Source organism: Paraburkholderia sp. CNPSo 3274 (genome assembly GCF_024206475.1).
Classification (GTDB): Bacteria; Pseudomonadota; Gammaproteobacteria; order Burkholderiales; family Burkholderiaceae; genus Paraburkholderia.
Genome location: NZ_JAMBPR010000032.1, coordinates 57,436 through 98,587, shown reverse-complemented (window position 1 = coordinate 98,587; position 41,152 = coordinate 57,436). Strand labels below are relative to the sequence as shown.

At 65.6% G+C, this 41,152-nt stretch carries 43 protein-coding genes and 1 pseudogene (1 of these 44 cut by a window edge); 19 read left to right on the top strand and 25 right to left on the bottom strand.

Going from position 1 to position 41,152, the window contains the following annotated elements:
• Positions 1–286: 286 nt before the first annotated feature.
• The 7 genes from M3I54_RS22340 to M3I54_RS22310 all read right to left on the bottom strand — a co-directional run bounded on the left by M3I54_RS22340 (position 287) and on the right by M3I54_RS22310 (position 6,953).
• The gene (locus M3I54_RS22340; RefSeq protein WP_254339877.1) at positions 287–841 is read right to left on the bottom strand and encodes a phosphonate degradation HD-domain oxygenase; all 555 of its coding nucleotides are present in this window, start codon (positions 839–841) and stop codon (positions 287–289) included.
• A 73-nt stretch (positions 842–914) separates the two neighbouring features.
• On the bottom strand, positions 915–1,526 hold the full coding sequence (locus tag M3I54_RS22335; RefSeq protein WP_254339882.1) for a GntR family transcriptional regulator: 612 nt from the start codon (positions 1,524–1,526) through the stop codon (positions 915–917).
• 157 nt (positions 1,527–1,683) lie between these two features.
• Positions 1,684–2,559 carry a 2-aminoethylphosphonate ABC transport system, membrane component PhnV gene (gene phnV, locus M3I54_RS22330; protein WP_254339876.1) on the bottom strand — a complete coding sequence of 292 codons (876 nt, stop codon included), beginning with the start codon at positions 2,557–2,559 and terminating at the stop codon, positions 1,684–1,686.
• A complete protein-coding gene (locus tag M3I54_RS22325) occupies positions 2,549–3,463 on the bottom strand; it encodes a 2-aminoethylphosphonate ABC transporter permease subunit (RefSeq protein ID WP_254339875.1) in 915 nt (304 codons plus the stop codon). The genes phnV and M3I54_RS22325 overlap by 11 nt, the downstream gene beginning before the upstream one ends.
• On the bottom strand, positions 3,441–4,550 hold the full coding sequence (phnT, locus tag M3I54_RS22320; RefSeq protein WP_254339874.1) for a 2-aminoethylphosphonate ABC transport system ATP-binding subunit PhnT: 1,110 nt from the start codon (positions 4,548–4,550) through the stop codon (positions 3,441–3,443). The genes M3I54_RS22325 and phnT overlap by 23 nt, the downstream gene beginning before the upstream one ends.
• Before the next feature lie 133 nt (positions 4,551–4,683).
• On the bottom strand, positions 4,684–5,766 hold the full coding sequence (phnS, locus tag M3I54_RS22315; protein WP_254339873.1) for a 2-aminoethylphosphonate ABC transporter substrate-binding protein: 1,083 nt from the start codon (positions 5,764–5,766) through the stop codon (positions 4,684–4,686).
• Between the two features lie 431 nt (positions 5,767–6,197).
• Positions 6,198–6,953, bottom strand: a complete 756-nt coding sequence (locus M3I54_RS22310; protein WP_233884736.1) for a DeoR/GlpR family DNA-binding transcription regulator — start codon at positions 6,951–6,953, stop codon at positions 6,198–6,200.
• A gap of 190 nt (positions 6,954–7,143) precedes the next feature.
• Between M3I54_RS22310 and M3I54_RS22305 the strand changes: the two genes are divergently transcribed.
• Positions 7,144–8,718 (top strand): AarF/ABC1/UbiB kinase family protein, encoded by a 1,575-nt coding sequence (locus tag M3I54_RS22305; protein WP_254339871.1) that lies wholly within the window; start codon positions 7,144–7,146, stop codon positions 8,716–8,718.
• Between the two features lie 203 nt (positions 8,719–8,921).
• Positions 8,922–9,836 (top strand): DMT family transporter, encoded by a 915-nt coding sequence (locus M3I54_RS22300; protein WP_254339870.1) that lies wholly within the window; start codon positions 8,922–8,924, stop codon positions 9,834–9,836.
• 41 nt (positions 9,837–9,877) lie between these two features.
• Here the strand turns inward: M3I54_RS22300 and M3I54_RS22295 are convergent, their stop codons facing one another.
• Entirely contained in the window at positions 9,878–10,954 is a 1,077-nt protein-coding gene (locus M3I54_RS22295) for a L,D-transpeptidase (RefSeq protein WP_254339868.1), read from the bottom strand.
• 273 nt (positions 10,955–11,227) lie between these two features.
• Between M3I54_RS22295 and nadE the strand changes: the two genes are divergently transcribed.
• Positions 11,228–12,106 (top strand): ammonia-dependent NAD(+) synthetase, encoded by an 879-nt coding sequence (nadE, locus tag M3I54_RS22290; RefSeq protein WP_254339866.1) that lies wholly within the window; start codon positions 11,228–11,230, stop codon positions 12,104–12,106.
• Between the two features lie 17 nt (positions 12,107–12,123).
• Here the strand turns inward: nadE and M3I54_RS22285 are convergent, their stop codons facing one another.
• The gene (locus tag M3I54_RS22285; protein WP_254339862.1) at positions 12,124–12,393 is read right to left on the bottom strand and encodes an RNA-binding protein; all 270 of its coding nucleotides are present in this window, start codon (positions 12,391–12,393) and stop codon (positions 12,124–12,126) included.
• Positions 12,394–12,751: 358 nt separating this feature from the next.
• On the bottom strand, positions 12,752–13,348 hold the full coding sequence (locus tag M3I54_RS22280) for a hypothetical protein (RefSeq protein WP_254339860.1): 597 nt from the start codon (positions 13,346–13,348) through the stop codon (positions 12,752–12,754).
• A 351-nt stretch (positions 13,349–13,699) separates the two neighbouring features.
• On the opposite strand from M3I54_RS22280, the gene M3I54_RS22275 reads away from it, so the two are divergent.
• Positions 13,700–14,206 carry a DUF1993 family protein gene (locus M3I54_RS22275; protein WP_254339858.1) on the top strand — a complete coding sequence of 169 codons (507 nt, stop codon included), beginning with the start codon at positions 13,700–13,702 and terminating at the stop codon, positions 14,204–14,206.
• Positions 14,207–14,294: 88 nt separating this feature from the next.
• Here M3I54_RS22275 and M3I54_RS22270 read toward each other — a convergent pair whose 3' ends face one another.
• Positions 14,295–14,921 (bottom strand): LysE family translocator, encoded by a 627-nt coding sequence (locus tag M3I54_RS22270; protein WP_254339856.1) that lies wholly within the window; start codon positions 14,919–14,921, stop codon positions 14,295–14,297.
• Between the two features lie 136 nt (positions 14,922–15,057).
• Between M3I54_RS22270 and M3I54_RS22265 the strand changes: the two genes are divergently transcribed.
• The 3 genes from M3I54_RS22265 to M3I54_RS22255 all read left to right on the top strand — a co-directional run bounded on the left by M3I54_RS22265 (position 15,058) and on the right by M3I54_RS22255 (position 16,299).
• A complete protein-coding gene (locus M3I54_RS22265; protein WP_254339854.1) occupies positions 15,058–15,522 on the top strand; it encodes an Lrp/AsnC family transcriptional regulator in 465 nt (154 codons plus the stop codon).
• 38 nt (positions 15,523–15,560) lie between these two features.
• Complete coding sequence (locus tag M3I54_RS22260) at positions 15,561–15,794, top strand: hypothetical protein (protein ID WP_254339852.1); 234 nt, start codon at positions 15,561–15,563, stop codon at positions 15,792–15,794.
• 112 nt (positions 15,795–15,906) lie between these two features.
• Positions 15,907–16,299: an NUDIX hydrolase gene (locus M3I54_RS22255; protein WP_254339850.1), complete on the top strand. Its 393-nt coding sequence runs from the start codon at positions 15,907–15,909 to the stop codon at positions 16,297–16,299.
• Here the strand turns inward: M3I54_RS22255 and M3I54_RS22250 are convergent.
• Complete coding sequence (locus tag M3I54_RS22250) at positions 16,296–17,483, bottom strand: pyridoxal phosphate-dependent aminotransferase (RefSeq protein ID WP_254339848.1); 1,188 nt, start codon at positions 17,481–17,483, stop codon at positions 16,296–16,298. The two genes, M3I54_RS22255 and M3I54_RS22250, sit on opposite strands and share 4 nt — an antisense overlap.
• 196 nt (positions 17,484–17,679) lie before the next feature.
• On the opposite strand from M3I54_RS22250, the gene M3I54_RS22245 reads away from it, so the two are divergent.
• Positions 17,680–18,426, top strand: coding sequence for an IclR family transcriptional regulator (locus M3I54_RS22245; RefSeq protein WP_254339846.1), 747 nt, complete (start codon positions 17,680–17,682; stop codon positions 18,424–18,426).
• Positions 18,427–18,457: 31 nt separating this feature from the next.
• On the opposite strand, the gene M3I54_RS22240 is transcribed toward M3I54_RS22245, so the two are convergent.
• Entirely contained in the window at positions 18,458–19,453 is a 996-nt protein-coding gene (locus M3I54_RS22240) for a LacI family DNA-binding transcriptional regulator (RefSeq protein WP_254339844.1), read from the bottom strand.
• A gap of 302 nt (positions 19,454–19,755) precedes the next feature.
• Here M3I54_RS22240 and M3I54_RS22235 point away from each other — a divergent pair, with 302 nt between their 5' ends.
• Entirely contained in the window at positions 19,756–20,589 is an 834-nt protein-coding gene (locus M3I54_RS22235) for an oxaloacetate decarboxylase (RefSeq protein WP_254339842.1), read from the top strand.
• Between the two features lie 5 nt (positions 20,590–20,594).
• Here the strand turns inward: M3I54_RS22235 and M3I54_RS22230 are convergent, their stop codons facing one another.
• The gene (locus tag M3I54_RS22230) at positions 20,595–21,566 is read right to left on the bottom strand and encodes a LysR family transcriptional regulator (protein WP_254339841.1); all 972 of its coding nucleotides are present in this window, start codon (positions 21,564–21,566) and stop codon (positions 20,595–20,597) included.
• A gap of 103 nt (positions 21,567–21,669) precedes the next feature.
• On the opposite strand from M3I54_RS22230, the gene M3I54_RS22225 reads away from it, so the two are divergent.
• Entirely contained in the window at positions 21,670–22,365 is a 696-nt protein-coding gene (locus M3I54_RS22225) for an NADPH-dependent F420 reductase (RefSeq protein ID WP_254339840.1), read from the top strand.
• A 99-nt stretch (positions 22,366–22,464) separates the two neighbouring features.
• On the opposite strand, the gene M3I54_RS22220 is transcribed toward M3I54_RS22225, so the two are convergent.
• Together M3I54_RS22220 and M3I54_RS22215 are read right to left on the bottom strand one after the other, a co-directional pair.
• Positions 22,465–22,902, bottom strand: coding sequence for a hypothetical protein (locus M3I54_RS22220; protein ID WP_254339839.1), 438 nt, complete (start codon positions 22,900–22,902; stop codon positions 22,465–22,467).
• 167 nt (positions 22,903–23,069) lie between these two features.
• Complete coding sequence (locus M3I54_RS22215) at positions 23,070–24,551, bottom strand: methyl-accepting chemotaxis protein (RefSeq protein WP_254339838.1); 1,482 nt, start codon at positions 24,549–24,551, stop codon at positions 23,070–23,072.
• A 261-nt stretch (positions 24,552–24,812) separates the two neighbouring features.
• Here M3I54_RS22215 and M3I54_RS22210 point away from each other — a divergent pair, with 261 nt between their 5' ends.
• A complete protein-coding gene (locus M3I54_RS22210) occupies positions 24,813–25,394 on the top strand; it encodes a cytochrome b (RefSeq protein ID WP_254339837.1) in 582 nt (193 codons plus the stop codon).
• 12 nt (positions 25,395–25,406) lie between these two features.
• Here the strand turns inward: M3I54_RS22210 and M3I54_RS22205 are convergent, their stop codons facing one another.
• Positions 25,407–26,306 (bottom strand): LysR family transcriptional regulator, encoded by a 900-nt coding sequence (locus M3I54_RS22205; protein ID WP_254339836.1) that lies wholly within the window; start codon positions 26,304–26,306, stop codon positions 25,407–25,409.
• A 119-nt stretch (positions 26,307–26,425) separates the two neighbouring features.
• Between M3I54_RS22205 and M3I54_RS22200 the strand changes: the two genes are divergently transcribed.
• Both M3I54_RS22200 and M3I54_RS22195 read left to right on the top strand, forming a co-directional pair.
• The gene (locus M3I54_RS22200) at positions 26,426–27,889 is read left to right on the top strand and encodes a M20 family metallopeptidase (protein WP_254339834.1); all 1,464 of its coding nucleotides are present in this window, start codon (positions 26,426–26,428) and stop codon (positions 27,887–27,889) included.
• A gap of 26 nt (positions 27,890–27,915) precedes the next feature.
• The gene (locus M3I54_RS22195; protein WP_254339831.1) at positions 27,916–29,196 is read left to right on the top strand and encodes an MFS transporter; all 1,281 of its coding nucleotides are present in this window, start codon (positions 27,916–27,918) and stop codon (positions 29,194–29,196) included.
• A gap of 84 nt (positions 29,197–29,280) precedes the next feature.
• Here the strand turns inward: M3I54_RS22195 and argE are convergent, their stop codons facing one another.
• The 4 genes from argE to M3I54_RS22175 are packed head-to-tail and all read right to left on the bottom strand — an operon-like array spanning position 29,281 to position 32,893.
• Positions 29,281–30,441, bottom strand: coding sequence for an acetylornithine deacetylase (gene argE / locus M3I54_RS22190; RefSeq protein ID WP_254339829.1), 1,161 nt, complete (start codon positions 30,439–30,441; stop codon positions 29,281–29,283).
• The gene (locus M3I54_RS22185; RefSeq protein WP_254339827.1) at positions 30,434–31,111 is read right to left on the bottom strand and encodes a DUF1028 domain-containing protein; all 678 of its coding nucleotides are present in this window, start codon (positions 31,109–31,111) and stop codon (positions 30,434–30,436) included. The genes argE and M3I54_RS22185 overlap by 8 nt, the downstream gene beginning before the upstream one ends.
• 10 nt (positions 31,112–31,121) lie before the next feature.
• Positions 31,122–31,553, bottom strand: a complete 432-nt coding sequence (locus M3I54_RS22180; protein WP_254339826.1) for a RidA family protein — start codon at positions 31,551–31,553, stop codon at positions 31,122–31,124.
• On the bottom strand, positions 31,553–32,893 hold the full coding sequence (locus M3I54_RS22175) for an NAD(P)/FAD-dependent oxidoreductase (RefSeq protein WP_254339824.1): 1,341 nt from the start codon (positions 32,891–32,893) through the stop codon (positions 31,553–31,555). The genes M3I54_RS22180 and M3I54_RS22175 overlap by 1 nt, the downstream gene beginning before the upstream one ends.
• Positions 32,894–33,064: 171 nt before the next feature.
• Between M3I54_RS22175 and M3I54_RS22170 the strand changes: the two genes are divergently transcribed.
• A complete protein-coding gene (locus M3I54_RS22170) occupies positions 33,065–33,991 on the top strand; it encodes a LysR family transcriptional regulator (RefSeq protein ID WP_254339822.1) in 927 nt (308 codons plus the stop codon).
• A gap of 27 nt (positions 33,992–34,018) precedes the next feature.
• On the opposite strand, the gene M3I54_RS22165 is transcribed toward M3I54_RS22170, so the two are convergent.
• The gene (locus tag M3I54_RS22165; protein ID WP_254339820.1) at positions 34,019–35,428 is read right to left on the bottom strand and encodes a cytosine permease; all 1,410 of its coding nucleotides are present in this window, start codon (positions 35,426–35,428) and stop codon (positions 34,019–34,021) included.
• 291 nt (positions 35,429–35,719) lie between these two features.
• On the opposite strand from M3I54_RS22165, the gene M3I54_RS22160 reads away from it, so the two are divergent.
• From M3I54_RS22160 to M3I54_RS22145, 4 genes and pseudogenes are all read left to right on the top strand, one after another.
• Positions 35,720–36,043, top strand: coding sequence for a helix-turn-helix transcriptional regulator (locus tag M3I54_RS22160; RefSeq protein WP_254339817.1), 324 nt, complete (start codon positions 35,720–35,722; stop codon positions 36,041–36,043).
• A 100-nt stretch (positions 36,044–36,143) separates the two neighbouring features.
• On the top strand, positions 36,144–37,205 hold the full coding sequence (locus tag M3I54_RS22155; protein WP_254339814.1) for an alkene reductase: 1,062 nt from the start codon (positions 36,144–36,146) through the stop codon (positions 37,203–37,205).
• 255 nt (positions 37,206–37,460) lie between these two features.
• Positions 37,461–37,661 (top strand): DUF3562 domain-containing protein, encoded by a 201-nt coding sequence (locus tag M3I54_RS22150; RefSeq protein WP_254339812.1) that lies wholly within the window; start codon positions 37,461–37,463, stop codon positions 37,659–37,661.
• Positions 37,662–37,925: 264 nt separating this feature from the next.
• Positions 37,926–38,156, top strand: a pseudogene (locus M3I54_RS22145) (DUF2866 domain-containing protein); the annotation flags it as partial.
• Between the two features lie 192 nt (positions 38,157–38,348).
• Here M3I54_RS22145 and dapA read toward each other — a convergent pair.
• Complete coding sequence (gene dapA, locus M3I54_RS22140; protein WP_254339810.1) at positions 38,349–39,203, bottom strand: 4-hydroxy-tetrahydrodipicolinate synthase; 855 nt, start codon at positions 39,201–39,203, stop codon at positions 38,349–38,351.
• Positions 39,204–39,340: 137 nt separating this feature from the next.
• On the bottom strand, positions 39,341–39,667 hold the full coding sequence (locus M3I54_RS22135) for a hypothetical protein (protein ID WP_254339808.1): 327 nt from the start codon (positions 39,665–39,667) through the stop codon (positions 39,341–39,343).
• Between M3I54_RS22135 and M3I54_RS22130 the strand changes: the two genes are divergently transcribed.
• A complete protein-coding gene (locus tag M3I54_RS22130) occupies positions 39,653–40,945 on the top strand; it encodes an aspartate carbamoyltransferase (RefSeq protein WP_254339800.1) in 1,293 nt (430 codons plus the stop codon). The two genes, M3I54_RS22135 and M3I54_RS22130, sit on opposite strands and share 15 nt — an antisense overlap.
• 83 nt (positions 40,946–41,028) lie before the next feature.
• Here the strand turns inward: M3I54_RS22130 and M3I54_RS22125 are convergent, their stop codons facing one another.
• Positions 41,029–41,152, bottom strand: partial view of a zinc-binding dehydrogenase gene (locus tag M3I54_RS22125; protein ID WP_254339798.1) — the final stretch only. The gene runs 947 nt beyond the window's last position; only the last 124 of its 1,071 coding nucleotides appear in the window; its start codon lies off the right edge, out of view; it ends in the stop codon at positions 41,029–41,031.

The window sequence follows — 41,152 nt, the reverse complement described above, 5'->3', positions numbered from 1 at the left end:
CACTTAACTACCGGCTTCTTTCTGCGTTGCTGCGTCTGCAGCAGAGAAACGAGATTATGAAGACTGCCCGGCGATCTGTCAACAGGTTTTTTAACTTCGTTCAACCTGCCGCTCAACTTCGAATCACCCGCAGACCCAGTCGCCACAAGGCTTTCGCCCGGGCTTCCCGTCTCCCCGCGCCTTCATCGAAAGCGCGAAAGACCGGAATTCTAGTCACGCAAGCGACATCTTGCAAGCGGTTTTTTGACGCGTGCGAAATTCGGAAAAACGCATAAGCGCAATCGCCTCAAACGCGGCGCTGCATGACGCGTTCGACGAGCTGCAGATAGTGGTCGAGATCCGGCGTCGGTTTGCCGGCCATCTTCGCGAGATCGTCCCAGCGGCGCAGGCGCACCGCGTCTTCGGCGTGGGGACGCGCGGCGAAGTCGCGCGCCTCATCTGCATTGAAGATGCCACCCTGCAATTCGAGGCTGCGCACCGAGTCTGCGGAGAGGCAGCCGAAATACGCTTCATCGACGGCGCAGAGGTAGCGCTTCGCATCGACGTGCAAGCGGATCGGCTCCAGCACGCTATCGGGCAACACGGGCCGCAGGAACGGCAGCGCGTAGTACTGGTGCAGATCGTCGATGCCGCGTTCGGTCGGCGTTTCGCCCTGACGATTGAGCAGGTGACCCAGATCATGCAGGAACGCCGCGGCGGTCAGCTCTTCGGTCGCCCCGTCTTCTTCTGCCAGCGCGCCGCTTTGCAGCGCGTGCTCCAGTTGCGTGACCGGTTCGCCGCTATAGGCCAACGCGCCGTACGTCTCGAACAGCTCACGAATATCCGCGAGGCTCAGTGCCATCTTCTTCAACTCCTCTATTACGTGAATACGGCGACGGCCCATACGAGCGGGCCGCCCATCATTCCTTCTGCTCTCAGTCGCCGCAGGACTCGCGCATGCGATTGGCCGATTCATCGGCGTCGCGCGACGCGAGTGCGCTCAACAGCGCCCGATGCCCCGCATACGAGACGTCCATTGCGCTGTGCGCCGGCACCGCACGCCGCGACGAGAGTCGCAACTCGCCCACGGTCCCCTCATAGGTCTCGCGCAGTCTGGCGTTGCCAGCCGCTGCGAAGAGCGACGCACGAAACGCGTCGCGCGCTTGCAGGAAAGCCTCTCCCTTCTCGGCGACCACCGCATCCCGCATCGCGTTGAGGTGCTCGCGCAACTCGGCGACCTGCGCCGCATCGATGCGCGGCGCCAGCATCCGGCACGCTGCTTCGCGCAACGCCGCGCACACTTCGCCCAGTTCCTGGGCCTCAGCCGCGCCGACGCTGCGCACGAACACACCCCGATGTTTCTCGTTGCGCACGAGGCCCGCCTGCTCCAGCGCGCGAAACGCTTCGCGCACAGGTCCGCGCGATACGGCCAGACGAGCCGCCCAGTCGGCTTCGTTGAGCTTGTCGCCGGGGGCGAGCACGCCCGCCGCGATGCGTCGCTCGATCTCGTCGCGCACCAGCGCAGTGAGCGAATGCTGGCGCACCATGGCAAGCGGCGTCGTGTCAGACAACGCCTGAGGATCGCGATCAGGATCGCCTGCGTTGCCGCTACTCGCGCGCTCATCGCTCATCGAATCTTGCACGTCCTGCCTTGCCCGTCTGTTGCGCGCCTGCGGCGCATCGAACCGCATGACATCCATCCGCTCAGTCCGCCCGCCGGCGCGGCACACGCGCCGCGATCAGCAGCAGCGCCGCCAGCGAGACGAGCAGCAGAATCAGCGAGAGCGCCGAAGCCGGCAGGTAGTACCCGCGCTCGACCGCGCCCACCACGACGATCGGCACCGTCGCAAAGCCCGGCGGATACACCGTGAGCGTCGCGCCCAGTTCGCCGAGCGACAGCGCGAAACCCAGCGCGAGACTCGCGCGTATGGCTGGCACGAGCTGCGGCAGCACCACGCGGCGCAGCACCATCGCCGGCGGCGCACCGAGACTCGCTGCCGCTTCGCGCAGCACGGTCAGCTCGGGCCGCAGCGCTGCGGCCGCACATCGATAGCAAAACGGCAGTACTAGAGCGAGCTGCACGAACACGACAATCGCAGCCGAACTCGACAGATCCACAGGCGCCTTGTGATAGGCGATCAACACTGCGAGGCCGAGCACCACGCTCGGCACGCCGTTGGGCACCATCGCGAGCGTGTCGACGACTGCGCCCAGACCACGCCGGTCGCGCCCTTCGAGCGCGAGTGCGAGCCACAGACCCAGCGCCGTGCCGATCACCGCCACGCCGAACCCGACCTCGAGACTCGTTGCGAGCGCATCGAAGTCGCTGGAGCCGAGGCGTTCGAACCAGCGCGTGCTGAAACCGTCGGGCAAAATCGTGCCCGACCAGTGCGACGCGACGCTCGACAACGCGACGACGATCACCGGCAACACGAAAAGCCAGAAGCACAGCAGCGCCGCGAAGCCAAGCAGTGCCGCGCTGACAAAGCGCGAGAAGCGGCTGCGCTCAACAGGCCGCGCACGAAGATGCTTGGGTGGCAGCGCGATACGGTCGGAACCGGCGACGGGATTAGTTGACATTGCGCGCGCCTCCATGACTGCGGCGATTCACGCGCCGATACAGCGCATACAGGGAAAGCGACATCGCGAGCATGACCACGGCGCCTGCGGCGGCCGTCGGCAGGTCGAGGTCGACCGTGGCCGAACTGTAGATCGCCACCGGCAGCGTGATGAGGTGCGCGCTGCCGAGCACGAGCAGAATGCCGAACTCGTTGAACGTCAGCAGAAAGCACAGGATCGTGCCCGCCGCGATACCCGGCCACGCGAGCGGCAGGATCACGCGCAGGGCGACCATCCGGCTGTTCGCACCGAGACTGCGTGCGGCTTCGATCAGGCGCATGTCGAGCAGCGCGAACGCGGCGAGCGTCGGGCGCACGACGAATGGCGCGTAGAACACCACTTCGGCGAGCACCACGCCGCCGATGCCGAACAGGAAGTCGAGCGGCGGCGCCTGCAAATGAAAGAGCCGTTGCAGCCCGATGCTCACGGAGCCCTGTGAGCCGTACAGAAAAATCAGCGTGAACGCGACGAGGAACGACGGGAACGCCACGAACAGTTCCAGAAAACGCGTGACGAGCTGCGCGCCCGGAAACGGTTTGAAGAACAGCTGCGCGGCGAGCGCGACGCCAAGCACGGAAGCCAGACCCGCACTGAGGAACAGAATCCACAGCGTCGTGGCGATCACGCCGCGCGAATCGGGATTGCCGAAAAAAGTCTCGTACGCGTGGAAGCTCAAGCCGTGCGCGCCCGAGAGGCTCAGCAGCACGAGACGCACGAGCGGATAGACCACGAGCGGCCCGAGCACGAACACGAGCAGAAAGGCGATATGCCATTGCGCGCGCCGTTCGCGACGGCGCACGGCGGCCGCGTGCGCGTCGGCGCCGGGGAGAGCCAAAGTGGAATCAGGGGTTGATAAGGACGACATCGTCAGCCTCGTAACGCAGGGACACACGCATGCCTTTCGCCGGCGTCATGCCGTGGCCGCGCTGCATGGTGACGAGCACCGGTTCGTTCGGCATCGCGTCGAGCAGCACCGGTACCGAGAGCACCGAGCCATACCACTCGACCGATTCGATCGTGCCGTGCAGCGACCCTTCGCCGAGCGGCACGATGCGCAGGCTTTCGGGACGCAGACACGCAAGCTTGTCGCGCACGTCGTGGCGCGCGTCGCCCACCGGGAACGCGACGTTCGGCGACAGCAGATTCGCGGCGCCGAGATAGCGGGCCACGTAGGCGTCGTTCGGCGTGTCGTAGAGTTCCTGCGGCGTGCCGAGCTGCGCGATATGGCCATCGCGCATCAGCAGCGTGCGGTCGGACAGCACGAGCGCGTCGTCCTGATCGTGCGTCACGCAGACGATCGTGAGATCGGGCAAGCGCTCGTGCAGCGCCTTCAATTCGGAGCGCACCGAAGCGCGCAGATTGGCGTCGAGTGCCGAGAGCGGCTCGTCGAGCAGGAGCACATCCGGCTCGATCACGAGCGCACGCGCGAGCGCCACGCGCTGCTGCATGCCGCCCGAGAGCTGCGCGGGCATGATGTGTCCCGCGTCGCCGAGCTGCACGAGCTTGAGCGCGTCGGCCACGCGCCGCGCGATGTCGCGCGACGGCACGCGGCGCGCCTTCAACCCGAACGCGACGTTCTCGAACACCGAGAGATGCGGAAAGAGCGCATAGCTCTGGAACAGCAGACCCAGGTTGCGCTGATGCGGCGGCACATGGGTCAGGTCGCGGCCCGCCACGGTGAGCGAGCCCGCGAGTCCATCGGCTTCGATGAACCCGGCGATGAAACGCAGCAGGGTCGTCTTGCCGCAGCCGCTGCGGCCCAGCACGGTCAGCAGTTCGCCGCGGCGGATCGTGAGCGACAGATCGTCGAGGACAGTGCGCGCGCCGAAGCGCACGCTCAGGTTGTCGATCTGCACGCCCGCTGCGCCGGGCGCGTCCGTGGCATCAGTCAGTCCGGACACGTCCGGCAGCGCGCGGGCCATGCCGGCCGGCGCGAGGCTTGCGGTATTCACCGGCTTCATCTCCTGTCGACCAGAGTTGGCGTTTTAACGCCTTACCTTACTCTGGTCCTATGCAAAGCTGTCGATGGGACTAGGTGTTTCAGCCCCTGGTCCCATCCCATACAAAGTTACAAATTGCAGTTGCTTACTTCGGCTTCACGACTTCGAGCTGCTTGCCCGACGAGCCGATCACTTCGTTCTTCCAGCGCGTCGTCCAGTCGGCCTTCTTCGCCATCACCTGGTTCCAGTCCACCGGAATCAGCTTCACGCCCTTGATGGCCTGCTTGACGGCTTCGCCGTTCTTGCCCGTGAGCGCCACGTCCGTGCGGCCCGGAATACCGAAGATGTCCGGCACCTTCGACTGCACGTCCGTCGACATCAGGTAGTCGATCAGCTTCTTGCCTTCAGCCTGGTTCGGGCCGCTCTTGATCAGGCCGATTGCGTACGGCAGCTGGAACGTCGTGGGATGACCGCCAGCGTCGGCCGCGAGGAAGATCGGCTTGAGCGAGAGGCCGCCGTTGGCTGCGTCGTCGAGATCCATCTGCAGGTCGCCGTTGGCCACCGAGATTTCGTTACGCGAGAGCAGCACGTCGAGGTAGCCCGTGCCCTTGGTGTGGAACTTCGCGCTCTGCTCGAGCTTCTTGAGGTAGTCGAACGCCTTGTCTTCGCCCATCAGCGACGTCGTAAGGATGATCACGGCCATGCCATCGCCAGCCGTGGCCGGGTTCGAGTACGCGACCTTGCCCGAGTAGTCCGGGTGCAGCAGGTCAGCAAACGTCTTCGGCTCGTTCTTCACGACATCCGGGTTGATCGCGAACGAGAAGTAGTTGTTCACGAACGTCGCCCACGAACCGTCGGTCGCCTTCGCGATCGTCGGCACGTTCTTGTAGTTCACGCTCTGGTACGGCTGGAGCAGGCCGCTTTGCTGCGCCTGCTGGATGAACGGCGGCAGCGTGACGATCACGTCGGCCTTCGGCGAATCCTTCTCGACGTTCGCGCGATTCACCACTTCGCCACTGCCAGCCGTCACGATGTTGACCTTGACGCCTTCCTTCTTCTCGAAGGCCGGCAGCACGTCCTTGTAGAGATTTTCGAGGCCGTCGGCCGTGTACAGCACGACGGCATCGGCGGCATGCGCGCTCACTGCTGCGCCCAGCAGCGCTGCGGCTGCCGCGATCGGCAGCAGCTTGCGTGCAAAACCCGCGCGATGGGAATTCGTGTGGTTCATGTCACTCTCCGAAGGCAAAACCAGGTGCTCGGGATACCCGATGCGTTTGTGATTGAATGGATCGAACGGAGTCGAACAATCCGAACTTCGGCGGACTGCGCCGCCTGTCATTGCCCGCCTGGTGGTGGTCTCGCGCCGCGGATTGCAGATTGTCTACAATCCGCCACTTTCCACCTGAACCGGCCGACCCGGCGAAGGCGCGAAATTGCCGCTCGCCTCGCTTACCGGCCCATCTGGACGGGCCCCGCAAGAATCACAGGTTTTGATGACAGACGCATGACGATTGTGGCGTTTGTCAAAAAATTCCACAATTCGCCAATATTCGACAAGTCACATAGGCGTGCTGATTGCGCCGCTCACGTGTTGGCGGCAGGCATGCAGATGTGTAGACGGGCAAACGCAGCGCGAGCCGCGCCACGCCGGAGGAAGACTCAGGCGATGACGAGTTCGGGCCCGCGCGCCGCGATGGCACGCGCGACGCTCTTTTCAGGCGCAAGCTCGGTGATGACGTAGCGCGCCTGCTCGAAGCCGTTGATGCGCACGGGCGTGACGCGCCCAAACTTCGAATGGTCGGCGACGACGATCGCGCAGGCCGTGGCGGCGAGCATGCGGCTGCGCACCTCGGCGACCATGCGCGAGTAGTCGGTGAGCCAGCCGTCGGCGGTGATGCCGCCCGCGCCGACGAATGCGAAATCGGCGTGGTACTGGGCGAGCTGCTGCACGGTGTCGAGGCCGAAGGTCGCTTCCTCGTGGTCGGACAGCTCGCCGCCCAGCAGCGTGACGCGGTTCTCATTGCGGCGGCCGAGCAACAGCGCGATGCGCCAGTCGTTCGTATAGACCGTGAGCCGATGGCGGTCGGTGAGCGCGCGCGCGAGCGCATGCGTGGTGCTGCCGGAATCGATGATGACCGAGGCGCCGTCGGGCACGAACTCCGCCGCGCGTTCGCCGATCGCGCGCTTGGCGCTCGCGTTGGCGGCTTCGCGCACGTCGAGATCGGGCTCGCGGCGGTCGCTCGAGAGCGCGCCGCCGTGGGTCGTGACGAGCAGCCCGCGCTCCGCGAGCGTATTGAGGTCGCGCCGGATCGTCTCGCGCGAGACGCGCAGTTCGCGCACGAGATCCGCCACGGAAAGCGCGCCCGTCCGGTTCACTTGCGAGAGGATGTATTGGTGACGTTGTTCTGCGAGCATCTCGGTGGGCGCGGGTCGTGCGTGGAAAAAACGCGGGGAGTGAAGTGAATCCGACGTGAATCCGGAAAAGCCGCCGTATTGTATTACGCATGCGCAGAACGAGCCTGCCCTGCCATCGCGTGCCCATCCCTGCTAATCTCGTAAGGACCGCGCGCTCACGCGACGCTGGCTTTGCCGATCATTGGAATTCATGCGTTCACGACTTCGTCAATTGCGTCTGCTGTTTTGTGCACTGCGTTATGGCTTCAGGCTGATCTGGCTCGCAGCACCCGAGCATCACAAGCTGCACTGGTTCCTCACGCTCGCCTCGAACCTGCATGGCGACCCGCGTCTCGCCTCGCGCCTTCATGGTTCGCTGCCGCGTCTCGCACCGCTCGCCGCGGCCTTCGCGCAAACGCTCGCCACCCGCCCCGAACTCGCGGGCGCGACCTTGCACGACGCGATCGACGCCATCGAGCATTTCGAAGAACCCCTCGCGGGCGAGGCACTCGACACTACGCTGCGCGCCGCGCTCGGCAAGCCGCCCGAAACGGTGTTCACGTGGATCGCCCCGACGCCTGCCCATAACGGCTGGTGCGAGCAGACGCACCTCGCGCGGCTCGCGCTGCCGGTGAACGGCCACCAGACGATCACGCTGCGCGTGCTGCGCGCAAAACAGGTCCAGGAAGTCGACGACGACGCCGCGCTCCTGTGCGCCGTGGCCCGCTCGATAGAGCGCTTTTCGCGCGCCGCGCGCAAGCTGCAGCTGCACGCGCTCGCGCAGGCGCTGCGAGACGATCTGCACCGCCGCTTCGACCTGCGCGCCCAAGCCGCGAACCTGAGCCAGAGCGGCCATCAGCTTGGCGACGACCCGCGTATCGTCGTGCCTGACGTGATCTGGGACCTCTGCACCCCTCAGACGATCGCGGTGCAGCACATCGACACCGTGCGCGCGACCGATATCGCCGGGCTTGCCGAGCATCGCATCAACGTCACGCAGGTGGCTGCGCATCTGATCGAAGTGGTCACGCGCCAGGCGTTCGAGCACGGTTTCTTCCATGCGGCGCTCGACGCCAGCCGAGTCGCGGTGAGCGTCGAGCCGCAGACGCGCGGCCGACTCGTGCTCGCGGGCGCGGCACTGATGACGAGCCTTTCTTCGCCTGAACGCGAATTCTTCGTGCACGGTGCGACCGCGTTGTTCGAACAGGACTACGGCCGGCTCGCCACGCTGCATCACGTGGCGGGTCATGTGCCCTCTCATGCACGCACCGAACAGATCGAGGCCGAATTGCGCACGCGCAGCGAAGCGCATTTCGCGAGCGACACCGACCAGCGCAGCGCGGGGGCGCTGTTCCATCATCTGCTGCATTCGGTGCAGCCGTTCGGAGGCGAGGTCTCGCCGCGCCTCGTGGCGGCGCAGCGCGCGTTCGGCCAGGCCGAGCAGCTGGCCCGCTCGATTCATCCGGGCGTCGATGCGTGGGGCATCGCGCGGCACACGCTCGCCGACATCGCGCGGCAAGATCTCGGCCACCACGGCTGGATCCGGCGACTCTCGCAGGAGTTGCCGCACCTCGCACAAATCGCGCCGCGCGTGCCGCAGATGGTGTTCCGTTTCCTTGAGCACCACGCGAAGGGCGAACACGGTCCCGCTGCGGGACCGGCCGCGCAGCAGGCCGCGTTGCTCGATGCCTGGCGCCGCGAGCATCGGCGCACGCGCGCGCTGCTGCTCGCCTGTGCGGTCTGCGGCGGCTTGATCGGCGTAACGGCGGTGTTGTTTGGAAGCTAGCCGCGGCTAGCGTTTCCGGCCAGGTAATGTTTGCATTGGCCGCCGCGGCACGGGCCGGGCGGTTAGTTGCGTTCCAATCATCGAGCGGCACACGTCCGGACCAGTGCAGTCCAGAACAAGACCGCAACCTGCATGTCGCGCGATACTCCGAGCCTTTCGTGTTTCTCCGGGCGCAGCGTCAGCGCGCGCCCTCTTCGACATCGATGCTCGCCACTTTCGCACCCACCCTGTTCGTCGTCCTGTGGTCGACGGGTTTCGTCGTCGCGCGCGCCATTGCGCCCTACGCCGATCCCAACCTGTTCCTGCTGGCGCGCTTCGCGGGCACGGCGGCGCTGTTCACGATCGTTGCGCTGGCGATGCGCGCGCCCTGGCCGCGCGGACGTGAAATCGGCAAGCATCTCTTCGCTGGCGCGCTCCTGCAGGGCGTCTATCTGGGTGCGGGCTACTGGGCGGTCGCGCAAGGCTTGAGTGCGGGCGTAATGGCGCTCCTCGGCGCGCTCCAGCCGCTCCTGACGGCCGCCGTCGCGGCACGCATGTTCGGCGAGCGCCTGCCGCCGCGGCGCTGGTCGGGCATGTCGCTCGGCCTCGCCGGCGTCGTGCTCGTGCTGAGCCCGAAGTTGTACGCCGCCATGCACGCCGCCGGCGGCAACATCGCCGACGCCGCTGCCGCTACCCCACACACGCACGCTCACGCGAATCCGCTGCTCGTGGTGGTGGTCGCGGTGGTGTCGGTCGGATCGATCACGGCGGGCACGCTGTACCAGAAGACTTCGCTCGCGCAAGCCGACATTCGCAGCGCGAGCGCCGTGCAGAACCTGGGCGCGGCCATCGTCGCCGCCGTGCTCGCGCTCGTGCTCGGCGAGACGCGCTGGATCGCCACACCGACCCTATGGTTCTCGCTGGCGTGGGGCATTGCGATGCTCTCTGGCGTGGGCGTGACGCTGCTCGTGTGGATGGTGCGCCACGGCGACGCCGCCCGCGCCACGGCGCTGCTCTTTCTCGCGCCGCCGCTCGCGGCGCTCGAAAGCTGGCTGCTGTTCGGCGAAACGCTCACGCCCATCCAGACGGCGGGTTTCGGCGTCGCGCTCGCGGGCGTGCTGCTCGCGCGGCGCGCGTAGCGCCTGCACATCCGCTGGCGCGCCCTCGCCGGATCGCGCGCTCAGTCAGCGGTGTCGGCGCCGGCCGGCACCTTCGCGCGCGCCTTGCCGCCGGGTGCGGGCGACCACGCCGGGCGCGTCTTGCGCTCCGAATCGACCACGACGATGAAGCGTCCCGCCCACGGCGTGATCTCGCGGTCCGAGTGGAGGACCCACAGCGACTTGCCCGCGTCGACCAGCGCCTGGTATTCGGCGTCGATGATGCCGTAGTGATCGATGAACGCGTTGAGCGTCGCTGGAATCCGCACGCAGCCCTTCGAGTGGCGGATGCCGAGCAGCGGCTCCAGCCGGTCAGGATCGGTGGCGTGCATCTGGAAGCGCATCTGCGAATAGCCGCCCTTGCCCCAGCCGCGTTCGCCGTCCACCCAGCCGAGGTCGTAGATGCGCATGTCGCGCCGCCCATAGCCGCGTATGTTGTTCTGGTTCATGGTGCCTTCCGCGCGGAAATCCATGTTCAGCGGCGTGTGCTCGAACACGCCGAGCGGCGTGAGGAAGTGGTCGAACTCGCCGGGGCGTCCCGTCGCGACTGGCGACGCGCCAATCATGAGCCACGTCTCGTCAGGCATGGCCCGGAAGTAGATCAAGAGTGCCTGCACATTCGCGCTGCGATCGACGAGAATGACGAACTCGCCCGCCAGCGCGCCGAGGTTCTTCTCTTCGAGCGCAGCCTGCAGGCGCTGGCCGTAGGCACGCTGGTCGGCCAGCGGCACATGCAGGCGCCGGTTGACGTCGCGCGCGAAGCGCTTGCGCATTTCGAGCGCGCCGCGGGTTTCCTCGGCGGCCTCCGCTGGCGTGAGCATCCGGTGAATGGGCAGCACGAGCGCGGGAGGCGCGGAGGCGGCCAACGCGGCGGAGGCCGCGGAAGGCGACTGAGCCGACGAAGCGGCAGACGCACTCGAAGCGCCTGACGCCGCCGACGCAGGCGCGGGCACGGAGGCAGCGGAAGCCGCTTTGGCAACCGGCCGAGCGGCCGATGCGCCCGAGGCAACGTGCGCACTGGAAGCCGTCGCGGCGTCGGAGGCGTAAGCCGCGCTTGCCGCCCACGAAGCGTAAAACCAGGTGCAGAGTGCGGCCGCCATCGCGCGGCGCGCCGGCGCGCCCAAACACCGCGTTCTATGATGGGGAGGGTTCGGGGCGCCGCGCCGGACGCCACCGCGTACGCGAGCGCCCATGCGCCGCGAAAAATTGTCGTTCATCGTGAGTCCGGCCGATTGTGCGTCTTGTCTGAAGTCGGATACGTCGGGCGCCGTGACGTGCGGCGTCTCTGACAGCGCCACGACCGCCCGACATTAGACCAGACAACGCGGACTGCGCGCATATGTCGCGTGCGCAGCCAAATTGAGGAACCGCCCATGCCCGCCAAATCGGACGCCAACCCCAAAGCCGACCGCCTCGCCCGCCAGCAACGCATCATCGCCGAACTGAACGTCGCCGGGCGTTTCGACGCACAAGCCGAAATCGAGCACCGCATGCGGTTTCTCGGGCAGTGTCTCCAGGCGAGCGGGCTGCAGACGCTCGTGCTGGGCATCAGCGGCGGCATCGACTCCGCGACGGCCGGCCGCCTTGCGCAACTGAGCGTGGAAAGCCTGCGCGCGCAGGGCCAGACGGCGGCACGCTTCATCGCGATGCGACTGCCCTACGGCACCCAGCGCGACGAAGCGGACGCCGCAGCCGCGCTCGCCTTCATCGCCGCGGACGAAACCGTGACCGTCGACATGCGCCCCGCCGCCGACGCGATGCTCGCCTCGCTCACGGCGAGCGGGCTCGCGTTCGCCGACGAGAGCGCGCAGGACAAGGTTCACGGCAACATCAAGGCGCGCGAGCGGATGATCGCGCAGTACGCGGTGGCCGGTGCGCGAGCGGGACTTGTGATCGGCACGGATCACGCGGCGGAATCACTAATGGGCTTTTTCACGAAGTTCGGCGACGGCGGCGCCGACGTGCTGCCGCTCGCGGGCCTGAACAAGCGGCGCGTGCGCGCGCTTGCGCGGGCGCTGGGCGCTCCGGCCACGCTGGTGGAGAAAACGCCCACTGCGGATCTGGAAACGTTGCGCCCGCTGCATCCTGACGAGGACGCCTACGGAATCGGCTATGACGAGATCGACGACTTTCTGGAAGGCAATCCGGTGACCGAACGCGCGTACGAGACGATCTTTCGCTTTTACGAGGCGACGCGCCACAAGCGAGCGCTGCCCTATACACCGCACGACACCACCGACGACGGCCCCTAAAGCGCGGCGCGAACGGCTCAGTTACGTTGCGGCGGATCCTCGTCTTCGAACGGCGTCGCACTCACCCTCAGCGCGACGCCCGCGAGGCGGCGGGACTGAAGTTCGCGCGCCACGGCATCGGCCACGTAGGGCACTTCGGAATCGAGTTCGAGGTCCGCGTGCGCGTTGGGCGTGCCCGCGTCATAAACGGTAATGCCCTTGGCGTACTTGCCGAGTTCGCGCTCGAAAAAGCTGCGCACATCCTGCTCGCTGCAGGTTTCGGGAACATTCCAGACAGTCAGGTGCATGACGGCCTACCTCGCGGGGTATTCGGACTCGACGTACAGCGTTCAGCGGAACCGGCGGGGTTGCGACGCGCGTACGCGCACGGGCTGCAGGCTCGCGCGATCGCGAGCACGGGTCCACGCCACCTGGCCGAGCACGGCAGCGACGCCAAGCAGTAAAAGGCTGGACGCAAGCATTGTTGTGACTCCCTTTTGTTGATGAATATCAGCATAGTCGCATTTGCTGAGCGGCGCGCTGCGGCATATTGTCTGGCGGCAGATTGCTAAACGAACGAATGCCGCCTGATTGCCCAGTGCGCATGCCCGATCCAGTCCGCAATCAGCGTGCCCGAGGAAGGAAAGGTGCGCGCGAAACGGCGCTTCAGGACCCGTCGTCACGGCTTGCCGAGGTCGTCTCCTCGGCCGACCCGCCGCAGTCCATGCGGGTAAGGCGATCGTATTGGTGCACCCAGTTGCCGGTGATCGCGGCCTGCGCCTGGGCTAGCGTCATGCGCCCCGCGCACACGCAGCGCTTCAGGCGCACCGTGAGCAGCGACTTGCGGCGCTCGCCGGCGTGGCCGCCCCACGGAATAAGGTCGAAGTTGGCCGTAGCGTCCGGCGACCCGCCGAGTACGATCGGCACATGCCGGTCGAGCGCGTAACCCACGCCTTCGTCGGCGTCGATGCCCCGCGCCGCGAGCATACGGTCCTTTAGCGCCATGGTCTGGTCGAACGGCGGCGCCACGGTGTCGGCGTAGCCCGGTCGGCAGATCGTGTCCGTCACCGACTCCTGCGTGACACGCGTATCGAGAAGCCGTGGATCTTGCGCGAATGCGGCCTGCGCCGCGCTGCCTGTAGCGAGCACCAGCAGCGAAACGCGCAATATTCGCGCGCGCCACCGGGGCGCGCCAGTGCGACAAACAATGCCTTCTGCCATGCGGCGCGCGATGCGGCGTATTGCTGCCCTTTCTGCGTTCATGGTTGAGCGCATCGTGCAGCACGATGCGGAGTGGATGGTTGGTGCCGGGTTATTAGACCACAATCAAATTTTGTCGGGGCAATTGCGCACATCGGCCTGCAGGCACGCTGTTTCGCACATCGCGCGCCGGCCCAGACTCCCACACCGCAAGCGCTCGCAACCACAAGGTTTCACAAGGAATTTTTGCTCTGTAATCCCAGGTAATTTATGCACCCGGCGAGATGCCTGGCCGTTGCGCTCGTGCTGGCCATTTGGCCGATGGCAGCGCGCGACGCGATAGCGCATAATGGGCCGCCCGGTCAGCTCCAAAGCGGAGCGCATCGCGCGCATTCGAAGAAACGAGGAAACCCCATGTCCATTTCCATGTATCAAGCATCGGTGCCCGTGCTAGTGCGCGGCCTCACCAATCTGCAAAACATCATCGGCAAGGCGCAGGCGCACGCGGCGGAAAAGCAGATCGACCCCTCCGCGCTGACGGGCGCGCGGCTCTTCCCCGACATGCTGCCGCTCCTGCGTCAGATCCACATCGCTACCGACACCGCAAAGGGCTGCGCCGCGCGCCTCGCCGGTGTGGAGGCCCCGAAATTCGAGGACGTCGAGGTCACCTTCGACGAGTTGCACGCCCGTATCCAGAAGACCATCGACTATCTGAACGCGTTCAAGCCGGAGCAGATCGACGGCACGGAAGCGCGCAGCATTACGCTCAAGATGCGCAGCGGCCCGATCGAGTTCACGGGCCAGAGCTATCTGCTGGGCTTCGTACTGCCCAACTTCTTCTTCCATGTCACCACGGCGTACGACATCTTGCGTCACAACGGCGTGGAACTGGGCAAGCTCGACTACCTGGGCGCGCGCTAACGCGAGCCTCTAAACGCGAGCAACAAAAAAACGTGCGGCGCCTTGCGCGCCGCACGCCTTCTCGCAACCGTCATTCCCAGCAGCGGCGTCAATCGAGCGAGAGCCGCAGCGCGAAGCCGATCAATGCGGACGAAAACGCCCACTTCTGGACCGTCTGCGCGAGCGGATGACGGCGCAGCCACACGGCAATGCGCGCGGCACCCAGCACGTAGATCACGTCGAAGAGGGCGCATACGGCAACCAGCAGCACGCCCAGCACGGACACCTGCAGCCATACCGAGCCTGCCTCGGGCCGGATGAACTGCGGCAACAGCACCGAGCAGAACAGCAACGCCTTCGGGTTCAGCAGGTTCGTGAGCAGCCCCTTGGCGAAATCGGCACGACGCGGCCGCGCTATGTCCACGCCCTCCTGCTCGGGCATCGCGAAAGCCGGCGCGCGGAAGATCTGCACGGCGATCCAGGTGAGATACGCTGCCCCCGCGTAGCGCACGACTTCATAAAGCCACGGCGCGTTGCGCAGCAAGGCCGCGAGACCGCAGGCCGACAGCGTCACGTGCGTCGCGCGCGCGAGTCCCAGGCCGCAGGCCGCCGCGAAGCCGCTGCGCGTGCCGCGGCTCATGCTGGTCTGCATCACGAGCGCCATGTCGGCGCCGGGCAGCGCGCAGACGATAATCAGGGCGACGATGAACATCAACAGCAGGTGGGCGGAAATCATGTTGGCCTCGTGTGAAAGAGGCTCTATCTTGCCGCTACAGGCAGAGCGATTTCTGGCGTTTTTCATACCGCCTACGGCAGAGATTGGCGGAATACGCTAAGATTTCCGAATCCACACCAGAATCCCCCCAACCGTCATGAGCGACCTCGACAAACTCGACCGGGCGATACTCGGCGCGCTGCAAACCGACGGGCGCATGCCGAACGCACGGCTCGCCGAAACGGTGGGCCTGAGCGAAACGCCGTGCGCGCGGCGCCTCAAGCGCCTCGAACAGGAAGGCTATATCGCGCGTTACCGGGCCGTGCTCTCGCGCCGCGCGCTCGGCTATGGCGTGGTGGGATTCGTCTCGGTGCGCTTCGCCGTGCACGACCGCGCGCTCGCCGACCGCTTCGAGCGCGAGGTGCTGGCGATCGAGCGCATTCTGTCGTGCCACAACGTATCCGGTACGGCGGACTATATTTTGCAGGTGGTAGCCCGCGATCTCGACGACTACGGCACCTTCATGCGCGACCAGTTGCGCAGCTTGCCCGGTGTCACCTCGGTCGAATCGGCGCTGTCGCTGCGCGAAGTGAAGGCCGAGGGCGGACTGCCCCTGCCCTGAACGCACCCAACCTCATTCACGTAAGAACGGAGCTTTCGATGACCCCAGAACAGGCACGAGCCGAAGAAGCCGCCGCCATGGACCGCGTACTGAGCGCGACCCAACGCGTCAAGTCGGCATTCACCTCGCTGCAGTCGCAGTTTCCGCCGGAAGGCGATGGCAAGCCGTCGCAGTTCGCGCTGCAAACCTTCGACATGGCGCTCCAGGAACTGGAAGACGCCCAGGCCGCCTTCGACGAGATGCTCAACGATCTCTTCGACGGCGAACGCTGAACCTGCCCGCGTTTGCTGCGCGCCCCGCAAAAGCCGAACGGCGTGCAGCGCGCGATCGGCTTCGCCAGTGATTCGGATCCCAGATCGACATCCGCAAAGCATGATCGATGACATGAACGCTCCCGTCACCGTGCTCGGCGTGGGCGTCGTCGTACGCGACGGCGATGCGTGGCTGCTCGGCCTGCGCAAAAGCACTTGGGGACGCGACACGCGGGCTTTCCCGGGCGGCAAGGTCGACTCCGGTGAGGATCCGCTCGCCGCAGCCGCGCGCGGGCTGCGCGAGGAAACCGGCCTGGAACTGGTAGAAGCGCAAGCAGCCGGCTGGGCCAGCGGCTGGCTCGAAGCCGGCCGCGTGCGCCATGTGACGCTGTTCGTCGAGGCCGCCGCGCCGGGCACGCCGGTCGTCGTCGAGCCCGACAAATGCGCGCGGTGGGCGTGGTTCACGCGGGATGCATTGCCTGCCGATCTGTTCGAGCCAACGCGCCTCTACTTCGAGACTCGCTAGCGCGTCGCGGCTGCGGCGCGCTCCAGTACAAACGCCGCGATACGCTCGCAGGCCTCGACGAGCCTCGCTTCGTCCACGACGAAACCAAGCCGCACATAGCCGTTTGCGGTCTCGCCGAACGCGCTTGCATCGAGCACGGAAACCTTCTGCGCCTCGAACAGCTGCCAGGTGAACGCCTGCGTGTCGAGGCCCGTACCGCGGATGTCGATCATCATGAACATGCCCGCTTCCGGCAACAGGCACTTGAGCCCCGGCACGCCCGCCAGCCGCTCGTAGACGATGTCGCGCCGGCGGCGATAAATCTCGCGCATCTGAGCGACGATCTGCGCGCGGTTGTCGAGCGCCGTGATCGCCGCCTCCTGAATGAAACCGGGCAGCCCGTAGAGCATGCAGAGCGCGAGCCGCGCGAGATGCGCGATCATCGTTTCCGGCGCGATCACCCAGCCAAGGCGCCAGCCCGGCATGGCATGCGACTTCGAGAGGCTGCCGAGCGTGACCGTGCGCTCCGCCATGCCGTCGAGCGCGGCGATGCTCACGTGCTCGCGCTCGAACGTGAGGTCGGCGTAGACCTCGTCAGAGAGCACCCACAGGTCGTGCCGCTTTGCCAGTTGTGCGACGCGTTCGAGATGCGCGCGCGGCATCACCGCGCCGGTGGGGTTGCACGGCGTCGCGAAGAAGATAGCGCGCGTGCGCGGCGTGACGGCTGCATCGAGCGCGTCACAGTCGAGATGAAAGCCGTTCTCTGGATCGACGGGCACCGGCACGAGCGTCGCGCCCGATGCGCGGATCGCGGCCTCGTAGGTCAGGTACATCGGCTCGGGCACGAGCACTTCGTCGCCGGCCTCCAGTAAACAGAGCGACGATGCGAACAAGCCGTTCTGCGCGCCCGCACAAAGAATCACGTTCTGTGCGCCAACCGCGCGCCCGCTTTGCTGCGCATGCTCGCGTGCAATCGCCTCGCGCAGCGGCTCGCGGCCCATGATGGCCGAGTAGTGCGTATCGCCTTCGCGCAACGCGGCTACGGCGCGCTCGACGATGGGCGCGGGCGTACCGAAGTCGGGGTCTCCCACGCTCAGCACGATCACGTCCTCGCCCCGCGCCGCGGCCTGCAGCGCTGCGTGATGGATCTCCCACGCCGTCGTGCGACGGCCCTGCAACCGCTCGACCAGATTCGAATACTTCATCTTTCGCGACTCTCCCGAACATACGGCGCGCGCCGCGCCGTGGCGTTCAAACCGTTCCCGTTGATTCGTGGGTGCAACGATACCAAGGAACGATGCCGCTGAGAAATGTCGATGCGCTCATGGCGTATCCAACGTGGTGTTAGTATTTCCAGCCTGTTGGATGATCTTTTGGTCGGCAAACCCGGCGCGCGGCTCCATGTCCTCACCCTACGAAGTTCCGGCGCTACGGCGCATACACGACATTCTCGACGTGCTCACGCACGCTCAAGGCCCGATGCGCGCAGCGGCAATCGCGCAGGCCACTGGCCTCTCGCGCAGCACGCTCTATCTGATGCTCGACTCGCTCGAGCGCCGGCGCTGGATCGAAAAGCGCGCCGACGGCTATATCGTCGGCCTCACGTTGTTCGAGCTAGGCAGCGCTTACGTGCGGCACGATCGGCTCCAGGAAGTGTTCCGCCAGGAAGCGACCGTTTTCGTCGCGACGCATAACGAAGTGGTTCAGCTTGCGGTGCTGGACGGCGCGGAAGTCGTGTATCTCGCGCGCGAGGACCCCGCGCGGCCCGTGCGCCTCGTCTCCGATCTCGGCTCGCGGCTGCCCGCGCATTGCAGCGCACTGGGCAAGGCGCTGCTCGCCAGCCTGACCGACGAAGAGGTCAACGTCATCCTGCCGCGCCAGCTTCCCGCTGTGACGGCCAACACCATCACGCGCAAGCAGGACCTTTTAGCGGCGCTCGCCGCGATACGCCGCTCTGGCCTCGCGCACGAGCGGGAAGAAGTGACGGCGGGCATCGCGTGCTTCGCGGCGTTCGTCGGCGTCACGCCGCTTGGCAAGCGTGTGGCGGTCAGCGCGAGCCTGCCGCTGGAGCGGCTGGACGCGCGCCGCGAAAAGCGGCTTGCCATCGCGGTGGTCGAGATGGCGCAGCGCATCGCCAAGGGACTTTGAAGACGCTAGCGCGTCTCGCACGCTCGCGTGCTCAAGCGCTCGCGCGCGGCACGACGGTGTACTGAATGCGTGTTTTCACGGGACGCTGCGCGCTCGCGCCGTCCGCTGCCGCGAGGGCGGCGACGATCGCCTCGCCCGTGCGCTGGCCAATGCCGTAGGCGTCGACCGAAATCGTGGTGATCGCCGGATGGCAGCACGCCGCGATCTCGAAGTTACCGAAGCCGGCAACCGCCATATCGCGGGGCACGCTGAGGCCACGCCGCTGGCACTCCATGATCGCGCCGAACGCCGACATGTCGCTCACGCACATCACGGCCTCTGTGTCAGGCCAGCGCTCGAGCAGCTCGGCCATGGCGGGCGCGCCGTGGCTCATCGTGACCGGCGAGTCGCCGAGTTGCACGACGCGGTGCTTTTCGAGCCCAAGCGCCTTCATCTCCATCTGAAAGCCCTTGAGACGGTCGAGACCGCGCCGGTCCAGGTCGCCCGCGCCGCCAAGAAAGCCGATGCGGCGATGCCCCTTGTCCGCGAGATAGCGCACCATCTCGCGCGCGGCGCTCACGTTGGAAAAGCCCACGGCCATGTCGATCGGCTCCGTGGGCAGGTCCCACATCTCGACGACGGGTACGCCCGAGCGCTGCAGCAGCGTGCGCGTGGCGTCCGTATGCTGCGCGCCGGTGAGTGCGATGCAGCGCGGCTGGTGGCGCAGCATCTGGCGCACGAGACGCTCCTCGCGATCGAGAAAGTAGTCGGTGTCGCCGATCAGCAGTTCGAGCCCTTGCGGTTCGAGCACCGCGGTGAGGCCGCTCACGGTGTCCGAGAAGTTGGAGCTGGAAAGCGACGGCACGAGCACGGCGACGAACGACGAGCGCCCCGAGGAAAGCGCGCCGGCCGCCGCGTCGGCCACGTAGCCCAGCTCGTCGATGGCGCGCTGCACGCGCTCGCGGGTCGCCTCCGACGCGCTGCGCCCCGCCATCACGCGGGACACCGTCATCTTCGAAACGCCCGCGAGACGAGCGACATCGGACATGCGGGGCGGCGTGACTTTTGGAGCGCTAGTTTTGGACATCGCGGCTGGACGGCAAAATAAAAAGAACGCATATCATAACGGCTGCGCCCTTCTTTTCCTCGTTTCGGGCCGTTGAATGCCATCGCCTTCGTAGGCATTCATTTAATTCGCCATCCTTATCTTCGTGCGAAATCGATGCGCATGCGAGCGCCGTTCGATTCGAGAATCCAGGAATTCGGTCACAATCGGTGACCGGCGCCAGAGGATGCGCACTCCCGCGCAAGCACCCCGCCGCCCGCCCACGAGCCAGGAGGAAACTTGCCATGTCAGGACCCGCCCGCACCATCGCCGAGAAACGCACCGAGTTTCGTGCGCTGCACGCCACCGGTTGCTTCGTGCTGCCGAATCCGTGGGACGTGGGCAGCGCACGCTATCTCCAGGGCCTCGGCTTCAAGGCGCTCGCGACCACCAGCTCCGGGTTCGCATGGTCGCGCGGTCATGCCGACAACACCCTGCCGCGCGACGCGATTCTCGCGCACCTGCGCGAGATCGTCGCGGCCACCGACCTGCCCGTGAACGCCGACTTCGAAAGCGGCTTTGGCGCAGATCCCGCAGGCGTCGAAGAAAGCGTCGGCCTCGCCGTCGAGACCGGCGTCGCCGGGCTTTCCGTGGAAGATTCGACCGGCGACGACGCAGCGCCGCTACTGCCGATCGAGGTCGCCGTCGAGCGCATGCGCGCGGCACGGCGCGCCATCGACGCGCGCGGCGGCGACACCGTGCTCGTTGGCCGCGCGGAGAACTTCGTGGCGGGCGTGCCCAACCTCGACGACGCCATCGCGCGCTTGCAGGCCTACGCGCAGGCGGGCGCGGATTGCCTCTATGCGCCCGGCATCCAGACACGCGAGCAGATCGTGGCCGTCGTAACCGCTGTCGCGCCGAAGCCGGTGAACGTGCTGATCGGCGCGAATTTGGCCTTCACGCTCGACGATCTCGCCGCGCTCGGCGTGCGCCGCGTGAGCGTGGGCGGCGCGCTCGCCCGCACCGCGTGGGGCGGGTTCATGCACGCGGCGCAACGGCTCACCGAAGGGCGTTTCGACGGCTTCGAAGGTGCGGCCCCCGGCGCGACGCTCAACGCCGCCTTCCGTAGCGAGACCTGACTAAGCTACGTGCGTGATGCGCGCGGCTTGCGCGCCGAACGACGAACGCGCGGTAACGCCGGCGCCCGCGCGCCGGTGATGCTGCCGGCTTCGCCAAAGCACGCCAGCGCCCACGCCACGAACGCGCGTTGCTTGGGGGCCTGCGCGCGGCGATCCGCGTAAAGCAGATGCATGGGCCGTACCGGCGCGGCATACGCCTCGAGCAGCGGCACGAGCCGCCCCGCCGCCACCGACTGCGCGAGGTTCGGCTCGCCCGCGAGCACGATTCCCACTCCCGCCTCCGCCGCCGCGATCAGCGCGCGGGTGTCGTTGCTACGCAGTTGGCCGCGCGGCTCGACTTCGATCTGTGTGTCGCCGTCCTTGAAGATCCACGTTTGGGGCGCCGGAAAGCTGTCGAACGCGTAATCGAGGCACACGTGCCGCGTGAGTTCACGCGGATGCGCCGGCGTGCCGTGTGCGGCGAGATAAGCCGGCGCGGCGCACGGCACGAGCCGATAGGGCGCGAGCGGCCGCGCGACCAGTTGCGAGTCGGGCAGCGCGCCGATGCGAAACGCGACATCGAAACCGTCCTGCAAGAGGTCGAACTGCCGGTCGCTCAGCACGAGATCGACTTTCACGTCCGGGAAATCCGCGAGAAATGCCTTGATTTCATGCGCAAGCCGGAAGGCTCCGAACGCAACGGGCGCCGTCACGCGCAGCGTGCCTTGCGGATGGGCGGTTTGCGCGAGCGCGACGGCATCGGCGGCAGCTGCCTCTTCGAGCACGCGCCTGCAGGCTTCGAAATAGGCGCGGCCGGCTTCCGTGAGCGCGTGCTTGCGCGTCGAGCGCTGAAGCAGGCGCACGCCTAGCGTCCTTTCCAGCGCGTCGACGTGCTTGCCCGCCATCTGCGGCGTCATCGCGAGCATGCGCGCCGCCGCCGTGAACGAACCCGATTCGGCTGTCTTCACGAACACAGTCATGCTGGTCAATTTGTCCACGATTGGAAACCTGGCATTTCAAGTGTTTCACCGGAATGGCTGATTATCGCATGGGAGTTTCGGCGCTACGCTGGGGTCTCCATTGTTAAACACGGGGCTTCCCATGAACGAACATCGCGAACATCGATTGGCCGTCGGCATTCTTGGCGCGGGTGAGATCGGCTCGACGCTGGGCAAACTTCTCGCGCAGGCGGGGCATGAGGTGATGCTCTCGTCGCGTGATCCCAAGGCGCGCGCGGGAGAGGCGGCGGCGCTGGGCTGCGCGATCGGCACGCTGGAGGAAGCCGCGGCGTTCGGCGAGATCGTGATCGCGGCGCTGCCGCTGTCCGCGCTCGGCGAGATACCGGTCAAAACACTCACCGGTAAAGTCGTCATCGACACCATGAACTACTACCCGGCGCGCGACGGCGCCATTGCTGCGTTCGACGAACACCGCGAGGCCACGAGCGAGCGCGTTGCGCAGCAGTTGAATGGCGTACGGGTGGTCAAGGCGTTCAGTGCGATTCTTGCGTACGACCTGCCGCGCGAAGAGCGGCCGGCGGTCGAAGGCGGACGGCGTGCGCTACCCGTTGCGGGAGACGATGAAGGGGCGAAGGCGCTCGTGGCCGCGTTGCACGCACAACTCGATTTCGACGTGCTCGACGCGGGTTCGCTTGCCGATAGCTGGCGCTTCGAGCGCGCAAAACCGGCCTATTGCATTCCGCTGAACCACACGCAACTGCACGCCGCGCTCACCGCGGCCGAGCGCGACAAGGAGCTGCCGCATGGCTCATGGCGACGCAAACCGCGGCCGGATTGACGTTCGCTGATACCGGGAAAATCACCTGGCATACCGAATCAAATCGCGCGAAAAAAAGAGGCGGAGCGGCGCACAGCCGTTCCGCCTTCCAAGCTGTGCTTAGTCGTAGTGACGGTGCTTGTTGTGGTGCTTGCCGTGATAGCCGCGCGAATAGTCGTCGGCGTACGAGTTCGAACGCGAGATATTCCCGCCGAGCGCCGAGCCTGCGCCGCCGCCCACCGCCGCGCCGATCAGGCCGCCCGTGCGGCCGCCCATGGCGTTACCCGCTGCTGTGCCTGCGCCGCCGCCGAGCGCGCCGCCGATGATGGCGCCCGTGCGCTCGCGACGATTCGAGGTGACCGCGCCACCCGCACCGCCGCCCACCGCGCCGCCGATCACCGCGCCGGTGCTGCCGCCCACTGCGCCACCCACGGCTGCGCCAGCGACGCCGCCGAGCGCGCCACCCAGTGCGTTGTTCATGTCGCCGGCCAGCGCCGGCAGTGAGGCCGCAGCCGTCAGGGCAGCAACGGCAACCATCTGGATGAGTTTCTTCGACATAGTTGTTCTCTTACGTTTTTGAGACGGGACCGAGTATAGCGGCCAAAGTGAAAGGGCTTTGTAACACCACAAGGCGAGCGCCGTAAGAGGTGTAACAAAATGGTCCGACAGAATGGGCTGCCGCCAGTGCTTCGGGGTCGCGCCCCGAAAACGCGACGCGACACCACTCAATCCAGCCTGAACACCTTGACCGCGCTGGCGAGCAGCTCCGTCTGGCGATGCTGCTGCTTGACCTGCTCGACCGTGTCGGCGACATGCACCGCGTTCTCGCGAATCGCCGCGTCGATGCCGGCGATGTTCTCGCCCATCTGGTCGATGCCCGCGCGCTGCGCGCCGGTGGCCGTCGCCATTTCGTGAACGATGGCCGACAGGCGCGTGACGCTTTCGAGCACCTCGCCCACCGTGTTGCCCGCGCTTTCGACGAGACCATTGCCCGTGCGTGCGCGCTCGACCGACTCCCCGATCAGCGCCCGGATCTCCTTCGCAGCCGAGGCGCTGCGCTGAGCCAGTGTGCGGACTTCCTCCGCCACCACCCCGAACCCCCGTCCCTGATCGCCCGCGCGCGCGGCCTCGACCGAAGCGTTGAGCGCGAGAATGTTGGTCTGGAAGGCGATGCCGTCGATCACGCCGATGATGTCGGTAATGCGTTCGCACGAGCGATAAATGTCGCCCATCGTATCGATCACCGCCTTGATCGCTCCGCGCCCCTGGGTCGCGACCTCGCTCGCCGAGCCCGCTAGCGCGCTGGCCGCCGCCGCATGATCGACGCTCTCGTGCATGCTTTGCTTGAGCTGCTCCATTGCCGCGACCATGCCTTCGAGCGAACGGCGCTGCTGCTCGGTCCGGTCCGACAGGACGGCATTACGTACGCTGGTTCCTGCTACGGACTCCGAAACCTCACCCACGCTGTCACGCACCTGCAGCAGCGTTTTACGCACTGCCGCGAGCGTGGCGTGGAATGCGCTGGCCACATCGCTCACGGGCCGGCTCGCTTGCTCGCTCAGCGTGATGTAACCCGAAGCCTGCCCGATCCCCTCCGACATGGCCGCGAGTTCGCCCGCGATGTTTGCGTCGCGCTCCTGGCGCGCCGAAATTGCCGCGATGAACAAGGTTTGGAGCCAGAGAAACGCCCAGTGCTGCGCGACGACGTCGAAGCCCGTTTGCGAAAAGACCCTGACCGGCCAGCCCCACGCCTGAAAATAGTTGAACGCGAGTTGCTGGACGGAGATGAAGCCGGTAGCGAGCAGCACGACCTGCACGTCGCGATAGGCGAGCAGCAGCGAGAGCAAGATGAACACTACGAAGTGAAACTCGTCCTGCCCGCCTCCGACGTCGATCAAAAGCGCCGCGCCGCCCATGAAGGTGAGCGCGGAACCCATTCTGGTGATCTTGAGCCCCGGCAAGGCAAGCGCGAGCAGTGTGGAAACGAGCGCGAGTGGCAATCCGACGACGAGCACGGGCGTGAGCGCATCGAAGTGCCAGCCGATCCCCAAGGCGCCCGCCAGAAGAATCCAGTTGACCAGCGCGCAAGCCCTGTCGGCTCGTTTGCGCGCGTTCATCAGCGGGCTTTCGACGGCGGCTCCCCGGCGAACGGCACTGGCGGGGCCGTACGCCCCGCCAACCGGGGCTTCTGCGAAACTGTTGGACATGGAATTCCCGACTCCTGATTGACATTGCAACTTCTGGCCAGGGCGAAGCAGACAGGCCGAATCACTTTCCGCAGTTATCGGCAGGTCAACCGGCATCTAGATAAGGGAAATCCATTGAAGAATTATGATTGACTTATCATCTATTGTCATTTTGGCGAATCCCGTTGTAACGGTACCTAACAAAACTGGACTGGCCGGGGATGCTCTCCAGAGGTGTTTTTGTGGCAGGCTTGGTCAATTCGACTGCTAAAAGGCCCGACCATGTCCCGAACCCCACACTCCGTTTCTGCGTTGTCGTTTGCGGTCCCCACATACGGCTTGACGCTGCGCGTGCTGCATTGGCTGACCGCGCTATGCATGTTCGTGGTGATCCCGGTGGCGTGGTACATGACGACGATGGACCGTCATGCCCCGTCGCGTGGCAGTTGGGTGAATTTCCACAAATCGATTGGTCTGACCGTCCTGCTGCTCACGCTGATCCGCGTGGTGACACGGCTTTCGGGCAACGCGCCGCCGCTGCCGCAACGCATTCCGGCTTTCGAGCAGAAGCTCGCGCATATCGGTCATGGCTTGCTGTATCTGATTCTCTTTGCCATGCCGATCAGTGGATATATCAACTCGTATGGCGGCGGCCATCCGGTGAACTGGTTCTGGCTGTTTCAGGTGCCCGCCGTCGTGCCGGCGGACAAGGCGCTCGGCCATCTCGGCTCGAAGCTCCACTATTGGCTGGCGTACCTGACCTACGTACTGATCGCCGGGCACGTGCTCGCGGTGATCTACCATCAACTGGTGCAGCGAGTGGACATCCTGGGACGCATGACGGGGCGCGCGGGCAAACGCTGAGGCGCCGGGTCATCACAACGCGCGTTCGATCGCGACGATCAGCGCCCTCAGCACCCCCTCGATGGGGCGTGAAAGCCGCCGGTCGCGCATCGTCATCACACACAGGTTGCGCTGGCTGAGCGTCGGTTCGTCGAAGCGCTTCGCCACCAGCGAAAGTTCGTCCGCGAGACCCGAGAGCGAGAGCCGGCTGCCGAGCGTGATCGCGCCCGCCAGCGCAGCGAACGCATGCAAGGCGCTCGAATTGTTGCTCGTGAGAATGGGCTCGAGCTTGACGCCGTAGCGCGCGCAGCATTCGTCGAATAGCTGGCGCGCCGTGTTGCCGCGCTCGAGCAGCGCGACGGGATAGTCGCGCAGGTCAGCGAGCGTGAGCGAGTCGCGTTGCGCCAGCGGATGCCCCGGATCGAGCAGCGCGCAGACCGGCGCTTGTGCGCTGTACTGCACGTAGACCTTCGCGGGGTCTCCGCTCGAAAACGCCAGCCCGAGGTCCGCCTCGCCCGTGGCCACCCACTGCTCGACCTGCGAAGGCGTGCCCGAGCGCAGATTGAAATGCACGTGCGGCGCGACGGCGTGATGCTGCGCGAGCACGTGAGGCAGGAACGAGCGCGTAAAGCCCTCCGTGCAGCCGATTCGCACGATGCCGTGCCCGAGCGCCTTGGCCGTGGCGATCTCGGCGAGCACCGCGTCGCCCTCCAGCAGCGCGCGCCGCGCATGCTCGGCCAGCCGCTCGCCCGATTCGGTCAGCACCATCCCACGCGGCATGCGCTCGAAGAGCGCCGTGCCCACGTCTTCCTCCAGCTTGCTGATCTGCCGGCTGATCGCCGAAACGGCGACGTGCAGGTTCTCCGAGGCCGCGGCCAGCGACCCCGTGCGCGCGACCTCGACGAAGTAGCGCAAGGCGATTCCATGAAGCATCGGCTTATCCGTTCGGTGGGCGGTCATTGCGTTGCCATTTCGGCAATGTTATCCGCAAATTTTGAAATTGTTGCGAATTTTTGACGTTCCTAGACTGCTTTCATTCCCCGCACCCAGGCATGAGAGGAGACCTTTTGAACGAGACCCGACAAACCGCCATCGACCGCGCCGTGCGCGTCTACGATTCCGGCGCGTTCTTCACCGACCTCCAGCGCCGCGTGGGCTTTCGCACCGAAAGCCAGAATCCGGAGCAGGCCCGCGCGCTCGTCGCCTATCTCGCCGACGAGGTGATGCCCTCCCTCACGCCGCTCGGCTTCACTTGCCGCGTGGTCGAGAATCCCTCGGGCAGGCGCGCGCCGTTTCTGATCGCCGAGCGCATCGAAGACCCGGCGCTTCCGGGCGTGCTGACTTACGGCCACGGCGACGTCGTGCGCGGCTACGACGAGCAGTGGCGCGAAGGTCTCGCGCCCTGGACCGTCACCGTGGAAGGCGACCGCTGGTATGGCCGAGGTACCGCCGACAACAAAGGCCAGCACTCCGTGAACTTCGCCGCGCTCGCCGCGGTGCTGGACGCGCGCGGCGGCAAGCTCGGCTACAACGTGAAGCTGATCTTCGAAACCGGCGAGGAAATCGGCTCGCCGGGCCTCGACGCCGTTTGTGCCGCCCATCGCGACGCGCTCGCGGCGGACGTGTTCATCGCCTCCGACGGCCCGCGCGTGCTGGCCGAACGCCCCACGCTCTTCCTCGGCTCGCGCGGCGGTGTGACGTTCGAACTGCTCGTCGATCTGCGCCATGGCGCGCACCACTCGGGCAACTGGGGCGGCGCGCTGCGCAATCCGGCCGTCGTGCTGTCGCATGCGATCGCGAGCCTCGTCGACCGGCGCGGCGCCATCGTCGTGGACGGGCTGCGTCCGCCGCCCGTGCCCGTGAGCGTGCGCGAGGCGCTTGCGGACATCGTGCTCGGCGGCGACGCCGACGCCCCCGCGATCGATCCCGACTGGGGCGAGCCCGGCCTCACGCCCACCGAGCGCGTGATCGCCTGGAACACACTCGAAGTGCTCGCGTTCAAGACCGGCAACCCCGATGCGCCGGTCAACGCGATCCCGCCCACAGCCAAGGCCACTTGCCAGCTGCGCTTCGTGGTGGGCACGGACGCCGCGCGCGTGGGCGAGCATCTCGAAGCGCACTTCGCGCGGCTTGGCTTTGACGACGTGCAGGTACGTGTCACGCAGACGTCCGCAGCGACGCGGCTCGACCCCGACGATGCCTGGGTGCACTGGGCGCTCGATTCGCTGCGCGCGTCGACAGGAAAGAAGCCGGCGCTGTTGCCGAACCTCGGCGGCACGGTGCCGAACGATGTCTTCGCGTACACGCTCGGGCTGCCGACGCTCTGGGTCCCGCACTCGTATCCGGCCTGCGCGCAGCACGCGCCGAACGAACACCTGCTCGGCTCCGTCGCACGCGAGGCGCTCGCCGTAATGGCCGGACTCTGGTGGGACCTCGGCGACGATGCCGCGCGTCTCGCCGCGACCCGCGCATCGGCGAAAGCGCACGCGACGCAACCCACCGACGCCCTCGCCTGACGACCAAGATAAAGGTGCCTGCCGCCATGTCCGCAAAACAACCCGTGAGCCTTGCGAGGCTCGTCATCGCCACGTCCGCCGGCAACGCGCTCGAATGGTTCGACATCGCCATTTATGGGTTCTTCGCGGTGTACATCGGCAAGCATTTCTTTCCGGCGGTCAACGAATCCGTTTCGATGCTGCTCACGTTCGGCACCTTTGGCGCGTCGTATCTCGTGCGGCCGCTCGGCGGCGCGGTGCTCGGCGCCTATGCCGACCGCAGCGGACGCAAGGCCGCGCTGATGCTCTCGGTCAGCCTCATGATGGTCGGCACAGCGATCATCGCGCTGATTCCCGACTACGCGACGATAGGTCTCGGCGCGCCGCTCGCGGTGTTCGCCGCGCGGCTCATCCAGGGCTTTTCGGCGGGCGGCGAGTTCGGTGCGTCCACGGCCATGCTGATCGAGCATGCGCCGCACCGGCGCGGTTTTTTCGCGAGCTGGCAATTCGCCACGCAAGGGCTCGCCACACTGCTCGCGGCCTCGTTCGGCTATGGTCTCGCCCGCCTCATGGCGCCTGCCGACCTCGCGGCCTGGGGCTGGCGTCTGCCGTTTTTCTTTGGATTACTGATTGGTCCCGTGGGTCTCTATTTGCGCCGCTTCATTGAAGACGCCGAGGACTTCAAGCGCACCGCGCGCACCGAAACGCCCGTGCGTGAAGTGCTGGGCCAGCAAAAGCGGCTCGTGCTCACGGCGATCGGCCTGATGACCGTCTCGACGGCGGTCAACTATCTGCTGCAATACATTCCCACGTTCGCGATCCGCCAGCTGCATCTGCCAGCGGCAACCGGCTTCGCGGCGACAATGGCGGGCGGCGTGATTCTCACCGTCGTCACGCCGTTCGCGGGGCATCTGTCCGACCGCATCGGGCGGCGCACGCAGATGATCTGCGTGGCGCTCCTCTTTCTCGCGAGCGCCTACCCCGGCTTCGCCTGGGCGACCAGCCATGCGAGTGCCGTGCCGCTCTTCGTGCTTATTGCGTGGCTCGCGCTCCTGAAGTCGATCTACTTCGGCGCCCTGCCCGCGCTCATGGCCGAAATCTTCCCGGCCGCGACGCGCGCCACTGGCATGTCGATCGGCTACAACATCGGCGTGACCGTATTCGGCGGCTTCACCCCGGCCATCGTCACGTGGATGCTGAGCGCCACCGGCGACAAGAGCGCGCCGAGTTACTGGCTGATTGCGACCGCCATGATCAGTTTGTCCGCGCTGGCGTATGTAAGCCGCGTGCGCGTCGCGGCCACGGTTGCTCAGCGAGCGACGGCATAGATTGAACGCAGCCAGTGTGTCGCCAAGGAAACGGCAACGGGATCAGGCCGAGCCGAATGCATCGGCCCTGAGCCGCGGAACGCGCTACGCGGCTTCGAGCTGCGCGGCAAGCCGCGTCAGCATCGCATCGCAGCGGCCGAGTTGATCGACGCTCACGAACTCGTCTGGCTTGTGACCTTGCTCCATGCTGCCGGGCCCGCACACGACCGTGGGAATGCCCGCGCGCGTGAACAATCCGCCCTCGGTGCCGAACGCAACCGTGCCGAAGTCGCTCGGCTCGCTGATAGCGGCGAGGAGCCGCGCCGCTTCGCTATCAGGCGGCGTCGCAAGGCCTGGATAAGCGTTCAAGGGCTCGAAGTCGATGGCAGTCGCGGCTTGTACCTTGCGCATTTTCGGCAACAATTCCGTCTGCGCATACGACTCGATCCGGTCTGCAACCGATTGCGCCTCGAAGCCCGGTACCGAGCGCACTTCGAAGTCGAACTCACATTCCGCGGGCACGATGTTCAGCGCGCGCCCGCCCGTGATGACGCCCGTTTGCACGGTCGAGTACGGCGGATCGAAGCGTTCGTCGTGATGTTCAGGCTGGGCGAGTTCCTCGCCGATGCTTTCCAGCCTGTTAATGAGCCGCGCCGCGTATTGAATGGCGTTCACGCCATACGGCGCGTACGCCGAGTGACACGCCGCGCCCTTCACCCGGCAGCGCATGGCGAGCTTCCCCTTGTGGCCGAGCACGGGCTTCATTTCCGTCGGCTCGCCGATAATGCATAGACGCGGCTTATGTGTGCGCTTTTCGAGTTCTGCGAGCATCGGGCGCACACCGAGGCAGCCCACTTCTTCGTCGTATGAAAACGCAATATGGACCGGCACGTCCAGCTTGCGCTCGACGAACCTGGGCGCCGCCGCGAGCACGCACGCCAGAAAGCCCTTCATGTCCGCCGTGCCGCGCCCGTAAAGCCGTCCATTTTTTTCCGTGAGACGGAACGGGTCGACCGTCCACGCCTGCCCCGCGACGGGCACGACGTCCGTATGTCCCGACAGCACGACGCCGCCCTTGTCGCGCGGTCCGATGGTCGCAAAGAGACTGGCTTTCGTGCGCTCGGCGTTGTGAAACAGCTCACTGTCGACACCAAGATCCGCGAGATAGCGCTGCACGAACGCGATCAGTTCGAGATTCGATTCACGGCTGACGGTCTCGAAACCGATCAGGCGTTCGAGCAGTGCGCGGCTGGAACGTTCACTCATCGCCTGGCACTCCATAGCTCGGCGCTGCGGTCGGATCCAGCGCGCGCGTGACGTAATCCTGCATTTGCGGAAGATACGCTCGCCATAGCTGCGCAAGCTGACCGATGGGTTCGTCGTTGGCCCAATCGACTCGCAAATCCACGATCGGCCAGACCTGCCGGTCAATGACCTTCAGCGCGGCCGAGTGGACCGGGCCTGCTTCGCCGCCCGCCTCGACCGCGGCGTGCATCGCGGCCAGCAGACGCTCGGCGAGCAGTCCTTGCGTGCGCTCGAACGCTCGCACCATTGCGTCGACGACGTTCGTCGCGGCAAGCATGTTGCCGGCTGCGACGCACTGATCGCCGGCCACCGCGTGATGCAACCCGAGCGCGTTATCGCCTGTGAAGAACGCGGTGCGGCCCTGAGCATCGATCACCGTGACTTGCCGATACGCTTCGAACGCGTCGGTATCGCGCGCCTGCTTCAACGCGACAGGTGGCGCAAGCGCCTGCTGTTCCATGAGATCGAGAATTCGCGGGCCCAGCGCGGGCAGCGTGACATTCTGCGTCGCAACCGCGCCGACGCCTGCCCGCACCCAGGGGCAACGCGCGCCCACTGCAATACTCGACGAACTGATGGCAATACCCAGCTGTCCGGTCTCCCGGCAACGTCCGATGATCGAGAATGTCATGCGCCGCTCCTTATGCCTCGCCAGACGTCCAGTTATCGGGAATCACCGCGATGACGTCGATTTCCATCAGCCATTGTGATTGGCCGAGCGCGCTCACACACAAACCGGTCGAGATCGGATACACGCCTTTGAGCCACTTGCCGACTGCCTGATAGACCGGCTCGCGATAACGTGGATCGATGATGTACGTCGTCGTCTTGACGATGTGCGACAGGTCGCTGCCCGCTTCTTCGAGCAACTGTTTGACGTTCTTCATCGCCTGCTCGGCTTGCGCGCGCGGATCGCCGAGACCGATCAGCTTGCCGTCGAAGTCGGTGCCGACCTGACCGCGCACGTAGACCGTGTTGCCGGCGCGGACGGCCTGACACAGGTCGTTGTCGAGCGTCTGGTTCGGATAGGTATCCTTAGTGTTGAACATGCGGATGCGGGTATGGGTAGGCATCAATTCACTCCGATTTCGTTGAGGGTGCTTGCGTGCGATTCGTCGCGCGCGGTATGCGTGGCGTCTGCCAGGCGTTCGCGTTGTGCCGCGTCGCGATAGTCGAGGTACTTGCGCTGCGTGCCGATGTGGTCGGCGATGTGCTTCGCGTCGTGCCACACGCCCCAGATGAACGACGACCCTCGCCGCGACAGCCACGGCAGACCGAGAAAATAAACGCCCGGTTCCTTCGAAACACCGCGCTGATGCTTCGGCTTGCCTTGCTCGTCGAAGGCGTCGACTTGCAGCCAGCTGTAATCGACGGCATAGCCCGTCGCCCAGATGATCGTCGCCACGCCGGCCTGCGCGAGATCCAGTTCACGCAGCGGATGCGTGACGCACTCGGGATTGGCCGGAATGAAGCGTGCTTCGGGATCTTTCGGCAGGTCGATGCCGTTGCGCTCGACATAGGCATCGGCGGCGTCGAGCAGCGACATCAGGTTGTCGTCGCCACGCTTGAGATTGACCGCCAGATCCTGCTCGAACGTGACAATACCGTTGTTGAACGATTTCGTGACGCCGACAAGCGTCATGCCTTCATGCGCAAGCCGGCGAAAATCGATGGTCTGGCCGCCATACGCGCCGCTCACGGCGATCGTCACGTGCTCGCGTCCGGGGCCCGCCACCTCCTTGTCCCATTCGCCAAGCACGCCGAGCCACCAGCAGAAGTCGCGGTTGCGGTAAGCGCGTGGCGGGCGATCGTGCGGCCCGACCGACAGATACACCGTGCGGCCCGCGCGACGCAGCTCGTCGGCGATCTGCGTGCCCGACGAACCCGCGCCGACGACCAGCACCGCGCCGTCGGGCAACTGGGCCGGATTGCGATAGTCGGCCGAGTGCATCTGGGTGAGACGCGGGTCCTTTGGCGCGATGCCAGGAATCACAGGACGCTGAAACGGCCCCGTCGCCACGACAACGCGATTCGCCTCGAACGTGCCGTTGCTCGACTGAACGGTGAAACCCGGGCGCCCTTGAAGGCGTTCGACACGCGTCACTTCCACGCCCGTGCGGATAGGCGCGTTGAACTTCTTTGCATACGCGACGAAATAGTCGGCGACCTGTTCCTTGCCCGCGAACGCATCGGGATCCAGTCCGTCGAATGCCATGCCGGGAAAGCGGTCGTGCCAGGCAGGACCGTTGGCGACCAGCGAATCCCAGCGGCCCGTCCGCCAGCGCTCCGCGATGCGATCGCGTTCGAGCACGAGATGCGGCACGCCCGACTTGCTGAGATGCTCGCTCATTGCCACGCCCGCCTGACCGGCGCCGATAACCAGTGTGTCGATGGATACTTTTTCAGCCTTCATGGCTGTTCTCCTTCAAATTACGAATAACGTCCTGCTCGTCGAAACAAACTGTACGCGCGACACAGGATAGGAAAAACTATTAAAATAAAATCCCTTGCATCGGATTTGCCTATGCAGCCAGGCGCTGACTATCGGCCTCCCAGGTTGCTCCTTCGAGAGAGATTCCTTGAGATGGACGGAGTATCGATTCGCTATTCTTTGCGCCAGTTGCGCTATTTCATCGCGACGGCGGAAACCCTTTCATTCACCGCTGCGGCGAAGCGGCTGCACATCTCGCAGCCTTCGATCTCGACCGCGCTGGCCGAGCTGGAGGCATCGTTCGGTGTGCAATTGTTCATCCGTCATCACGCAAGCGGGCTTTCACTCACGCAACCGGGCCGCGATCTGCTCGTGCATGCGCGCAGCCTCCTGAAAAGCGCCGAGGAACTACAACTCACGGCGCAAGAGCTCGATGGCGGCGTATCCGGCACCGTCTCGCTCGGCTGTCTCGCTTCGCTTGCGCCGCCGCTCATGCCGTCGCTCATCAGCGCGTTCCTGCGCGAATATTCGGCGATCACATTCATCACCCGGGAAGCACATCAGGATGGCCTGCTGAGCGGGCTCGGCGACGGCTCGCTGGATATTGCGCTCACCTATAGCCTCGACATCGCGGAAGGCATCGCCTTCGTACCCGTCGTCTCGCTACCGCCTTACGTGATCCTCCCGAAAAACCACCGGCTCGCACGCGCAGCGAAGGTCTCGCTAAAAGATCTGCTGCCTGAGCCTTATGTGATGCTCGACCTTCCGCACAGCCGCGAATATTTCTCGACGCTTTTCGACGCAGCAGGCAGCCGGCCTGTCGCCGCGTTCCGCTCAGCGCAGCCCGAGGTCGTGCGCGGCATGGTGGCGAACGGCCTGGGCTACAGCATTCTCAACTTTCCGCTTCAGTCGTGCCGCACCGTCGATGGCGAGGAGTTTGTCGTCAAGCGCTTCAAGGAGGCGGTTCCCGCGACGACGCTCGGCATTGCGACGTCGAGCACCGTGCGGCAACGCGAAGTGGTGAAGCGCTTCGCCGCGTTCTGCGAAAGCTATATCCGGCGGTTGCGCTTCAAGCATTGACGAGGCGACGGCGACGATCCGGGCAATTCACTGCACCTGCGCCGACGGCTGATTGAGCCGGCGGCGGTACGCTGTGTCGCGCGTGGCCAGCCACAGGTAAAGCGGCGTCGTGACGATGATGCCCACGAGCCAGGACAGATCTGCGCCGTCCAGATGCGCCGAGAAGGAACCCACATACATCGGCGTGTTCATGAACGGAATCTGCACCAGAATCCCGACCGCATAGGCAATCAACGCTTGCGGATTGAAACGGCCGTAAATGCCGCCATCCACACGGAAGATCGACTGGACATCGTATTGGCCTTTGTGAATCACATAGAAGTCGATCAGATTGATCGCCGTCCACGGCACGAGCACCACGAGCAGCGCGAGCACGAGATCGACGAAATGCCCGACGAAGTCCTTCGACGCACCGACCGCCGCAAAGCAGCACGCGGTCAGGATAATGATCGAAAGCACGGCGCGCGACTTCGCGGTCGGAATCCAGCGATACGCGAACGTCTGTAGCGACGTGATGACCGAAAGGACGGCTCCGTACAGATTCAGCGCGTTGTGGCTAATTACGCTCAGCAAAAACAGCACGAGCATGAACGGGCCGATAGCACCGGTCGATGCCTTGACGGCGTCCATCGTGTCGGCGCCGGCCGGAACCGCGAGTACGGCCACCGCGCCGAACACGAACGCAAGCGTCGAACCGAGCACGCAACCCAGGTACGTCGCCCAGAAGGTCGAGGCGACGCCCGCATTCTTCGGAAGGTAGCGCGAATAGTCGGAGACGTAAGGCGCGAACGCGATCTGCCACAGCGCCGAGAGCGACACCGTCGCGAGCCAGCCGGCTAAGTTGAAGCCACCGCGCGTGAGGAAGTCCGTCGATTGCACGTGCGTGACGATATAGCCGAAACCCACGGCGATCCCGATGCCGAGCACCCATGTGCCAATGCGGTTCAGCACGTGTATGAAGCGATATCCGATGATGCCGATCAGCCCCGAACCCAACGCGCCGATCACGATGCCGGCGGGCACCGGAATCGACGATTCGACGCCGTGCAGCGACTTGCCTGCCAGCACGATATTCGACGCGAAGAAACCGACATACATGATGCCGGCGATGACCGTGACGAGCAGCGCGCCCCGTGAGCCAAACTGCGCGCGGCTCTGGATCATTTGCGGAATGCCCATTTGCGGGCCTTGTGCGGAATGCAGCGCCATGAGAATGCCGCCCACCGCCTGGCCGACGATGATCGCGATAATGCCCCACATGAGATTGAGGTGATAGATCTGCACGCCGAGCGCGCCGGTCACAATCGGCAGCGGCGCGATGTTGCCGCCGAACCAAAGCGTGAAGAGATCGCGGACGTTGCCGTGGCGCTCGTTCTCAGGCACGTAACCGATCGTGTGCTTCTCGATCAGGGGAACCGCGTTGCGGTTGTCTGCCATAACAGTCTCCATTTTCTCGCCGGCGTGATTTTGAAAACGACACACGTGGCGAAGGTGCAAAGCAGGTGTAGGGCCAGGGCGAATCAACCGCCCCACTCAAAACATTGAGCGAATTAACTGACGCCAAATTTCGACTGCCAAGCATTGTTTCCCGATGATCTGCATAGGGTGTAACTATGCAAAAGCGGGGAGGGAAAAGGAGATGTGTGCCGACAACCCTATTGAAATGAGTGTCATCGCCCATATCGTATAATTCCGATATATGATTCGGACAGTTACGATGCAGCCGCGATGAAGAAACCCCCTACTACCCCAGCGCTAGACGTCGACGCGATCTGCAAGGCGCTCTCCAATCCCGTGCGCCGCGAGATTCTTGCGTGCCTGCGCGAGCCGCAGGTGCACTTCGGCGACCAGGCGCTGCCGCTCGAAAACGGCGTTTGCGCGGGCAAGATCGACGCGCATTGCGAGCTTTCGCAATCCACGGTGTCCGCGCATCTGGCCGTGTTGCAGAAGGCCGGACTCGTCACGTCCAAACGCGTGGGGCAGTGGGTGTTTTTCAATCGCAACGAGCCGGTCATCGAGGCGTTTATCGCCCATATGAACGCGCAGTTGTGATGCCTCAGCAACGAAACATCCGCTGAGTGCGCATCGTCTGTTTCGATTCCCGTATCGCTTTTCAGCCCGCGGGCCGTGCCCGCAGACAAGGTGACCCTACATGGCAACGCTTTTCGACCCCATCCAGATCGGCGACCTCACGCTGCCGAACCGCATCATCATGGCTCCGCTCACGCGTCAACGCGCGGGTGAAGTGCGCGTGCCCAACGAACTCATGGCGAAGTACTACGCCGAGCGCGCAACGGCCGGCCTCATCATCAGCGAGGCGACCTCGGTGACGCCGCAAGGCGTCGGCTATGCCGAAACGCCGGGCATCTGGTCGCAAGAACAGGTGGAAGGCTGGAAGACCGTGACCGCAGCCGTGCATGCCGCGGGCGGCCGCATTTTCATGCAACTGTGGCACGTGGGCCGTGTGTCCGACCCCGTGTTCCTGAACGGCGACCTGCCGGTGGCGCCCAGCGCCATTGCGCCGCAAGGCAATGTGAGCCTCGTGCGTCCGCAACGCGGCTTCGTCACGCCGCGCGCGCTCGAAACCGAAGAGATCGCCGGCGTGATCGCCGCGTTCCGCCAGGGCGCAATCAACGCGAAGGCGGCCGGTTTCGACGGCGTGGAAATCCACGGCGCGAACGGCTATCTGCTCGACCAGTTCCTGCAGGACAGCACCAACCAACGCACGGACGCCTATGGCGGTTCGATCGAGAATCGCGCGCGCCTGTTGCTCGAAGTCACCGACGCGTGTATCGATGTGTGGGGCGCGAATCGCGTGGGCATGCATATCGCACCGCGCGGCGACGCTCACACGATGGGCGATTCGAATCCGGCAGCAACGTTCGGGTATGTGGCGCGCGAGCTCGGCAAGCGCAAAATCGCCTTCCTCTTCGCGCGCGAATCGCTTGGCGACAACCGCCTCGGGCCGCAGCTGAAAGCCGATTTCGGCGGTCCGTTCATCGCGAACGAAAAGTTCTCGCTGGAATCGGCACAGGACGTGCTCGCGGCAGGCGAAGCCGACGCGGTCGCGTGGGGTCAGCTCTTCATCGCGAACCCCGATCTGCCGCGCCGTTTCGAATTGAACGCGCCGCTCAACGCGCCGAATCCGTCGACGTATTACGCGCGCGGCGAAACGGGCTACACGGACTACCCGCCGCTCGAAAGCGCGGCGTAAGACATGCGTGCGGCCCCTCGCCGCATGCCACCAGGCGGCCACGGCGCAGGCATTCTGTCTCGCCGTGGCCGTTTTTCGCTGGAAGTCCTGAAAATACGGGGCTCGCGCGAGCGGGCGTTAAAACTCAAACAGATCACGCTTGCGACGCGCGTGCGGCGATTTTGCTCGATAGGCGGATTCAATTGGTATCCCGCGCCCGGATATCCTTGAATACAAAGCCGCCTACCAACCCTCCTCGCTGACCGGAGCCAAGTCATGCCGAAGACCGTCGATGCTTCCGAGATCGTCCATACCATCGCCGAAGAAACTAACACGCCGGAGGAAACGGTCGCGCGCATCTACGCCGACACGCTCAATGAATATCGAGCGCAAGCGCGCGTCCAGGACTATCTGCCGCTTTTCGCCGCGCGCAAGACACGTGCGACGCTGCGGCAAAATGGCACGAAGCCGCACTGATCACCGCCTGTCAGCTTGTCTTTGCGCCGGCCACACGGAGGCCGGCCGCCCCACCCCGCCGCGTTTTTCTGGGCGGTGCGCGCCCGCATAGGGCTCGCGCCGCCGCATGCATTGGCCCACTCGGGCACACCCGGGCACGCATCGCCCAACTTCCTCTCTTAAGGTTGGTTTAATTCTTTGCTGCAACCATAGGGTCAACCCCTGTTGAGCCGCCGGAAGATCGGCGGCGTTTTTTTGTGCGGCAAGCCTAGGAGGAGCGAGGTCATGGTTGAAGACGATGTGCTGGTGCACCTGCAGTCCCTGCTGCGCGACGGGGCCGCTTCGACGGTCGAGTCGTGCCGGGTCTCCACGCCGCTCCAGCATCCGTGGGGCCGCGCCTACCGGCTCGTCGAATGGACGACGCCGCTCGATGACAGCGCCCGCCGCCAGGTCGTGCCCGCCGAAAGCACGGCGCTCGACATCGCCCGCCTCGTCGCGTACCACGTGCCCGGCCGCCGCATTCTGCTAAACGGCGAACCCGCCGCGGTCGAACGCCCTCGCACGCGCCGCCGTCGCGCGTCCAGCGCCGCGAACGCACGCGCGGCGCGCTAGACGCGCCGCTTTCGGGCGGCGCATATTCGGCGGCACACGCCGCACTTCCTCACCCAGCGTCTCATCCCGCCACGCCCGCTTCCCGCAGGGGCAGCGTCAAACCACGAGGCGCGCCAGCGACGCCTCCAGTTCACCGCTCACACGCGTCATTGGCGCGCGCAGTTCATTGCGGATGAGCCCGCACGCAGCCAGCCCCGCCTTCACCGGTCCCGGATTCGGCTCCGCGAACGCCGCGCGCACGAGCGGCACGAGCGTGTGCCAGATCGCGCGCGCATCGGCGAGACGCCCTTCCTCCAAGGCGCGCGCCATCCCCACGAAACGCTCCGGCCGCCAATGCGCCGACGCCGCAATCGCCCCGCTCGCACCCGCGCACATCGCGCCGAACATATCGATATCCTCGCCGCAGAGCACCTGCAAACGGCCGTCGAGAATCAGCGCAAGCGTCTTCTCGAGCGAGCCGCCGCAGTCCTTCACCGCGACGATGCGCTCGTGCGCGGCGAGTTCGAGCAGGCTCGGCAACTCGATGCGCACGCCCGTGCGCGCGGGGATGTCGTAGACGATCAGGGGCTTGCGGCTCGCATCGGCGAGCGCCGTGAAATGGCCGATCACACCCGCCTGCGCAGGGCGGATGTAGTAAGGCGCGGCCGCCAGCACGCCGGCGATGGGCCGCTCGTTGAGCGCCGCGATCCGCTCGCAGACGGCCGCCGTGTGATTGCCGCTCACGCCCGCCACGACCGGCAGGCCGCCCGCCGACGCCAGCACGGTGGCGAGTACGGCGTCCGCTTCCTCGTCGCTCAGCGCGGCGGGCTCGCCGGTCGTGCCGAGCGCGACGAAGCCGGCCACGCCGGCCTCGACGTAATGGCGCACGAGCGCGTCGAGCGCAGCATGATCGACTGCACCGGCGTTGAACGGCGTAATGAGCGGAATCCAGATACCCGAAAACTCAGACATGACTTTCCCTTGAACTCGACCGTATGGAAGGTCCGTTCAGCGGTGCGCAGGAGGGAAGCAAGCCGGGAGTGAGGCGGAAGGCAGGGCGCCTTCGACTGGCTGTTCCGTCGCACATCTGACGGAACAGCAGACTCCGGTCAGATGAGCGGCTGTTTTTTGGCTTTGGCTTTCACCCACACCGAAGCGACCTGCGCGAGCGGCGACACCGCGCGCGTGGCGGCGGTGACATTCTGCAGATCGTGGCGGAGCGGGTTACGTAGCATGTCGCGCAGTGTAAACGAGATCGCGCACTTACGGGCGCGCGCCAGCAGGCGGCGTGCTGCGCGCGGTACGCGCTCACCCGTGCGGAAGGGCCTCTCGAGTGCACGTCCGACAAAAGAACTTGACTTCTCGCGCCGCCGAACTAATATACGCACCGCGTACATTAACCAGAAATCATGGGTGCCAGCATGAGCGTTCCGCAACAAGCCTTCCTTCGTGACGCCATGCGGCGTCTGAACATGACCCGCGACGCATTTGCGAGCCGCATCGGCGTGTCGCGTCGTGCGCTCGACACATGGCTGCTGCCCGAGGAGTCGCAGGAATCGCGCGCCATGCCGGAGATCGTCGAGCGCTTCGTTTCGGAAATCGTCGGCAACGGCGAGCCGCGCGAAGTCTATACGCAAAGCGTAGATTCGCGTTCGCTCGCCAGCCAGATGCAGTTCGAGGGCAAGCCGCAACTGCTGTCCGTCGACCAGTTTTCGCGTGAGTCCGTCGAAGCCCTGTTCCGCGTGGCCGACATCATGCAGCCCGTCGCGCGCCGCCGGAAAATCTCGCGCGTGCTCGAAGGCGCGGTGCTCGGCAACCTGTTCTTCGAAGCCAGCACGCGCACGCGCGTGAGCTTCGGCGCCGCGTTCTGCCGCCTGGGCGGTTCCGTGTGCGACACGACCGGCTTCACGTTCTCCTCGATGGCCAAGGGCGAATCGATCTACGACACGAGCCGCGTGATGGCCGGCTACGTGGATGCGATGGTGATTCGGCATCCTGATCAAGGCTCGGTGGCCGAATTCGCGCGCGCCGTGAACATCCCCGTGATCAACGGCGGCGACGGTCCCGGCGAGCACCCGAGCCAGGCGCTGCTCGACCTCTACACGATCCAGCGCGAGTTCTCGCGCCTCGGCAAGATCGTCGACGGCGCGCATATCGCGCTCGTGGGCGACCTCAAGTACGGCCGCACGGTGCACTCGCTCGTCAAGCTGCTCGCGCTGTATCGCGGCATCAAGTTCACGCTCATTTCGCCGCCGCAGCTCGAAATGCCGGCGTACATCGTCGACAAGATCTCGACCAACGGCCACGTGGTCGAGCAGACGCACGACCTGCGCGCAGGCCTGCGCGGCGCGGATGTGGTGTACGCCACGCGCATCCAGAAGGAGCGCTTCGCCGACGAGTCGTTCGAAGGCTACACGCCCGAATTCCAGATCAACCAGGCGCTGATGGACGAGTGCTGCAGCGCTGAAACGCTCGTGATGCACCCGCTGCCGCGCGACAGCCGCCCGGGCGCCAACGATCTCTCGACCGATCTGAACCACGACCCGCGCCTCGCGATCTTCCGCCAGACCGATAATGGCATTCCGGTGCGCATGGCGATTTTCGCGGTGCTGCTGGGCGTGGAAAATCTCGTGCAGCACTCGATGCGTGACGCGGTGTGGCGTGCGCCCGCGTACCTCGGCCCGGACGACGCCGTGTTCCACGGCATCGACTGAGCCTCGTTGCGCTCACAACGTAATCGGCCCGCAAGCGTCAGTCGCGCTTGCGGGCCGATTTGTTTATGGAGTGCTCAAACGCCTTACGACGTGCAAACCGTCACGCAGGTCAGCCCTTGCGCCTTTTCCGCCGCGTCGATCGCGGTCTCCAGCGCATCGAACGCATGACGCTGAACTTCGATCGCGTCGAGCGGCAGTTGCCCGGAC

What these genes read in the sequence shown, in the direction of transcription:
- M3I54_RS22340 (WP_254339877.1), bottom strand. Translation starts at nt 841, where the DNA reads ATGGCACTGAGCCTCGCGGATATTCGTGAGCTGTTCGAGACGTACGGC.
- M3I54_RS22335 (WP_254339882.1), bottom strand. Translation starts at nt 1,526, where the DNA reads ATGGTGCGCCAGCATTCGCTCACTGCGCTGGTGCGCGACGAGATCGAG.
- phnV (WP_254339876.1), bottom strand. Translation starts at nt 2,559, where the DNA reads ATGTCAACTAATCCCGTCGCCGGTTCCGACCGTATCGCGCTGCCACCC.
- M3I54_RS22325 (WP_254339875.1), bottom strand. Translation starts at nt 3,463, where the DNA reads ATGTCGTCCTTATCAACCCCTGATTCCACTTTGGCTCTCCCCGGCGCC.
- phnS (WP_254339873.1), bottom strand. Translation starts at nt 5,766, where the DNA reads ATGAACCACACGAATTCCCATCGCGCGGGTTTTGCACGCAAGCTGCTG.
- M3I54_RS22310 (WP_233884736.1), bottom strand. Translation starts at nt 6,953, where the DNA reads ATGCTCGCAGAACAACGTCACCAATACATCCTCTCGCAAGTGAACCGG.
- M3I54_RS22305 (WP_254339871.1), top strand. Translation starts at nt 7,144, where the DNA reads ATGCGTTCACGACTTCGTCAATTGCGTCTGCTGTTTTGTGCACTGCGT.
- M3I54_RS22300 (WP_254339870.1), top strand. Translation starts at nt 8,922, where the DNA reads ATGCTCGCCACTTTCGCACCCACCCTGTTCGTCGTCCTGTGGTCGACG.
- M3I54_RS22295 (WP_254339868.1), bottom strand. Translation starts at nt 10,954, where the DNA reads ATGGCGGCCGCACTCTGCACCTGGTTTTACGCTTCGTGGGCGGCAAGC.
- nadE (WP_254339866.1), top strand. Translation starts at nt 11,228, where the DNA reads ATGCCCGCCAAATCGGACGCCAACCCCAAAGCCGACCGCCTCGCCCGC.
- M3I54_RS22285 (WP_254339862.1), bottom strand. Translation starts at nt 12,393, where the DNA reads ATGCACCTGACTGTCTGGAATGTTCCCGAAACCTGCAGCGAGCAGGAT.
- M3I54_RS22280 (WP_254339860.1), bottom strand. Translation starts at nt 13,348, where the DNA reads ATGAACGCAGAAAGGGCAGCAATACGCCGCATCGCGCGCCGCATGGCA.
- M3I54_RS22275 (WP_254339858.1), top strand. Translation starts at nt 13,700, where the DNA reads ATGTCCATTTCCATGTATCAAGCATCGGTGCCCGTGCTAGTGCGCGGC.
- M3I54_RS22270 (WP_254339856.1), bottom strand. Translation starts at nt 14,921, where the DNA reads ATGATTTCCGCCCACCTGCTGTTGATGTTCATCGTCGCCCTGATTATC.
- M3I54_RS22265 (WP_254339854.1), top strand. Translation starts at nt 15,058, where the DNA reads ATGAGCGACCTCGACAAACTCGACCGGGCGATACTCGGCGCGCTGCAA.
- M3I54_RS22260 (WP_254339852.1), top strand. Translation starts at nt 15,561, where the DNA reads ATGACCCCAGAACAGGCACGAGCCGAAGAAGCCGCCGCCATGGACCGC.
- M3I54_RS22255 (WP_254339850.1), top strand. Translation starts at nt 15,907, where the DNA reads ATGAACGCTCCCGTCACCGTGCTCGGCGTGGGCGTCGTCGTACGCGAC.
- M3I54_RS22250 (WP_254339848.1), bottom strand. Translation starts at nt 17,483, where the DNA reads ATGAAGTATTCGAATCTGGTCGAGCGGTTGCAGGGCCGTCGCACGACG.
- M3I54_RS22245 (WP_254339846.1), top strand. Translation starts at nt 17,680, where the DNA reads ATGTCCTCACCCTACGAAGTTCCGGCGCTACGGCGCATACACGACATT.
- M3I54_RS22240 (WP_254339844.1), bottom strand. Translation starts at nt 19,453, where the DNA reads ATGTCCGATGTCGCTCGTCTCGCGGGCGTTTCGAAGATGACGGTGTCC.
- M3I54_RS22235 (WP_254339842.1), top strand. Translation starts at nt 19,756, where the DNA reads ATGTCAGGACCCGCCCGCACCATCGCCGAGAAACGCACCGAGTTTCGT.
- M3I54_RS22225 (WP_254339840.1), top strand. Translation starts at nt 21,670, where the DNA reads ATGAACGAACATCGCGAACATCGATTGGCCGTCGGCATTCTTGGCGCG.
- M3I54_RS22220 (WP_254339839.1), bottom strand. Translation starts at nt 22,902, where the DNA reads ATGTCGAAGAAACTCATCCAGATGGTTGCCGTTGCTGCCCTGACGGCT.
- M3I54_RS22215 (WP_254339838.1), bottom strand. Translation starts at nt 24,551, where the DNA reads ATGTCCAACAGTTTCGCAGAAGCCCCGGTTGGCGGGGCGTACGGCCCC.
- M3I54_RS22210 (WP_254339837.1), top strand. Translation starts at nt 24,813, where the DNA reads ATGTCCCGAACCCCACACTCCGTTTCTGCGTTGTCGTTTGCGGTCCCC.
- M3I54_RS22205 (WP_254339836.1), bottom strand. Translation starts at nt 26,306, where the DNA reads ATGCTTCATGGAATCGCCTTGCGCTACTTCGTCGAGGTCGCGCGCACG.
- M3I54_RS22200 (WP_254339834.1), top strand. Translation starts at nt 26,426, where the DNA reads ATGAGAGGAGACCTTTTGAACGAGACCCGACAAACCGCCATCGACCGC.
- M3I54_RS22195 (WP_254339831.1), top strand. Translation starts at nt 27,916, where the DNA reads ATGTCCGCAAAACAACCCGTGAGCCTTGCGAGGCTCGTCATCGCCACG.
- argE (WP_254339829.1), bottom strand. Translation starts at nt 30,441, where the DNA reads ATGAGTGAACGTTCCAGCCGCGCACTGCTCGAACGCCTGATCGGTTTC.
- M3I54_RS22185 (WP_254339827.1), bottom strand. Translation starts at nt 31,111, where the DNA reads ATGACATTCTCGATCATCGGACGTTGCCGGGAGACCGGACAGCTGGGT.
- M3I54_RS22180 (WP_254339826.1), bottom strand. Translation starts at nt 31,553, where the DNA reads ATGCCTACCCATACCCGCATCCGCATGTTCAACACTAAGGATACCTAT.
- M3I54_RS22175 (WP_254339824.1), bottom strand. Translation starts at nt 32,893, where the DNA reads ATGAAGGCTGAAAAAGTATCCATCGACACACTGGTTATCGGCGCCGGT.
- M3I54_RS22170 (WP_254339822.1), top strand. Translation starts at nt 33,065, where the DNA reads ATGGACGGAGTATCGATTCGCTATTCTTTGCGCCAGTTGCGCTATTTC.
- M3I54_RS22165 (WP_254339820.1), bottom strand. Translation starts at nt 35,428, where the DNA reads ATGGCAGACAACCGCAACGCGGTTCCCCTGATCGAGAAGCACACGATC.
- M3I54_RS22160 (WP_254339817.1), top strand. Translation starts at nt 35,720, where the DNA reads ATGAAGAAACCCCCTACTACCCCAGCGCTAGACGTCGACGCGATCTGC.
- M3I54_RS22155 (WP_254339814.1), top strand. Translation starts at nt 36,144, where the DNA reads ATGGCAACGCTTTTCGACCCCATCCAGATCGGCGACCTCACGCTGCCG.
- M3I54_RS22150 (WP_254339812.1), top strand. Translation starts at nt 37,461, where the DNA reads ATGCCGAAGACCGTCGATGCTTCCGAGATCGTCCATACCATCGCCGAA.
- dapA (WP_254339810.1), bottom strand. Translation starts at nt 39,203, where the DNA reads ATGTCTGAGTTTTCGGGTATCTGGATTCCGCTCATTACGCCGTTCAAC.
- M3I54_RS22130 (WP_254339800.1), top strand. Translation starts at nt 39,653, where the DNA reads ATGAGCGTTCCGCAACAAGCCTTCCTTCGTGACGCCATGCGGCGTCTG.